This window comes from Novosphingobium sp. ERN07 (assembly GCF_012641335.1).
Classification (GTDB): domain Bacteria; phylum Pseudomonadota; class Alphaproteobacteria; order Sphingomonadales; family Sphingomonadaceae; genus Novosphingobium.
Window position 1 is genome coordinate 57,672 of record NZ_JABAID010000011.1, and the last position, 54,776, is coordinate 112,447.

Consider the following 54,776-nt stretch of genomic DNA (forward strand, 5'->3'; position numbering starts at 1 on the left):
GCGCTACCGGTCCTCTGATGGACGACATATTCGCTTCGCAGCCCATTGCAGGCGCCACCCTGGCGCGCAGCGACATCGCGCGCCTGATCGGCAGCGCCCCGCGCACACTCGTCGACTGCGACCTTGAAGAGGCCGACCTCTCCGGGCTCGACCTCACCCGCTGGCGCTTCGAACGCTGCAACCTTCGGCGCAGCGATCTTGCGGGGGCAAAGCTTGAAGGTACGGTCTGGCAGTCCTGCCGGGGACCGTTCGCCAATTTCTCGGGCGCGAACCTCAGCGAAGCCGAGTTCGTCGGCGGCGACTGGAACAATTGCGCGATGCGCCGGGCCACCCTGACCTCGACCCGGTTCACCGGCTCCAAGCTCACCGGCGCCGATTTCACCGAGGCGCGCGCCATGCACATCCACTTCGAGGAAGTGCTGCTGGTCTCGGCCAAGCTGCCCGGCTTCTCGTTCCGCAAGGAAACCCTGCGCCGGGTTGATCTGTCCGGTGCCGATCTGCGCAAGGGCGATTTTCGCATGACGGTGTTCGAGGACTGTTCCTTGCGCGAGGCGATGGTGGCGGGATCGCGGTTCGAGGGCTCTGACCTGCGCGGCGCCGACCTCGGCGGGCTGCGCCTGGTCGATGCCGGGCTGTTTCGCGGGGCGACGATCTCGCGGGAGCAGGCCGGGCAATTGCTGGGCGAACTTGGGCTCAACGTCCGCTAGCCGCAGGGCGGGACCGCTTGCCTCAGTCCGCGGCGCGCTGGTCCTTGTCCAGCTGTTCGCTTACGCCTTCGGCAAGGCCGAGGCACAGCGCGGCTTCCTCGCGCGTGAGCATGATCTCTTCAGCACCGAACACGGCAAGCTTCGTGCGCAGGACCTGCGCCATCGCGCGCGCCACCTGCAAGGCGCTTGGCATTTGCTGTGGATCAGCCATGTGCCGGGATCCTTTCCCCTGGGCAGCTCTGCCTGCGGCAGCGGGGCCGGACAAGTTGAGCTGGTGGGACGAGCATACCGGTTTTGGCGGGGTCTGGCGAGGTAGTGAAGAGGGAAGGGGCACCCCGGCGCCCGCGTCCCACGCGGGCGCCGGGGCGACCCGCTCTACTCGCTAGGGCGGAGCGTCGGCGCTTTCGCACCGCCGCCCACCCAAGCTCGCCGGCATGGATGCCGGCCCTGCGGGTGACGATCGGGGCCAGTGGGGAAGACGGCGAGGCTGGTTGGCGTCGGCGGGCGAGGGCGCTAGACTCCGCCCCATGCCGATCGTTCTTGCTGCCGCCGTCCTCTGTCTCGCACCTTCCGTCCACGACGGCGACACGATCCGCTGCGGCCGCGAGCGGGTCCGCATCGCCAATATCGATGCACCCGAATTGCCTGACAGCCCAAAGTGCAAGGACCGGCGGCGGTCCTACGCATGGTGCGACTTTGCCGCGGGCGAAGCATCGCGGGTTACCCTTGCGCGGCTGCTGTCGCGTGGGCGGGTCATGATCACGCGACTTGGCACCGACCCCTACGGGCGGACGCTTGCCACGGTCTCGGTGAACGGCGTGGACGCCGGCGACTATCTGGTCGCGCAAGGCCTCGCGAGGCCGTGGCGCTGAGCGTCCTTATCGAGAGGGGCGAGCCTGGCTCGCCTGCGGGCGCCAGCTTGCGCATCTGACCAAGACCCTTGCCGAGGCGCATGGCGCTGGACGGGGAGGGGCTGGTCGCGGCTTCGTGTGACCCCACGCGTCACTGACCAGCATGGTGCGGGGGCCGAGGAAGGCAATGCCCTCTGCCGCGGGCGCTGACGGTTGAGAGCAGGTCCTGGCAAAATGGCCGAGGCTGACGGGTCTGACCTTGGCGGGGATCCGCTGGGCCTGACCTGACGAAACCGCCCTTCGTTTGCCGATGAACCCTGCAGGGCCAGTCCCTGGCCGCAACCCAAAAGCAGCGGACCGTGAAGCCCTTCAGGCTTACCGCACCACTCCTCGCTTTTGGGTTTCCCTCACATGCGTTCGGTGCGGGCCCGAGCCTTTGGCCCTGCCTGTGGTGTTCATCGGCGGGCGGTTCCGCCGAGTTCAAGCCACGGAGATACCCCATGAAGAACCTCGTCATCCTGATCGGCCGCATCGCCGCCGCTCCTGAAACCCGCCACGCCGGCGAGACCGCGATCACTTCGTTCACCCTCGTCACCGATCGCCCCAAGCTGGTCGATGGCAAAACGGTCAAGAACGAGGCCGGCTACACCGAGACCCTCGCCGAATTCCACCGCGTCACCGCCTTCAACGGCCTCGGGACTTCAGTCGCCAAGCACAAGAAGAAGGGCGACCTGGTCGAGGTGCAGGGCCGCCTCCACTACTCGAAGTGGACCGATCGCGAGGGCGTCGAACGCTACGCGGTCGAGATCGTCGCCGAGGAAGTCCTCTTCCTCTGACGCCCGAGCCGGGGAGGCGGCAGCGCCGCCTCCCATTTGGCCAAGGCCAGCCCCCCATCACTCATGCAGTCGCTGCGACGGACGAACCACCGGTTGCGAAAAAGGCAACCCGCGGCGTCTATTTCGCACTTGCAGCATCAGAACCCTGCACCCATATCAGCAGGGCCTTTCAGGCATCCTCTCCCAAAACTTTCCAAGGGGCCGGCTCACGCTGGCCCCATTTTTTTGCCTGCCGGATCGGCGGCTTGTGCCCCTTCGGGCATGGCATCTGTGACACTTTGCCCTCGGGCGGAGTGTCAAGTTGCGCCGCGCGCGTGACATGACAGGAAGGGCGGGTCATCGATCATGCCTGCACGATCTCTAAAGCGGTCGGGGAGAAAGGGCAGCGCACGTGGCCGCGCAAATCAGATGGCGCCTCCGGGCGAAGTGTCACGGGCGACAAACGACAGTGCAAGGCACAAAGGGGATTCACAGGATTCACCTTTTGTGCTCAATACTGCTCGATGGAACGAGCCCAAGAAATCACTGGTGTCGGTGGGATCTACGCGGTCCTGGTCGAAGCCTCGAACCGGCCGCGCTACGCCTTCCTCGTCCTCCAGCTTGTCGCCGAGATTGCCGACGGGCGAGGGCAAGCTGGGCCCTTCGTTGCGCAAGGCGGTGTGCCGGTGCTGCTGCGCGAATGGCTCTGCTCCCAGCTCATGCCGATGAGCGAACAGCCCGCACGCCGCGCTGCTCTGCGCGCGCGCGTGGCAGCAGCGCTGAAGGACGAACTGACCGGTGACGCTGTTCGCGATGCGGCGCGCATCGACGCAGCGGTCGAGGAACAGGTCCAGGCCGTCGGCCGCGCCAACGTCAGCCGCGCGATTTCCGATCTGGTCCGCGCCGGGCTGATGAGCCGGCACTATGCGGGCTACGCCACCAACCACAAGAACCGCGGCGGCGGCCGCCATGCGGTCTACGTGGTCAAGCCGGGCGTCCTTGCGCTGCTGCGCAAACCCGCGCCGCTGCGGCGTCAGGGCTCGCGCGCTGCCGATCCCCAGGGCGAACTCTTCGCGGCCTAAGGCCCTGGCGCGCTGCGGCGACGCTCCTATGGCGCGGCGGCAACCAATCGCCTAGGAAACCCCCGACTGTGGATTGGAAAGGGTCTCGCCCGCATGGAAAACGAAGCACTGCTGGATCATGTCGCCGATATCGTGTCTGCCCATGTCAGCAACAATGCGGTCGCGGCCGCGGACCTGCCGGGCCTGATCCAGGCGGTCTACGCTTCGCTTGCCGCGCTTGGACAGGCGCCGGAACCGGCGGTGGCAGAGCTGAAGCCTGCCGTCTCGGTGCGCGCCTCGGTCAAGCCCGACGCGGTTACCTGCCTTGAATGCGGCGAGAAGATGAAGATGCTCAAGCGCCATCTCGGCACTGAGCACGGGCTGACGCCCGCCGAGTACCGTACGCGCTGGAGTCTGCCCGCTGACTACCCGATGGTCGCGCCCGACTATGCCGCCAAGCGCAAGGAGCTGGCGGTCAGGATCGGCCTTGGCCGCAAGCCCGGCCAGAGCCCGAAGGCTGAGGCCAATGCAACGCCGGAAGCTGCACCCAAGGCGCAGCCCAAGGCCGCCGCGACCCCGGCAAAACGCAAGAAGCTCGGCGTTGCCTTCGGCTCGGCAGACGCCAGCTGAACCGCTGATTTCCGCCAAGTCCTTGATTTCATTTAACATAATTAAACTTATCAATTTATCCCACGTTTTGACAAATTTGGATATTTGTGGGATAACGCCGACATGTTCGGCTTCCGCTCCTTCAGTGACGAACAGTCACGCCTGCTGGTCAACCTGCGCATGCGGTACGGGGCGTGGATCGACCTTGAGCGCGAACGTGCCGCGATGCCTTACGATCTGCGCCGCAAGACCGTCGGGGCGCACGAGTATCTCTACCGGATCCATGACCGCGGCGGCAACGGCAAGAGCCTCGGCCCATGGAATGCCGAGCGCGAAGCCGAGTTCACCGTCTATCATGCCCGCAAGGCGGAGCTGAAGCAGCAGCTCGAGGGCCTCAGGGCCTTGCTCGACGAAAGTGCTGCGCTCTATCGTGCGCTGCGGCTGCCGCTGCTCTCGAGCGATGCCGGCCCGATCCTGCGCGAATGCGACCGGCGCCAGCTGCTTGGCTCTCACCTTTACGTCGTCGGCACCAATGCCATTGCCGCCTACATGATCGAGGCCAACGGTTTCGTTGTCCTGCCCGACGAAACCGAAGATTTCGACCTTGCCTGGGTCGCGGGCGAGCCCGACCTTACCGGCAAGGCGATCTGGGACATGCTGAAAGCGGTCGATCCCACATTCACCATCAATAGCGAACGAGATTTCCAGGCGCGCAACGCCAAAGCCTATGAAGTCGAGCTGCTGGTCGCTCCATCGCGTGTCGACACGCTCGGCACCGCGGATCGTCCGCGCCCGGTGCCGCTGCCTGAACAGGAATGGCTCCTGCTCGGACGCCCGGTCGATCAAGTCGTCGGCTGCCGCGACGGTTCGCCCGCGCGCATCGTCGCCCCTGATCCGCGCTGGTTTGCTCTCCACAAACTCTGGATGGCGGCGCAGGCCAAGCGCAACCCGCTCAAGCGGCCCAAGGATCGCAAGCAGGGGCTGGCCCTCCTCGATACGATCGCCCTTCATATGCCGCATTACCCTCTGGATGCTGCTTTCGCAGCGGACTTGCCCGCCGAGCTTCAGCCTTTCTACGCCGAGTGGAGCGCCCAACGCCCCACAGCCGCAAGCAGTAGCTGGTAGGAAGCCATGAAAGATAACGGCGAATGACCACCAATTCGGGCGAGACACCGCCAAGCCAAGCAGCTCTGTTTGCTGATGCCCTCAACAGGCTTGAGCAACAAAATTTCCGCCGACTCGTCCACGAAATCGTGGCTCCTGCCGGAACCGACCAACTCACCATTCGCTACACGAAATCTCGCAGCTTACTCCTTGAACCCGATTTCGCCAGCGTCACGATGCGGACGAGCGCCGCCGAAATCGTCGTCAACGGACAGACATGCGGCGCAATGTTCGCTTCTGTCTTGCGCAGCGACGGTGACGACCAAGATGTCTTTCACGACGTCTGCGACGGTGATTCCGAGTATCTCCTCGACGTGGCACGTATCATAACCCGGAATTGGAATTTCGAGGACTTCCCGCGACGTCGCGACATGCTCATCCTCGACCGCATCGTCGTCAACCCCGAGTACGAACGGCGTGGTCTCATGCGCTCCGCTCTCGCCCCGTTCCTCGAGGCCTTCAGCCCCAACCCCCTTCTTTCGATCCTTAGGGCCTTTCCTCTCGGCTACGAGCGAATCGGACAGCACGCACGCGGCTTTACCGCCGCTGCAACCGGACTTGTCGGTTACTACGAGAAGGCGGGATATCAACTTCTTCCCGACCAGGATGGCGCCGCCGGATGGATGCACCGGCCCACCGCGCACACCAGACCACTTCGCTGACCGCGACACCGTCGGACCACACCCGTCAATTGTGCCGTCACCGCTCAGGGATTTGCCCAGCGCATCTAGGGGATGAGTTTTGCGGTTAACCCCGAACGCCCAGATGGGGTTCGGGGGCAAAACCGTAATCTCTCTCTCATCTCGGTGGCTGAGCGAAATCAGCATCGCCATAGCATGACGCCTGGGAGATTGGCGGCCGTCAAGGATCGCGGGTGCCCCCCGATTTTGGCCTGCTGCGGCTAGTGCCTTGCGAGCAAAAATCGGCTCCCCCCACGCCCGCTAATCGCGGCGGCAGCGCGTGCGCGCCGCCGTCCCTGACTGCCTGACTCCGGCGTCCTTCAAGGCACATCTTTCATCAGCGTGATGAGAGAAAATTCCTTTTGGAGGTTATCATGACGGACCGTTTCTCGAACTTCGCCGACCTTGCCGAACACTATGCCCGCGAAATCGCCACGCCCGACTACGCCCGGGCATTCATGGAGCAGACCGAACTGGCCAAGCTCTCGATCGAGCATGAGCCGAGCGCTGTGGAAATGCCCGACCCCGAGGCGGCGCAGGCGGCGATCGAGATGATGCTGGCAACGGTCTTCGACCTGTTCCGCGACACCCGGATGGAGGACTTCGCGAGTGAAGTCGCCTGGGGCGTGGCCAACAGCTTCCATGTCGTCGCCAAACGCCTCGATGACCGCGAGGATGCCATGGCGAACCGGTTGCAGGAAAAGCTGCGCGAATACGATCCGAGCGAGGTTTACGCGACCGATCTGGAAGACCTCACCATGCAGGCCCGCAGCCTTGCCGAATGCCGCGATGCGATGGAGTGCATGCGTGACCACGCCGCGCGGATCTACCTTGTCGAAACCGGGCGGCCCTTCTCGCCGGTGCGTGGGTCCAGGGTGTCGTCCAAGACCAATGCCTCGATGATCGAAGCACGCGACTATCTCGCGGCACAGAAGGCGCAGCGGCGCGAACAGTTTGCCCCATCGGGTCCGGTCGTGGTGTTCTCGGGCGGACAGCAGTTCACCGACATTGCCCTCGTTGAAGACTATCTCGATGCGATCCATGCCCGGGTCCCGTCGATGGCGCTGGCCACGACCGCACAGAACAAGGGCGCGGACGTGATCGCGGCAGCCTGGGCATCGCGCCACAATGTGCCAGTGATCCTGTGCAAGCCAGATACCTCGCGGGGACCTTCGGCACCCTATCAGCGCAACGCACGTATGCTCGCCTTCAAGCCTGTCGAGGCGGTGGTGTGCAGCGGCGGCGGCATCCAGGCGAACCTTGCCGACCGGCTCCGGGAAGCACGCATTCCCCTCCACATCGTGCGCGACGCTTCGGTCCAGAACGACACTCCGGCGGCGCGGACCAATCCCGCAGCGCAAGCTGAGCGGCCTGCGATGAAGCGCACGGCATGTGGCACCGTCAATGGCGATGAACTCCCGCCGTTCTGAGCGGGGCCTGCTCTGATTGCATCAACCAGAAGGGTGTCCGGCCTCACCGCCGGATGCCCTTCTTTTGTGTCGACCCGGACGCACACTGTCATGGCCCGGCTCGCTCGCTTCTTGCCCTAGCCAGTAACGGCCTGACGGCCTGCTGGCGGGGGCGCGAAGGCTTCGCATCGGCCGGGCGGACGAGACCCGTGCCTGGGACCACCGGGGGTGCTGCCCAACAGGGTTAAACACTCTCGTAGAATTCCAAGCATGATGGCCGCCATTGGCCCGCGTCAAGAAGGGCGGTTCCCCCAATTTTTACGCCTGAAGAAGGCGAAAAAATCGGCTCCCCCACCCCCGCTGCGCGGCGGGCCGCGGGCGGCCCGTTCCTGACCCGGGCCAAGCTCGGCCATCCCGGAGGAGACCTCTTCAATTCCTTTGACAGGAGGCTCACATGAACGCTCTTACCAAGACCCTCGACATCCCGGCTTTCGACGCCATAAGCTATGACGCAGCAGTGCGCGCCGCGACGATCCGGGCGCAGCACAGCTTCTTCGACCAACACGTCATTGAGGACGAGTTTGGCTGCTTTCTCGCCATCGACGAAGGCGACTACAACGCCCTGCCTCAGGACCTGATCGACCGGATCGTTCATTCCGTCCCAGGCATGATGGCCGACGACTTTGACGAAGCGAACATCGCCCGCGCCGCGAGCTTCATGAGCGTGGTGATGGATCCCGAATGGGACGCCGACTGCCCGTTTTGAAATGATCATCGACCGCAGCGCCGGAGGGCACCGACAAGGGGCTCTCCGGCCCCTTTTTTTCGTGTCCAGATAAAGCACAGCCGGGGCCCCCTCGCCTGCCTGCGCAAGGCAGGCAGCAACTTTGGGAACCCCGGCTGCGCTGGCCTCTGTCGAGGCCGGTTTCAGCTTGCCCGAAGGCGCTTCTCGGCTTCGTCCAGACCGAGCTTTCCGAGAGCGGCGAAGAATGCTTCGACCCTCTCGAACGGCGCCTTGCCGAGAACCGACTTGTGCATCAGCTCGACGCTTGCCGCCCGCTCGCTTGTCCGCAGTTTCGCCTCGCGCGCTTCCAGCGCTTGACGCTCCTTTGCGATTGCCTGTCTTTCGGCTTCGAGACTTCCTTTTCTGGCCATGGTTGTACCTCGTAGGTTGGTGCTGAAACCTCCCGCGCGCGAGGATCGGCATCTCGGTCCGCTTGGCAAGCCCCCTTGCCCCTTTCTGCATCGTTTACCCCTGCCGATCCTGGGCAATGCCGCAGCTTCGGCATGCCGCTGACAGGCCGTTCAAGGCCCACCCGGATTCGGCTTAGATCCCCCAAAACCACGAGCCATCAAAGCTACAGGATCAAAGGGAAAAGGAGCAGACCGTACACGGCAGTGCCGTTCCAGAACTGGCGGAAATGCGTGCGTTTACAGATGATGCGAAATGATGCGCTTTGTAATACAGTAAGGCGCAGGCGTCCGAACCCCCTGAATATCTGGGATTCTAGCGGTATTACAATGTAATACGCGGGCCCTCAGCCAAGCCTTTGCTTGCCAAGGTTTGGAGGATCGCCTAAAACAGGCGTCGCGCAATCCCCGCCGGGCCCTTTTCGAAGGGTTTGGCGATGACAGAAACAGTGCTGATTACGGTCCGGCTTCCGCAAGCCTTGGCCGATGCGGCGCAGGCTGCGGCGAGCGCAAAACAGGTCTCCCGTTCCAACCTGCTGCGAATCGCGCTGGAGCATTTCCTCGGCACCATTTCGGGAACCTCGGAACAGGACCGGCGCCGGCAGTTCTCTTCCGAATATCTGTTCCTCGTTGCCGACCTCATTGTCCAGCGCCAGTACCCCGACGTTCATACCGCGCTGATCACCGAAGCCGAGGCGCGGATGGAGGCGGTCTGTGCCGCGTCCTGACACCTGGTCGGACCAGGCGCGGCCGGGCAAACTCCAGCACCATTCGGCGCGCGGAAGTATGCCGCGCAACGCCGGTGATTTCACCCGCGGATCGCAGCTCATCACCCACGAATTCATGATGTGGTTCGCCTCGGCAAAGATGCCGCTGCTGGTGTGGTTTTTCACCTTCCTCGTGGCGCTTTCGATCGTCCTCGCGCTGCTGCTTCACGAGCACGAAGTGCAGATGATCCTGATGCGGATCTACGCCGCAGGATGGAGCTTCATGGAGTTCAATCCGCGCAAGATCCTCAACTTGACGCTGCCCTCGGGCGAAGTGATCCCGGCGCCCGTTTCGATGATCGCTAGCCATCCCGATGTCGTGATCGCGTGGAACAAGCTGATGCGCGCGATTTGGGGTTCGCTGTTCATCTCGCTGTTCGTCGCCGTGCCGATCGCGGTGTGGTTCATCGACTTCTCGAAACGGCGGGGCAAGTCGATCCTCGAAGAACGACACCAGCGCGGTGCCATGCTGGTTGATGGCGCCCAGCTGGCCGATGTCATCAACGCCCACAACCGCGATATGCTCGGGCTGGAAGTCGTCCAGCAACTGCCCGGCAAAACCCTCCAGGACGTCCTCGCGATGCCGCTCATCGAGCGCAAGGCTGCAGGCATCCACCACGCCTACTCAATGGCTGGCGTGCCATTCCCGTGGCGGACCGAGCAGGCTCACACAATCATGATCGGCTCGACCGGCACCGGCAAGACAACGCAGATGCGCGCGCTCATCGCGCAGATGCGCGTGCGGCGCGACCGGGCGGTCGTGTTCGACCTGACCGGGGCCTATGTCGAGGCGTTCTACAACCCCCAAACCGACACCATCCTCAACCCGATGGATGAGCGCTGTCCGTCCTGGTCGGTGTTCGCCGAAGCGAAGAACCATGCCGATTTCACCGGCATCGCCGCAGCCCTGCTTCCGGCTGATGGCGGCGGTGCCGAGCCGTTCTGGATGCTGGCTGCGCGCACGCTGTTCGTCGAGACGTGCATCAAGCTCATCAAGCTTGGCGAGGCGACCAACCAGGCACTCGCTAGCCGGCTGATGATGGCCGACCTCAAGGAAGTCCATAAGCTCCTCGAACATACCGTCGCCGATCCGCTGACAGCGCCCGAGGCAGCCAAGATGGCCGAGTCCATTCGCGCCGTATTCAACACCAATGCCCAGGCGTTGCGGTTCCTGCCCGAAGGCAAGGAACCGTTCTCGATCTCCGATTGGATCCGCGCCGAAGACAAGCCGGGCGCCATTCTGTTCATCACCTCCTCGCACAACGAACTGGTGCTCAATCGGGCGCTGCTGTCGCTCTGGATGAACCTTGCGGTCCACACGCTGATGCGCCTGCCGCGCACCCGGGACCTGCGTACATGGTTCTTCTTCGACGAGGTCCATGCGCTGCACCGCCTGCCCGCGATCGAGGACGGCTTGCAAACCGCCCGCGGCTTTGGCGGGGCCTTCGTGCTCGGCATCCACTCCTTCGCCAAGCTGGCCGAGACCTATGGCAAGGAAGGGGCGCAGAACCTCGCCTCGCTCGCGCGAACCAAGCTGATCTTGGCTGCAGCCGATCGTGACACCGCCGAGCACTGCTCGGACTACATCGGTCACCGCGAAGTGCGGATGATGGATGAGGCCTACAGCTACGGGTATTCCAACATCCGCGACGCCGCGACGATCACCCCGCGCTCCGAAGTGCAGCCGCTCGTCCTGCCCGATGACATCATGAAGCTGCCTTCGCTGAGGGGCTTTCTCGTGTTCCCCGAAGGCTTCGATGCCGCCCGGATCAAGCTCACCTACAAGGACTATCCCAAGGTCGCCGAAGGCTATGTTCTGCGCCAGCATGTTGAGCCCATCGAATTCAGGCGCGAACCGCAGGCTGATGACGGCGATGAGGCGGGCGGCCGCGAAACCAAGGACGAGCTCGAACTGCCCCGGGACACCGAGCCCGATGAGGCTTTGAGGCACGCCCGTGCGGTCACCCCTAGCCAAGAAGAACTGAACTTCCCGGCGTCACCGCCGATCGGTCCCAGCGATCTCCCGGTGTCAAGTTTGGGGCGTTCGATGATTGTCAGCCAGCAGATCGCTGGCGGTCCGTCCCAGCCCCATGCCCGCGATCTCGAGGCGGGACCGAAGCCGGTCCAGCAACCGGCAAAGACTGCGCCCCAGCGCCAGTCGCAAGCCGCCCGTGAGCTGGGCGAAGCGGCCGAAGAACGGGGGCGTGATGGCCGAACGCGCGAGGGCGCCAAGGAAGCCGAACTGGATAGTCCTAGCCTCGATGACGGACCGGAGATGTAGCCGATGCATTCCATCGCATCCGTCCGGTCGTCGAGCGGCGCAGCCGACTATTTCGCGAGCGACAACTACTATACGCCCGAGGAGAACGCGGAAGCTGGGGTCTGGGGCGGCGAGGGTGCGCGCGCACTCGGACTTGAGGGTCAGGTCGAGCGGGATCAGTTCGAGGGCATCCTCAATGGGCGCCTGCCCGACGGCGAGATGGTGGGGCAGGTCGAAGGGCGACGCCTGGGTCTCGATCTCACCTTTTCAATGCCCAAGTCCGCTTCGATCCTGGCGCTTGTCAGCGGCGACAGGCGCATCCTCGATGCGCATCTAGCTGCCGTCAAATCGACCATGTCGCAGCTTGTCGAGAAGCAGTTCGCTGAGAGCCGCAACTACGAGCGCAGCCGCAGCGGTGAACCCCAGAAGACCGGCAATCTCGTCTATGCCCTGTTCGCCCATGATATGAGCCGCGCGCTCGACCCCCAGGGACACATACATGCCGTGGTCGCCAACCTGACCCGCGATCCCAAGGGGACGTGGAAGGCGCTGTGGAATGGCGAGATCTGGAAGAACAACACGACGATCGGCCAGTTCTACCATGCCGCCTTTCGTGCCCAATTGCAGAAGCTCGGCTACGAGACCGAGGCTGCTGGCAAGCACGGTTCGTTCGAGATCAAGGGCGTCCCCGCCGAAGTCATCAAGGCATTCTCGACCCGGGCCAACGAAATCGAGGCCAAGATTGCTGAAACCGGCGCCACCAGCCTTGCGACCAAGAAGCAGATCACGCTCTATACCCGCGATCCGAAACTGGCGCCCGAGGATCGCGGCGTGTTAGTCGAAGGCTGGCAGCAGCGCGCCGCCGCCCTTCAGTTCGACGGCAAGGATCTGGTGGCCGAAGCCAAGGCACGGGCTGATGTACAGGCCCGGCCCACGTTCCGCGAAACGGCCACAGCCGCATTCGGCGAAGTCGCCACCCGCATCAACGCGGCGCTGCGCACCCCGAGCCCGCTTGCAGTGAGCGGGGCGGCCGCCCTCTTCATGCCTGCCGAAACGATCAAGGCCCAGCACGCCACCGCGTCGGCCATCCGTCACCTTTCCGAGCGCGAAGCCGCTTTCTCGCCGCAGGAGATCCTGGCGAGCGCGCTCGGATTCCAGATCAAGGGACTCGAAGGGGGCGCAGTGGTTCAGCGGATCGGCGAACTCATCCGCGATGGCCACCTTATCCCCGGCAAATCGGACCGGCTCGACGGTCATTTCGACCTCGTGACCACGCCTGCCGCATTGGCGATGGAACAGAAGATCCTCGACACGATCGACCGGGGGCATGGCGAGGGCCGGGTATTCATGCCACCCGAGACGGCGATGGCCCGGCTGCAGGAGGCTGCGCGCGAACTTGGGCAGACCCGCGCCGGGGTCGATAGCTGGCAGCTCAACGAAGGCCAGTTGGCCGCGGGAGTGGCGATTCTCTCCGGAGGCGACAGATTCCTCAACATCCAGGGCGTCGCGGGTGCGGGCAAATCCACCTTGCTCGGCGCACTGGACAAGGTGCTGGACGCAGAAGGGATCAAGCTTGTCGGCCTTGCCTTCCAGAACAAGATGGTTGCCGACCTTCGCGGAGGCGGAGGCGGAGGCGGAGGCCAGGCCATTTCGGCCGAACAGATGCGCGAGGCGGGGATCGAGGCCTATACGATCGCCCGGTTCCTCAGCACCTATGCTTCAGCTGCGGCAGCCGGTTCCGGTGAACGGTTCGATGCGGCCAAGGCGGCCTTAGCCAATACCGTCATCATCACTGACGAGAGCTCCATGGTCTCCTCGCGTGATATGCTACGCCTGACCACGCTCGCCGAACAACTTGGCGTCGCCAAGGCGCCGTTCATGGGCGACCGCCAGCAATTGTCGGCGATCGAGCAAGGCAAGATGTTCGCGGTCTCGCAAGCTTCGGGCCAGGCGACCGTGCGGATGGACGAGAACATCCGGCAGAAGAACTCCCCGCTGCTTCTCGCTGTCGCCGGGCTCTCGAATGAGGGCCATGCCGGCCTCGCGCTCGACATTCTTGCCGCCCACGGCCGGGTCATCGAAGCGGGCCCCGACCACGTCGCCCGCGCCGCCGAGCTGTGGTTGTCGCTAAGCCCTCAGAAGCGCGAGGCGACCGCGATCTTCACCGCCGGGCGGGACGACCGCGCCGAGATCAACGCGCGGGTCCAGGCGGGGCTCCTGAAGGAGGGCACGCTCACCGGCGCCGGCGTTGCGCTTACGACGCTCCAAAGCGCGAACGCTACGCGCGAAGAACTGCGTTTTGCCTCGACCTACCGGGTCGGCCAGGTGCTCGAGGCGCGGATGGATGTGCGCGAGATTGGCCTCAGGCGCGGCGAGTATGAGGTCAGCGAGGTGCGCAAGGATGGCAAGGTCGTGCTCGAGCGCGATGGCAAACGGAAAGTCATCGATCCCGACCGGATCAACCCCGACCACCGCTTCGACCGGCTCGGGCTCTACGAGCAGAGGCAGATCAGGATCCACGACGGCGAGACCGTGTTCTGGCGCGACAAGGACGCAGGCCGCGACATTGCCAAATCGACCTATGCCACGGTGCTCGAGGCTCGCGCCGAAGGAATCCGTGTCGAACTGGCCGACAAGCGGCAACTGGTCCTCGCGCCCGGCGACCCGATGCTGCGCCGCCTTGACCTCGGTTATGCGCTCAATGCCCATATGGCGCAGGGGATGACCAAGCCGGAGGCGATCGAGGTGATCTCGTCTGCGCAGCGCAACCTCGCGACCCAGCGGACCCAGAACGTCCTCAATACGCGCGCGACCGACGACATGGTTGTCGTTACCAACAACCTCGATTCCCTTAAGCAGCAGCTTGACCGCACCCCCGGCAACAAGACGTCCGCGCTTGAAGTGACCGGCAAGGTCGAGGTCGAGCCGCGCCATTCCAATCCGATCGATAGTCGGCAGGTGCCGGAACTGAGAATGAGCCCTGAGCTCAAGGCCAAGCTCGATGCGGTGCTGGGGCCTGCGCCCCAAGGCCAGATGCGCCAACTCCCCGTCCCTGAAAAATCGCTGGGGCTCGACCTGTGAGGACGCGGTTCACCGTTTCGGCCGAGGCGGCAGCGCGCGTGTTCGACCGCGCGCATTCGACGTTGGTCTGGCTTGCGGTCCTGGTCGTCGTCCTGCCCGAGCCCGCGGTGCGGGGCCTGGCGATCGCAGCGATGGTCGCGGTGGCCTTGGCGGCGAGCGTCGTCGCCTGCCTTGCCAAAGGCAGCCCCCCTCACCCCCCAGCACCGCAATCTGGAGACTGATCATGGCCTATGAGCATGATGAAATCGGCGACTTCGCCAGCGAGCGCGATGCGCAGGACTGGGCCGAACGCAACAACATCGATCCCACCGATCTCCACTTCCGCGCCCGCGGAAAGCGGGGTGTCACCCTGAGCGTGCGCCGGTCGGCGCTCGGGGATTCTTCGAAAGCCGACCTCTCGTTCGGTCGCCGAACCGGCTTTTTCTAAAACCCAAGGAGTCTGAAGATGAAGCGATATCTCTGCCTGATAGGAGCCATGCTCGCCGCCGCGGCCACCCCTGCCCTGGCCTCGGAAGCTCGGCCCTCAGCGCCGACTGCCCCCGCTGCTGCCCAGCGAACTGCCGATCACCAGGCGATGTCCGAACAGGTCCGGCAGGGTCTCGTCCAGTTGCGCGAGACGCTCGAGGCCCGCAAGCGCGAAGCCAAGCAAAGGGCGACGGCCGCCCAGAATGAAGCCAACGGCCTATGCTCGGACTGTCCCGAGAAGGATGCCGAGGCCCATCACCATTCCGTCAGCGAAGAGCGCAAGGCCGACTGCCCTGAGTGCACCGACCGCGCGATCTACGCCTGATGGGGTGCGGCGCGGTTCGGGCCACCTCCCACCGGACCGCGCCGCTTTCCCGGCTGCAGCCTTGGCTGACCGTACTGCCGTCACTCTTGAACAAGGAGTTCGTTCGATGAATTCAGTTCCTTCGCGGCTATGCCGGGAGCCTGCCGTCGGTCTTATCGCTGGGGGGCAGTCCTACGATGCCGAGCTCACCATTGATCGCTGGCAACTCTGCTACTTTGCCGGGCCGGAAGGGATCAGCCTTGGCGTCGGCGGCAGGCTCGAGATTGGCAGAGCGAGTCCCCGCGTGGTCGAAGTATGGGAAATTCACCTTTGCAACGGGCACGCGACGCAGCGCTACTTCAACAAATTCCAGGATATTCCCCAAGGTGCAGTCGGTGCTATTGACCTGTCCGATGACCGGGGCGGCGCGATCGTCGTACGGCCAAGCGATCCGGTATTGATCTACGAGCTGCTCGAATTGCAGCGCACGCGGCAACTGTCGTTCCATCCTTTTCAGGAACTCAAGTTGCTGATGACGATCGCCGAGACCGATATTGACGACTTTCTCGCCGTCCATTCGATGCATTTCTACCTCTGATACCCGGAGTGCACTTAGACAGGAAGCTGTCGTTGGGATTGTCCCTCGTCTCCTGCTAGAGACTTCCTTGCTTGGAATCGCTCCCGGCAATGCCCCCATCACCTGCGAACCAGTCTTGCCTATGAACCGCCCTGCCCGCTTTACAGCCAACACGATCACCGGAACTCTTGAGGCCGGCGCTCGAGGGCCGATCATTCGCGACGCGGACGGCGTAGCATGGCGACTGCATTTTGGCGAAGAACCGGTGCCTGATCACCTTGACGGAAAGGTGAGTGTGCGCGGCAAAATCGTTCAGCCCGACAGGATCGAAGTCGAATTCTGGGCGCCGCTGGGAGGTGAGTGATGAATTTCAGTGCGCAAATTTTGGCCGTCCTCATCAGCTTATTGAACGCTCCGAGTTAAGCCGGGCATTACAACACTGAGGCGACCAGATTGCTTTCACGCAGTCAAACGTCATTTCGATACGAGCAGATACCTAACTCGCACCATTTCAGAGGCATTATTCGGCAAATTTAACCTGGTGAAATATTGACAGATTTCTCCAATTGAACAATCGTTTGCGTGACAATGGGCTTCGGGGGCGCCTAGATGCGAATGCAGCGACTTCTGATCGATCGAAGTACGCTTGACCTGATCGCCGCCGACGCCCAGGACTTCCTGAATGTGCTCAACGCATCCGGTCTTCATCAGGCTTCAGCAATGATGCTCGGCGTGTTGGAGCAGCTGCAATCCGACCGGGCAAACCTGCCGGAAGAGCGCGGAGACGCCGCGCAATCCTCCCAGCCTAGCTGAGATTGCCCGCCGGCACGCCGAACGGGATAACTCTGCCGTCCGCACCAGCTTCGCGGGTCCCCTGCCCAAAGACCCTGCCGTCCAGTTCAAAGGTCGGCGCGAACCGGACGATCGTCGCCACATCGGCTGCCTCCAGATCCGCCAGTGCCTCGATCGCGCCGAGCACGCTCTCGCGCGAGGAATAGATGTCTTCGCGCATCAACAGGCGCGCCATCGAGGCCGAACGTTCGCCAATGGCAGCCGCGATCTTCTGGTGCATCCGGAAAGACTGTTCGGCATCGTCGGCCCGCTGCGACCAGGCAATCCGGCGATGAAGCGCGTTGGGAAGCACCATGCGCGCCATATCGGGCATCAGCGTAATGCGGGACATGCGCATCACTTCAACATGGAAGCGAAGGTTCTCGAGCACCACGCGTTCAAGCGCCTCGGGATCACCGGGCGATGGTTTGCGGGCCTCCAATGCCAGCGCGCCCAGCAGCGATATTTCTGCGGCGGTTGCGCGTTCTGCCGCTCGGTATGCGGCGAGTCCCTCGAAATTGGCGCGCATCTCGAAGAGGTCCTCGATCTCTTCACGGCCCCAGGTGCGCACCGCAAAATCGCTCCGCCCCTGGCGGGTAAGGTAGCCTTCATGAGTGAGCGCATTGAGCACTTCAGCCACCGCGACCGGGCGGCAAGCATAAACGTCGGCCACGTCCGCCTTGGAAATCGCCTGCCCGGGCAAATAGCGCGCGGACAGGACCCCGAACCTGATTTCGAGGAACATGAGTTCAGAAAGAGACTGCGCTCTGGTCAACCGACCTCCCTTGTGGACGGGTTCTTGCCCGCCGCATCATTGCAGGCAATCTAGCACAAGATCGATTTGATTTCCGAATCCGGGTGGTTCGGATTATCCGGATTGCGTTGTCGGAGAGCAATTAGAGGCATCGGTGGCGAAACCAAAATTGCCAATCCTGCGAACGATTGCCTGCCCGGCGCAGGTTGTCTTCGCTTTGCTTCGAGAGCCGCGCAAGCGGCAGCGCTATGACAATCCCGACCACCTTCCTGGCTTTCAGGATCTTACTGAAGGCGATGCGCCGCGCTTTGCGCAAGAGCTCATCGATCTCGGCCTTGTTGGCCGCGATCACGGCCGCTTTACAATCGTCGACTGGACCATCGAGCGCATTGTCGAGCATCTGGCGCTTGCCGGATCTATCCAGGCCCTGGCTGCGGCTCAGGTGGCTGCACTGCATGGCAAGGTCGATTTTGCTTACCTTGAAGACATCAACGCGGCGCTCAAATCCTATGAAGCGCAGGCGGATAACCTGCTGCAAGGCGCCTTTCTCGATTACCAATGGCATCTCGAACTTGTCCGCCTCAGCGGCAACCGGGTGGCCCTTGCCACTTATGCCAAAGCAATCCCGCCTGCGGTCTGGATCGCCGGAGCGAACTACTTCCAGCTCGAAGAGGCGCGAAGCTCGCTGATCGAGCATGACCGCCTGGTCGCCTACATGAAGGCCGGGGATACCCTGCGTGCGCGGGACGCCGTGTCGTTTCATGTTGAGGAAGCAGTGATGCAAATTCGCCGCGCAGGGGCGGCGCGGATCGAGAGTTATCCGGGCACTTAGACCCAGGATTTCAGCGCATCGGCGCTGCGAGGGGAGATGGTGCGGACTGCACGCGGGGGCTCGATCTGTTCCTGGCACATGATTGAAAATTCAGTCCGATTGGGGTAATCATGGCCGGGGCGAGGAGACCCTCGATGGACCATGATCGTTACGGACTGGATGGAATGCCGCTCTCGTGTCGCGGCGCTGACTGCGATCCCGTCACGGGTATCGCTTTCCCACGGGTGCGCGGAAAAAGTAGCACCGGAATCCCGCATCTCAGGGTAATTCTCGCAGGTCTGATGCTCGCGTTCATTGGCTTCTTCGCATGGCAGACGCACCTGCTCGGCTGAAGGCTTAGGTTCGCCTCCGGGCGACATGCAGGTGATCACGTTCTGGTTTGTCGGGGAAACGCTCGAACTGGACAGCATAGCCCTCGCCCAGACGGTCTCGAACCTGCTTTGCCCAGCGCTCGCCCTGTTCATCCGAGATGTTGTTGCCTCTGAAGTCGAGCGCACGGTCGGCGTAGTGCGCCGATCCCGCCATATGCTGGGTGCTGTCGTTGCCCGAGGTGACTACCGGCGCCGGCAGACCAAGTGCGCGCGCCTCGTCCGCGACCACGCCCAGCGCAGGCACCAACTCACCATCCATACGGCCGAGCCGAGCGCCAGGTTTGACCGTCATGCCAAGATCGCGCGCATAGGCCGCCCCATCGACTGGGCCTTCGGGGATGGCGAGCAAGGTTCCTCCCTCAAGCGGTGACGGCGCGAGCCTATCGGCGCGCGCAACCTGCGGTAGTGCTGGCGCTTGTGGCATGCCCAGACCGGCGTTGGTGCCCAGCGAACCTGTGCCAGAGATGTCGGAGACGTCAGTCAGCTCGTTGATCCGGTGCGCCCTTAGGTCACCCATCAGGTCATCCATGATGTAGGTGATGGCCTGGTCACGGCGGGTGAGGTCGCGATAGTCGAGCCGTGGGTTCGAGATGTCCGGCAGGTGCCATTCGGGATGATCACGCTGCAGCGTCTCGTAGCGATCCTGGATGAGGTTCGACATGTCGCTCGAAATCTGGAAGCCATGGCTTTCGGCATAACTTGCCTCGGACATCATCCGAGTGCCGATCTCTCGATATCGGGCGGCGGCAGCACGGCGTTCTTCCGCTTCTGCAACTCGCCAGTCACTACCGTCTGTATTGGTCCGCGAATGGCTATGATCGGAATAATCCGAGCTCTGGCTGTAGGTTCCCGACGACTGGATATCGCCGCTCGAACCGCTGACGACCACCCGATCGCTGGTCTCTTCCGACTTGTCTGTGCCGCGTGTGGTCTGATTGGTGGCCGAACGTTCTGTGCCTGCCCGTGCGTCGTCGCCAACTTCCTTGCGGCCGAAAATCGAGCCTTGGAGGGTCGCCGATAGGCCGCTGCCAGCAATATCCTTGCCCGGAGTGCCCAGAGTTCCGGAGCCAGTCAGGCTTGCGGACGAACCGAAGGTCCGGCTCGCAAAGTCGCCAGAAGACCTCGAATTGCCTTCCCGCAGGATCAGATCGTTGTTGGTGACCTCTCGCGTCGAACTGCCCTTGGCCCCCTCAACCACCACGTTGCCACCGACATTGTGGGTGTCGGAAGCCCGCGAGCCGCTTTCGCGCCGCGCGCCAGAAACGTCACTGGTTGCGGTAACAGCGCTGCCGAACTGGCCCTTCGAACTGGTCCAGCTGGTCGAGGTGCCGTTCTCGATCTTGTCGGCTTCGCTGAGGTACCACTGCCCTTGCGACCTGAGGTCTGTCGCATAGCCGCGGGTCATGGTCGGCTTGAACGGCAGCTGCGACATTGCGCCATTGGTATCGATGACCGAATGGCCTGAGCCATATTCGTTGAACATGCGCCCGTCCGCCTCGCGGAAACCCGAATGCCCGGCACCTGACAGGAGGTTTGGCGCCATGTTCCACTGCGACATCTGCCGGTTTTCGGCGTTGAGATTGCCGTAACTGACATCGCCATAGGCGTAGTTGCCGGTAGTCCGCTCGAGCGCCGCGGCGTCCGAACCAGCCTGGACGGGGGCGAGCATCGAACCCAGGTTGTTCGCCACCGACATTGTTCCGCGCATGACCATCAGCGCCAGGACTGGAACCGACATCATCAGGAACCCCGCCATGGTGGCGACGTCCTGGTTCACCGCATCAATCCCCGCCCAGTTGGCAAGGCTCACGCTTCCCGCCGCAACCGCATTGGTCTGGCTCGCCAAGCGATCCATGATGAAGGAGTGAATGAGGACGTAGATCGGCCCCCAGGCCGAGAGATAGAAGAAGCCCGAGAAGTAGCCCTTCAATGTCGCAATCCCGCTGCGCGGGAACAGCAGCAGCGGGAAGACGATCGGAAAGAGCGCGTAGAAAACGACGGTAAGGACCACGCCGAGCACGGGAATCCAGATCAGGCCCTGCTCTGCCGCGGTCGTCATGGCGTTGCGCGTCTGGGTGTCCGCGCGTTGGAGCGCGAAGGAGTCGGCGTCGGCATTGCCGAAATCGAGCTGTGCAGCCTCGAAGGCATCGACCATGCTCTTCTGCTTGAAGAACTGGTTACGGGGCATCGCAGTGCCGGTGAGCAGCTGCGAAACGACCGGCACGTCGGCGGCAAGCTTCGCGTCAGCGGCGGCTTCGGTGAGCTTGGGATACATCGAGTGCGCGAATGGCAGCGCATAGGCGTTGATCTGCGCATCCCACTGGTTGTTGATCAACGTCCAAGCCTGAGCGCAAGTCTTGCCTTCGATATCGACCGTGCCCGCACCCGTATCGGTTAGATACTTCATGCCGCGGTTGGTCGCGGCATTGACCCCGAGTTCGGCCCAGAGATCGGGCGCTTCGCTCAGGAGCTTGAGGCTCTTGGTGCCCAGTAGAATGTCGTAATAGGCGCACTGCTTGAGGTAGCCATCGAGATTGGCCTTGAAGACGGGATCACGGATCTCGAAACCGCGCACCTTGTCCCACAACCGCGCACCATAGACGAAGCCCCCGGTCGAGTAGTTGAGCGCCGCGGGCATGACGAAGACCGTCTCGGCGGTGCGGGTCAGGTAATCGCTGACCTGGCTGGTGAACGAAGCCATCGCGGCAAGCCCGATCGGCACATTGGCAACGGTGGCGGGCGCGAGGCCCGGATTGACGCGGTCGGTGACCTTGACTGTCACGGTCGGGACCATCAGCACGAGGTAGATCAGCGTCGACTGGACGAACCAGCGAAACCACGCTCGCCAGTCGAGGTCCATGGCGGTGATGATGAGCGCGTAGATCAGCCCCATCACCATGCAGACGCGGATCAGCGACTTGAACCCGCCCGATCCGGTCCAGGCCGCGATCGCGTTGAAAGTGTTGACGAGGTAGTCGCCGCCCCCGACCGTGAAAACCTCGAGCATGGCCGAGGCGCTCCTACTGGACCTGGCTGCCGAGCGTTCGCGAGAAGCGAAGCGCGGCCGACATTTGCGGAGAGAGCTGGGTGCGGAGGGTTTTTTCCAGCATCTGGGTGCGCTGGATGAGCGCGAATGTCTGGTCGAAGCGCTGCGAAGTGCGCGCCGCGATCCCGAGGAAGTTGCGCCGGGTCTCGTAAAGACCTTCGCGCCATTCACGCAGGGAGTCCGCGTCGGCACCGTTGAAGTCCGAGCGCGCGTTAACGGCCATGTCGATGAACCGCATGGTCATGGTGGTGACGAGATCAACCGCGACGATTTCGGAGAGGTCGTTGATCTCCTGAGCTGAAATGCCAAATTCGGCTGCCGCGCTCACGGTGATGATCTTGTAGACCGGCACGCTCGCCATACCCAGAAGCTGGATCTCCGCCGGGGTCAGGGAGGCACCCGGATCACGCACTTTCAAGGCCATGCTCTCGATCAGCGTGCGCACCCGTGCCTTGATCGCAGCGTTAGGTCCGATGACCATGTCGGTTTCGCTGGGCGCCATGCACTTGGTCGTATCGCCGCCGCAACTCCAGTATCTGTGCGGTGCCTGCGAGGTGCCATCGAGCATGGCGCTGATGAGTGCGGGATCGGCGGGGCCGATGAACTGGACCCGCGGCTTACCGCCGTTGCCCGCAGGATCGTAGATCACGGTGCCGACCAGCGTCATCAGGAACTCGCGGAACTGTGTGTCGAACCCGCCGTACTTCTTGCCCAGTGCCTCCCAGGTGTAGTTGTTGGGCATCCCGGCCTGTTCCTTCATGTCCGGGTCGGAATTGGCGCCCTTCAGGGCTTCGCGCTGGCCGCCATTGTTGCATTGCTGGCGCGCGCGGGCCCAGTCGGAGACTGCGCCCTGGCTGTTGGCGATCGCCTCGCAGATGACCGAACTGGCCGTATCGCTCGTGGGCCAGAGCCCGCCGACCAAAGCCTGTGCGGTTTCGCACGAGGAGATGTTCATCTGGTTCATCTGCTGAACCTTCTGGGCAAGCTCATCCATGACCTTGCCGATTTCGGGCGAGATTGTGTCGATGGCGAGCTTGAAGGCGAAGCCGAGTGCGTTGTTTGCGGTGGCCTTGAGCATCGCGACCAGCTCGGCAGTATTGATGAACGAGAAGGACCCGGCGAACAGGTCGATGCCCCCGCACCCGGCCCGCGCATGCGGCAACTGGATGTTGAAAGGCTGGATGTTCTTCTGGGGAAACCGCGACCACACCGAACCCATCGAATAGTAACCGGCCGACTGGCCCTGGTAGGCGCTGGGGCCGGTGACGTTGGCCTGGACTCCCATGTCGGACATGAAGCTCTGCATCTCGCCTTCGACACCGGCTGAGGCAGGACTGGGCGAGGCAAGCAGCACGGCGGCTCCGAGCACGGCGCCAAGCGCGCGCCGAGAGACCTGCTGGAGGCGGACCGTGATTTGGCGCGCGCGCATCAGTAGTCGCTCCCAGGCTTGACCTGCGTCAGCTGAAAGACGCGGTCCATGATTTCATCCTGGCTGAGGATCCCGTAGCCGATCGGCATCGGCTGCTTGGTGACGGAATCGAACAGGACCAGTGCGGGCACCTGACGGTCGGTGCCGAGCCCCAGCTTCTCGTATTGGCCGCTGTCGACCATGTATCCGGGGAAGGTCGCCGAAGGCCCGCCGTCGGTCGAGACCGCGAGTACCGCGAGGCCGTATTTGTCCGAGACCGCTTTGAGGATCGGCGAGAAAATATCGCAGGCCCCGCAGCTCGAGGCGAAGAAGTAGAACACCCCGTATCGCTGCGAGAGGCTGGCCATGACGCGGTCGCGATCGGACTTGCGCTCATCGATCCACGCGCGCTTGCCGAGCGTCGAGACCGGGCGTTGCAGCGTGTAGTCGAGTCCCGGGTCCTGCCACAGAGCGCGCTGCCAGACGTCCGCAAACATCGAGGATCGGTCGAGTTGCTCGCGCTGGTAGCGGACGTAAGCGGTGACGTTCTCCGGGCTCGGCTCGAGGATTGCGCGCGCCTTGAGTTCCTCGAGCTCGGTTCCGATCGCGGCCAGACGCTCGCGCGCCGGCGGCTGCGCGGGTGCAGCCTTGCGCGGATCCTCTTTGGGCTTCTCGCAGTAGAACCAGGTGCCGAGCTTGCGCTCCTTGCAGTAGAGGGCGTCCTCGGACTGCTGGACCTCAACACCGTCACCGTTCGATGCACGCAGCGGGGCGGTTCCGGCAAGGGCCAGGCTGGAAGCAGCAAGCAGGGCAATGCATTGGCGGTGGTTCATGATCCGCTCCTCTCGAATTCCTTGATCAGTGACATGAAGACAGCGACATCGAGCAGCCGGCGGCCGCCATCGAGCATGCGCACGAGCGCGCTGTAGAAGCCGCGCAATGCTTCGGTTCCGGCTTCGCTCAGCGTGTAGGTCCCGGCCTCCAGGCGCGCCCAACCCCTTGCTGCAATGGCCTTGAGCTGGCCGTTCAGCATGCGGCAGCGCACCGGCTTGTCGAGCCAGGTAGAGACCTCGCCCGCGATCTCGCGCGCCGTCAGGCTGCCGCGGCGTGCGAGCGCCATGCCGATGCAGAATTCGAGCACGGTCATGTCGGCTGCGGAGCCGATCTCGCTTAGCGCCACAACGCTCGCCCCGGAGGAATCGCGGGCCGGTTGGCCACGAGGGATTGGGCCCACTTCAGGGCTTGTGCGCGGCATAATAGGCCTCGATCTTTGCCTGGATTTCGATGAGCGTGGCGGCCTCGTCGGGGAGCTTCGCCGCATCGACGAACTCCGCGTAGATTTCGGAGAAATCCATCACCGAGAGGTCAAGTTGCTGAAACTCGAAGATGGTGAAGCCATCGCAGACGGGCTTCTTGGGCGTCCCCCAGCTCTTGCCGAGCTGCGGGCGGCCCTGTTCCTGGAGGATCCGGCTGATCTTCGACTGGAAGCAGCAATAGACGTCGCGTTTGGAGAGGCATATCCCGAGGAAGCTTGACGAGCAGTAGGTGCCGATCTTGTGACAGAGCCCGGCATCGTCCTTCTGGTCGAGCAGGACCTCAGAGGGGCTGCACAGCAGCGGCACGAGAAGCGGCACGCCTTTGCCAGAACAGCAGTTGGCAAGGCCGAAGACCTTGTGCGCACAGCTTTCGGCCGTGCCTTTGAACAAGGTCAGCGTGGACTCGTCGAATTCGGAATTGGCCTGGCCGAGCGCGTTCAGCGCCACGACCGCATCCTTGAACTCGTCGGATGCTTCGCGGACGATCGGCTCGCAGTCGCCGTTCACGCAGTAGACGTCGCCGCCGCAGATGTATTGCGCGGGCGGCGTCGCGCTACCCGGGATCGGGCACTTGTAGACACGCTCGGCTACCTTGCACGAGCCATCGCCGCTTGGCGGATCGTCGAGGCAAGTCTCATGGTCGAAAGTGCAGCCGGGTGTCGCGTCGAGCTTGCCGCAGTCGTTGCCGCCGCCAATCACGGTTTGGCATTGATAGGTCTTGGTGCTCTCCCAGCAGGGCCGCGTTACCGGCACGCCGTCGATGAGCCGGGCCTCGCCAGGCGCAGTGCAGGTCTCGCTGGCGAGTGTGCAGGTGCCGAGATCGACCGAACAGGCATTGTCGTTCCAGGTTTCGGTGAACCACTTCGAAACCGAACTTTCGGGCACGATCCCGGCGACATTGGAACTGCAGGCATAGACCTCTTCGGGTGCCGCCGGCTCGGCGCAAGCGAGGTAGCCCCCGCCGCCGAAGGGATCGCCGACGAAGTCCCAGGTCTTGCACAGCTGCCGGTCGGTTAGGCCTGCGGCGCTGGCCGTCGTCCGGGTGCAGCTGGGCTCGGACGCGAGCGAGCCGCACTGCTGAAGCCCGGTCACATATTGCAGCGGGAAGCCAGTTACCGGATCGAAGGTCAGCGCGTCGGTGATCCCTTCGTTGTTGCACCGGTAGACGTTACTCACGACCTGGAAGGCATTGGTCGGCGGCGGCTTGGGCACCGTGCCCATGAGATAGACGTTGGGGTCGCTGACGGCCGCGTCGCAGTCGTAATAGTCGACAGTGAGATTGTACTGCGGCACCGGGTAGGTCCCGGTTTTCCGGCAGAGGCTGCTCCCCTCAAGCGAGGCGCAGCCAGCAAAGCCTGGGTTTGTGACGCAGATGTACTGGTAAAGCGTCTCGTTCCACGCCGCGACCGAGAGGCTGCGGGTGCAGGTCTTGGGCTGTTCGACCACCGTCGATCCGACGTTGCAGGTCCACTCAGCCATGTTCGTCCCGCCGGAGCCCGGTGGCAGCGGCACGCAGTTTCCCGTCGAGCCGTCAGCGCTCATTCCCTGCAGGTAAGCGTTGGGGTCCTCGGTGACTGTGGTGGCGCGCGAGAGGTCGCTGCGCTTCACATCAACGGTCGGCCTCTGGCCCGAATTGGCGGTGCGATAGGCGTCGCTATTGTAGCCTGCCGCCGCGCCATCGGCGACCATGTTGCCGGGATTGTCGTAATACTGGGTGAGCCCGGGATAGTTCGCCTGATAGCCCGGAATCTGACCGGCAGCGCCCGGCGCGTTGGTGATCCCCTGGTTGGCGCCCCGGACCGCCGATCCGAGATCGCGGGCCTGCGTCTTCGCTTCGTCCCAGGTCATGGTGGCAGGCGCGGAAGGAGGTGGGGGTGCTGGCGGGGGAACGCCGGGGTCGATTGCGGGCGGAAGCGCGGGTTGCGGCTCGATGAGGTCGTCGGGCGGCGGGATATAGATCTGCGCGTGTGTACCGGTTGGCGCGAGCAGCGCGATCGTGAAGAAGGAGGCGGCAAGAAGGGCCGCCGTTCGCCGACGATTGCGCAAGCCCCGCCCACCCATCTCACTGGCCCTTGGTCAGTTGGGCGAGCGCAATGCGCGCAACGCCGGCGCCTGGCCCCCGGCCGCCGGCGAAGGTCTCGAGCGCGTATTCGACCGTGACGTTTCCGGTGATGCGGTCATGATCGGGTGTCGCGCTCGTGCAGTCGAGCCCGTCGCAAAGTTCGTATTCGCGGCCTGCGGCAACGAAGGTCGGGGCGGCACTGACCTTGAAGGCGCGGAACAGGCGCGGGTCGATCGCCAAGTGAGCCTCCTGGCCCTCGCTGGTCACCACCCGCTTCAGACCTTCGGCGAACGCCTTGGTGCTACCGCCCGGAAAGCCGCGGAACACCACCACCCCGCCTGCCCTCGTAGTGTCGGCAATCAGCCGGGTGAGCGATGCCTCGGGCATCGACAGGCTGGCGAAGACGATGAACATCGGCCCCTCGCCCATCGGCGTCCTGGTATTGGCTGCCGCCCCGCTCAGGAGCTCATCGAAGTCGACTGCGCCGTCCGGCCCTTTGGGCAAGTCGGCAGGATTGATGTTGGCGACAGCCGTCATGCCTTGTTCGCGCAGTTGCTCGGCTTCGGCGCGGTGGGCTTCGCCCTTGCCCGCAACAGCATCGACCAGGGTCTGCGCATCGGCCGTGGCCTCGGTTCCGCGTGCCTTAATCGCCTTCAGATCGAGGCCACCGACATCTTGGGCGATGGTCTGGGCGAGAGCGGCCGAGACGGCGGTCAGGGCGAGGAAGCCAGCAAGTCCGAGGAGCCGGGATTTGTGCGGGAGCCGCGCGAAAGTCATGGGTGTCCTCACAGCATGCAGCAGTTGCGCTTGCGCCAGACGAGGTAGCCAAAGTCCTCACCCTTGACGGGGTAGCCCTTGCCAGTCTGGGGAATGATGGTGGTCGCGCCGACCGGCGCGCAGGCATATCGGCCCTTCACCATCGAGATCGGGTTGGTCATCTGCAGCCGGTATTGCTGCTTGCGCATCACCGGCATCAGGTACTTGTGGCACAGGGCCTTCGAACCCATCGTGCCCCAGGCCAGCGCCTCGCGGTGCATCTTGTAGAGCATGCGTTCGGCGACGAGCCGTGAGGCCTGGATCGGGGTGACATGCGCCGAGACGTGGCCGTTCAAGGGATACATCCCGCCGTTGCAGCCCGCGCACCAGAACATCTGGTCGATCGGCAGCTTGGCAGTCGCCGCGACGCAGTCGGCCGCACAAGCCGCGGTGGCGATCGGATTGGCGAAGAGCGCGACCTCGGGATTGATGATCGAGGTCAGCGCCGAGTCCTGCCACAGCGGGTCGATCTCGGTCACATAGGCGACGTCGAAAGTGGTCTGCTCGAAACAGAGGAAATCGGTCAGGATCTCCATCCAGTAGAGCAGCGGATAGACGTAGTAATGTGACTGCCACTGCGACGAGTTCTGCGTTTTGCCGCCGATCTGGCTGCGCCCCTGAACGTGGCCGTGCCCGATGTCGAAACCGGGATTGAGCCGAATCCCGCCGAGATTGGGGAAGCACCACGCCTTGTTGGTGACATCGACGAGGCGCACCGGCTCCCAGAAGCCCACCGAAATGCCGATGCGCGGGATTGGCGAGCCGCAGGCGCACAAGGGGAACGAGGGGTTCTTGGGGTCGGGCCGCGAGCCCTTCCAGATCGAAAGCCCGCCAATCGAGAGCGGAAACAGGCACGACCAGCAGACATCGGTGATCGGGTTGATGAACTTGCCGTGGCACGAGACTGTATCGGCCCGGGCGGGCGCGGCTGCGACACCGGCGAGCGCCAGCATGGCGAGAAGAACAGCCATCAATCTTGAAGCCCGTTTCATGACTGGCTCTCCCCGCGACAAACCTCGTCGGCGAGGCTCTTGGACCGGAAGTAGAACAGTCCGTGGACCGGGGCGGCGAGCACGAGCAGCAGCGCGGGCACCGCGCCCCACTCACCCAGCAGCGCCTTCGAAAGGGGCAGCAGCAGGACAGCGAGCGCCAACCCCCAGCACAAGCCCGTCCACCATCGCCGCATGTGGCGCAGGCGCGAGGTTTCGGGGGCAGCCATCGGGGTCTTGAGGAAGGTGATCATCGGATGGGTCATGAGATCTTTCCTCCGCCCGCGGGCGCGGCCGGCGCCGGCGGCAGCGGGAACTCGCTGATCTTGAGGCTCGCGCCCGCGGATGAGACGACCGCCGGGGTATGGCGAATGCCGAACTTGCCCGTGAGCGTCCCGCCTTGATCGAAGTAGAACCGGCGCTGCCAGGGCTTCATCGCGTCGAAAGGCGAGCCCGAGACAAAGATGATCTTGGCCCGGGCGTCGCTCCAGGTCTTGACCGCCCAGGCGAGCTCCGCCGCGTTGTCGCCGTCGATAAAGACCAGCGCCTGTCGCAGTTGCACCATGTCGAGCGGATTGACCCGCGTGCCACGCGCCGCGATCAGGTTGCCCTTGGCGTCGACGATATCGTCCTCGGTGACGATCGAGGGATCGAACAGCCACTCGCGCTTCACGCTCGCCGGGGTCATGCCATCGACCCGCTTGGGCCGCCGGACGCTCGCCACGGCCTGTTCCTGCATCTCGCGCTGCAGCCGCTCGATCCCGCCGTTCGCCTCGAGGGTCCTGAGCTTGGTCTCGATTGTCGTGAGCAGATCGGCCTCGATGATCGGGAAAGTCTGGCCCATCTGGCCATAGTCAGCGGCCCTGACTGCCGAGATCAGCGGCCAGCCTATCAGCAGAGCGGCGCCTCCTGCGGCGGACAAGGCAGCGATCCGGCTCACAGCAGCGAGTCCCCGGTGCCGATGATGCGTGCCGAACAGACGAAGCCGATGTCGGCATAGCGGCTATCAAGCCCGTCCTTGTGCTCGGTGCCTACATAGTAGCAGTGCTCGGGTATGCGGCCTGTTGGGCCCGGTTCCAGCGGCTCGCCGCGCGAACTGACCGGCTTCAACCGCGAGACTTCGGCGCCGTTGATCCGCACCACGCTGCCCTCGCGGGTCACCATGTCTCCTGGCATCCCGTAGACACGCTTGGCAAAAGGTGGAGAGACCTTCCCGAAATGCGCGGTGATGAGGCGTGTCTGAGGCGGTGCAAACACCACGAAGTCCCCGCGCGCCGGGCGGCGGTGCTTGTCGATCCAGAAGGCCCAATTGGGGAGCGACCTCGTCGTGTTGATGAGAATTGCATGGTTGTCGCGCCAGCTCGCCAGCGAGGAGCTGGCTGCAAGCGTCGCCGCAAGCGCGCCGATAACCAGCCAGCGGCGGGTGTGCGAGGATCGCGGGGGCAGAGGCTCAGTTGACGGCAGCACTGGCCTGTCCTCCATAGGCGGCGCCCGGCATCGGGGCCGGGGCGGCTCCCTGCGGGGCGCCCTGCCCGTTCATCGCCGCACGCATGGCGCCCATGACGTCACCGGCAGAAGCATTCGCCGGCTGCGGCATCTTGACCTTTGCATAGACTTCGCGGCGGACCTCGGCGGTGATGTCGGGGACATTGCCGGCGAGCACCGCCTCGCCCACCAGCACGATCTGGCCCGTCGCGCCGCGGCGCTCGAGGTTCTTCTGGACCTCGCCCATGAACGCCCGCGTCTCGGTAGTGACCTGCTCGGGCGGCGTCGCCGAGCGGGCCTGGGCCTGGACATATTCGCCCACGATGCCCGAAAGCTGGACCTTGGCGATGGTAGGTGTGTCTCCAGCCCCCAGCACGGTCTTGGTGACCCAGGCGCCCCACAGCCCTGCGGCAACCAGCGTGCCGACAAGCGCGACGGGAATAAGTCCGATGCGGGCCCGGGGTGTGGGCCGGCCTGTACTCACTTCGGCCTCGAACAGCGGACCCGCGGTCGTGCTGGCTGCATGACTTGAGGGCGTTTGGGGGCTTCTAGCCATGGGTGATCTCCCTGGAATTTGAGGTGGCCGCACCGCCCGACTGCGTGAGCGAGTGGCGGCGAAAGAAGCCGACTGCGACGAAAAGTCCGGCGCTGGTCAGCCAGAAGAAGCGAACGAAGTGGTCCTGGCGCTCGGCGCTCGCGGCGACATAGCGCGAGGCGAAGTTGTCGATTTGGAGTATGGTCCCGCCAAAGCTGAAATTGCCCAGCGCGGCGAAGAACAGGAGCCATAGCGCGGCGACGCAGCCCAGCGTGACCACGAGCCATCCTGCGAGACGCAGGCCGTGGTAGCAGGCATCGGCAAGGCGCCAGGACTGGCGGGCAGAGGCGTGAGGCGTGATCATTCGGCCGCCTCCGCCAGTTCACCTTCCATGAAATCGGGGGCACCGGGCTCAGGCGGTACGAAGTCCGGGAAGGCGACCCGCTCGATCGCATCGGGGAGCGGCAGGCCGGCGCGCACCTTTTCCTCGATCTCCGAGAAGACCCGCGGGCTCGAGGAATAGAGCGTTGCCGAATAGGGATCGAGCACCAGTCGTCCGACCGCGAGGGTCTCCGGGCCCTTGATCAGAACGTCGGAATATTCGGTGCCGTTGCGTTTTAGTGAGCGCAGCAGGCTTTCGGTATAGTGGTCCATCTCGAAGCGCTGATGCTTGGCAAGATCATTGATCGTCTCCTCCTTCTGCTGGAGGACGATCGACCAGTCCGAGTTCTCAAGCGCGGCGAGCGAGCCTTCGGACTTGTAAAAGTCATTGAGAGACTGGGTAGCGGTGATCAGCGAGCCGCCATACTTGCGGCAAGTGCGGGCATAGGTCTCGATTGCCTGGCCCATCTGTCCGCCGCCCAGAAGCTGCCAGGCCTCGTCGATCATCGTGAGCTTGGGCACCGAACGGTCGAGATCGCGCATGACGCGCAGCGTCAGGAACATGAGTGCGGTGAGCGCCACTGAACGCAGTTCCGGTTTCGATGAGAGATCGGAGAGCTCGAACACGGTGAGCCCGGCGGACAGGTCGATCGAGCATGCGCCTTCGAAGAACCGGCCATAGGTGCCGCCGGTGAGGAACGGCGACATGGCGTCGGCGAGATCCCCGGCATAGGGCGAAGGCAGTGCGCGGAGTGCAGCCGCGACATCGTCGATCGTCCCGGCGCGCTGCTTCTCGCGCCAGACCTTGCTCACCGCGGAATCGATGAGGCCGCGCTCGGTGTCGGACAGCCGGTCCTGCTGGCGCGCCATCTGGCCGACGATCGATTTCAGCATGGCGAGGCATTCGACCTCGTAATCTTCGCCATCCTCGTCGCTCGACAGCGCTTCGCCGTCGATCATGTCGAAGGGATTGAGCGAGAAGCCCGACGACAGTTTGAACTCAACGAAGGCGCCGCCAAAGGCTTTGGCCATGTGCTCGAACGAACGGCCATCGTCGATCACAATGACCTTGGCCCCTGCCCCCGACATTGCCGCGCAGACGTCCTGCAGGAAGACCGACTTGCCCGAACCCGACTTGCCGAAGACCGCGACGTTGTGGTTGCCGGCGGCATTCTGGAACGGCGACCAGAAAAACGGTTGCCCGCGCCTGCCAATGAGCAGGACATGCGGGATGTGACCGCCGGTATGCTCGCCCTGAAGCGGCGCGATCGATGCCGCGGTCGTCGTAAGCATGGTCTTGAAGCGCTTCATGCGCTTGAGGTCGGCCGAGAGACCATTGGGCAGTGACAGCGGCATCGCCGCGAGGAGCCCCATCACCTGGAGGTAGCGCTCGTCGATGAGATCCCATCCGCAGGCCTTGTAGACCGACTTTACCATGCGCTCGTTGATGTCGCCCTTGCCGAGCGGCGAGAGCGCGCCGACGCCGTAATAGACCTGCGCGAGTTTGCGGCCCTGGCGGATCTGTCCTTGCACGTATTGCCATTCGTCGCGCTGTTCAGAGAGTTGTGGCAGGAACCGCGCGGAGCGGCTGTCGGCGAGGCTGGTGGTGCGCATGACCTTGAGCCCGGCGCGCGAGGCGACCGCGTCCTCGTCCTGATAGACAAGTCCGAGCACAGTCATGACATTGCAGCCGAAGCGCAGCTTGTCGTTGATGACGTCGCCGATGATCTTCTGGACGTCCCACGGCGCCCACTGCTTGGGCAGGTTGCGCACCGAGAAGAAGCGCCAATCGAACTTGTCGGGCACGACCTCGCCGATGACCGGCGCGCCGTCCTCGCGCTCGCCTGTGGGGCGAAAGCGCTCGGTGTGGAGCACGATCCGGTCGGGGGTGACGTGCGTTTCCAGATCGCGCCGCACGCATTGGACGTTGATCGGATCGAGCTCGGAATAGTGCTCGGGCTTGTCGGCGTTATCGACCGCCGGGCAGAGAAAATCGTCGAGAAAGGCGATCAGTTCAACAGGTGTCATGTCGCGCGCGGGGATCGAGAGAGCCTGCAGCGTGCCGCGCAGGCTCTCGCGCACCGACACGAGTGTGTCGGCGCCGATCGGACCGCTGAGCCGGGCACCGATCGAGAGAATTACGCGGGTATTGCGCAGGTAAAACGGCGCATCACGCGAGATCGACATCCAGGCTGCCCGGCGCAGCCAGCGCGCGCGGTGCATCGCGGCGCGGCCGTAGACGCCCTTGGCGACAACGCGCGGCATCACCCAGTCGGCAATGCGCTCACCGACCGAGGGGCTTTGCCAATGGATCAGCTGGATCTCGCAGCCTGATGGCACGGCGTCAGAGAGGAACTGGGTGAGAAGTTCGCCGCTGCGTTCGTCGGCCCCCATCATCGGGGCCAGCTCGAGAATGAACCCGATCGAGTCCGTGTTGATGAACATGCCGTGCTTCTTGTCGAAGCTGCGATAGGGCAACCAGTTCGAGAGCATCGGAGCGCCCAGCACCGGGCGTGTTGCCTCGGGATGCGCGCTTTCGCCGAACAGCATGTCGAGGAACCGATCCCAGAAGCCGCGCGAGGTCATTGCCCCTACTCCTCGACCTTGGCGGGAAAGGCCGCCGGTGCATTGGCCGGCGATGTTTTGTCCGCGGCGGCCGATGGCGCTGCGGCAGGCGGGGCAATCGCTCCACTGCGGGCAGGATCCGTGAGCTTTGCTGCCGATGGGAGCGGCGCTTTCGCGGTTTGGGCGAGGCGCGCCTGGACTTCGGCGCGGATGGCATCGATGGCATTGCCGGACCCCCGCGCAGCGGCCTTGGCGCGCGCTGCCGCGACCGCTTCAGGCGTTGGCAGGGATGCCAACGCGGCGTCGGCCGGTGCGGCGATCGGAGCGTCACGGCCATCGATGAGCTGAGCAGGAACCCCGGGTGCGGGCGCTAACGCCGCGCTGGCGAGGCTGACCGCCCTGCCCTCGACTTGCTCCCCAAGGTTGGGCTCGCCCGATGACAGCTGCATCCAGGCGCCATCGTCGACCACCGCGTGAACGATCCGCGGCTCATGGAGATTGCCGCCGCCATCGACGAAGGACGGGAACACGACCTTCAACACCCGGCGCTCGCGATGTATCATGCCATTACCGGAAGCAGCGAGCCTGCCCGAACCGGAGGGGGTGTAGGCAGCTGTGACAGGCCTGGCCGCCGCCGATTGACGAATATACGGCCCCGCTGGCGAATGTCCGGACGTCATGGGCCGGGCATTCTGGATCACCGACAGCGCTTGATCGTCTATCAAAGTCGAAGGTGCGCAGGTCCCGCCCGGCGCGCTGCAGGCGAAGCTTCCCTTGATGTTGCCGCCGAACAGCGAAGTGCAGGCTGCAAGCTGGGTCGCGGCAAGCCCGACCGCGGCAAAGCCCGCCGCCCGGCCCAGACCGCTTGGCGCGCGATGCTCAGCGAGCATGCCAAGGCGCACGGCAAGCCGCCAGAATGCGAGACCGGATCCGAGCGAGATCGTCTCGGCGCCAAGGCTTACATGGCCGCCCGAACGGGCCCAGGCGCAATGGCGCAGCTTTGTCAATTCGAAGGGCGTGAGGTCCCGACCGATTGGCGGCCCGAAGGCGAGCACGAGATCCTGCCACAGCCGGATTGCCTCGCCGCGTTTCAACTCAACGCGCGGCAACGAGATTGCCCCGCGCGAGCGCCGCGCGACCGCGCGCACCAAGCTCGCTTGGCTCTTCGGGTCAAGCGCGGTCACGACTTGGCGCCCTTCAGCCATTGTTCGAGCACCTCACGCGGTCGGAACCCTTCGATCACCGCGCCGTCCGAACGGACGATCACCGGGGTTCCGGCCAAGCCCTGCTCGCGGGCGAAGCGCTCGTTGGCATCGAGCGGCGAGGTGTCGCAGGCGCGCGTGTCGGTGATCGGCGTGCCGGCATAGGCGGCCTTGACGGCTTTGCGCCGATCGCGCGCGCAGAACACCTGGTTGGCAAGATCGCGGCTGCCGAGCACCGAGATCGGCCGCTCGATCACGCGCACATTCATGCTTTCAAGCACGCCCGACAGCGCCCGGCAGTAGCCGCAGCGAAAATCGCTGAACACAGTGACGGACGGCCCCGAGCTTGCTCCCCAGACAATGCCGCCCGCCTCGGGCAGTGCGGCGAGCGACATCATCCGGGGGGCTCCGCTCGCCGTCGGCGTGCTGACGCCGCGGCGGGGGGTCTCGACTTCCTGTGCTTCCTGCTTGCTTCCCGCCGCACCGCCAACGAGGAGATCGGGATTGACCTCGAGCAGCCGGACCGCGGTCAGGTCCTGACGGGTCTGCATGTCGTAAACGCGCCCGATGAGCAGGTAACGCGCGGTCCTGTCGACATAGAACAGCTGCGATCCGGCGGTCACTTCGCAGACCCCGTCAACCAGCTGGCAATTGACCCGGCTCACCTGGGTGCGCGGCAGGCGCTGCTTGAGAAGCGCCGTGACCGCCTGGTCGGCCTCGGACGGCGCGTGAGCGCTATTTGGCGCGGCGTCCCCGGCGCCCGCAGCATTGGCATTTGCCCAGACCAGCGATCCGCCGCTGCCGAGCACGATTGCGGCCAGCGGCATCAGGGCTTGGCGAAGGCTAGGCCTGCAAAATTTAAGTGGTTTCAGCTTCATTGCACCCTCCTCATCCGTTGATGAACACGCCTTCGAGAAACACGATTTCGACATCGATCCCGGTCGGCATTTCGATCACGGGCTGGTACTGCTCGGCCCGCTCGATCAGATATTTGCTGACCATGTCGCCCGAGGTGGCGATGCCTTCGCCGAGGCCGCCTTCGAGAATGTCGCCGGTGCCAAGCTTCTGGCGCTGGCCGTTCACGCTGACGTTGGTGCCGGTGAGCGTCGAATTTGTGTTGGCTGAAAAGCCGCGGCCAAACCCGCCCGCGAGCCCGGCGAGGAAGGCCTGGCCGATCAGCGAGCCCTCGCGGCTCACCACCCTGCCCCTGACCCCGGTTTTGCCGCCAAAGGCGATGAAACCCTTCACGTCGGAGACCGCGTAGCGCCCATTCGGCTGCGGGCAGGTCATCCGCTGCAGCTTGACGTAGACCTTCTCGCTCGAGAGGTCGCCGCGCGCCGCGCCGTTGACCAGACAGCCCGCGATATTGGTCGTGAGCAGCCGCCCGTTGTCATAGACCGATCGCGCGGGGCCAGTGATGCGCAGCACGACCGGCAAAGGATCGGTCTGGCTCTGGACACCGGCAGCGGCGTCGACCCCGACGATGACCTTGGCGACCGCGATCGAATTGGGCGGCAGGTAATTGGCGCTGTCGGTGAATACGGTGTTCCCCTTGGGCACTGGACTTCCCGTCCCGCTGGTGCCTTCGCCAAACGAGACCAGGCTCACCTCACTGCCGCGGCCTCCTGTCATGCCAGCTGCTGCCAAGGCCGCCTGACCGGCAGGCGTGCCTGGCGCGCTCTGGTAGCTCGGCGGGCTGGTCCGCCCATAAAGGGCATTGGGACCGGCCGAAGTCGCGCCTGGTCCGACAACAGGCTGGCCCATGATCGGCGACTGGCGCGCGGCGGCGAGCGCAGCCTTCAACTGCTCGTTTTCGTTCTGGTAGGCCGACAGCACCCGTTCGGTATCGGGCGAAATCCCTGCTGGCCCGCTGCTGCCTCCGCCTCCGCTTTGGGCCTGACTCTGGGCCAGCTGTGCTTCCAACTGGTCGGCACGCTGCGCGCGGGCGGCGAGCGCGCGCATGTTGTTGTCCATCGACATCATTTGGGCCTCGGACTGGGCGCGCCATTCCTTCTCGGCCATGTTCTTGTTGACCATCTCGTCGACCGAGACGTCGGCGACCTGACGCTTGACGTTGCCGTCACCGCTCTTGTTTTCGCCTGCGAAGATCCACGACGAACCGATGATCAGCGCGGCGAGCCCGCCGGCACCAAGCAGCAGCATCTGCTTCTTCTTGACCGCCTCGTTGGCGATGATCGCATCGCCAAGCGGCGACGCATCGCTGCTGTCTGGATCGGTTCCGTGGCCATCAGCCGAAGGACCATCGAGCGCCTTGGGACCTTTGCGGAACGGGTTCTTCCAGTCCATCACTGGCCTCCATTCGATTGGATGAGGTAGACGGCAGCCGACTTGCCAGGGGCGAGTTCGCTGACCGGGGTCATGAAGGCGACGCTGCCGCGGCCTGCGAGCAGGTTCTCATCGAGCGGCAAGGGACCCTTCCCGGTGTTGCGCACCTTGAGGATCAGGCCCTTGAGGTCCGCACCGCGGTATTCGCCGACTTGCTGGACCTCGAGTTTGCCGACTGCGACCGGCTCGAGCACGCTTTGCCGGATCTCGAACCCTTCGATGGTCTCGCTGCGATACATGGCCTGGGCGAGGCGTACTGCGGTGTCCTCGGGCGAGGAGCGCACTTCCCAATCCCGCGCGGCTTCGGCTTTGACTGCAGTGTTGGTGACGAACACCTGCTCTGCATCATTGCCCCGAACCTGGCAGAGGAACTTGTAGACGAAGCCCTTGCGGGTCGTGCCGAAGAACGAGAGGTTGGGCTTGGTGAAGCCATCGGGCACCGAGATGTATATGTCGCCGCGCACTGGTTCGTTGACGATCTTGAAGTCCTCGGCCGGGTTGCCGGTGGAGATCTTGGAGACCGAGGCGAACTGGTCGCCGGCAAGGCTGATGCGGGTCAGGTCCTTGGCCGAAGCGGTGCAGGCGACCGTGCCGTTGTCGGCCGCAGGGATGCTCTGATCCGCTAGCGCGGAGCTTGCCGTCAGGCAGAGCGCGCCAAGGCAGATGAGCGCCGCGCCCACCGGCCGCCCGGCAATCGCCAAGGGGCGTCCCGCCAGCACTGTCCCGGCGCCGATGGCGCCCCAAGCCAGAACGGCCATCACTCGTCTCCCCCATCGGTGCTGTTGTTGGCGCTGGCGCGTCCGATGACTTTGCCCGCTGCATCCTTGGTGATGCGCCCGAACCCGGCGAGCTTCAGGCTGACGCCCGAGTAGCTCCACACGTACCGGAAGGTCCGGGCTTCGGAGGTGACCTCCTTCGAGCCGACAACCGTGTGCAACACGCCATTCACCTCGCTGGTCAGCGCATCGGGATCGACGGAGAGGTTCTCGATCGTGAAGAACTGCGAGACATTCGAGCCGCTCTGCTCGTTGAAGATCTTCATCAGCTCGGCCTTCATTCGGCCGTGGGTCCTGGGATCGGTGATCTCGAGGATCGAATCCATCCAGTATTGCAGGTTCGAGGGCGAACGGTTGAGCGTCAGCAGCGCAGCATCGCGCGTGACCAGCTCGAGATAGTCCTTGTCGACGTGGCTTGATGACAGCGTCAGCGGCTTGGCGAGCACCGGCTGCAGCACGACCTCGCGGTCGCGGCGCGCGGCGGTCAGTGTCAGCACGACGCTCAAGGCAAACAGGCCGGTCGCTGTGATGGCCAGCAGGTTGCGTTGCTTCAGGAGCCGCTGCGCCTGGCCGTGTGAAATCGAGAGGTCCATGACTGTGCCGTCCTCAACCCGCCATCAGGCGTAGATGGGAGGGCGGCGTCGCTCTCAGCCCCATGAAGGCACCGGGCAGGTACCAGTAGGCTGAATGGATGATCCACGAGACGGCTCGTCCCGCCTTCAACTTGCGCAATCCCCACCAGGCCAGCACGCTTGAAATCAGACCGATGAAAATATGTTGAGACAGGATGCCCCACGCGAACGGGATGATCATTGCGAGAAACTCATCGAGTGTCCAAAACCCGATCAGCTCCGGATCATCGAGATGCGCGGGAACCGTGTAGTGATTCATGAGCGGCACCGCCCTCGGTGATGTCCGACCGGATGCACGGATGCTTTGTCCGGACGGAACGGGGTTGGAGGTCAGATCGTCGCGGTGACCGCAGCGGTGACGATGGGCACGCCGGTGCCGGCGCCGACGCCCACCCCGACGGGGATTGCGACCTGGCCAAGGCTGAAGCGGCCCGAGGCAAGCCCGACGATCCCGCCAGCCAGGCTGAGCACGGTGATGATCTTGCCGCCCGAACCTTCGAGGAAGCCGGTGAACGAGGTGAGCGCGGTGTTGAAAGTCGTGTCAGCGCCGGCCATTGCGACTTCGCTGCCGAGCAGGCTGGCGACCGCGGCGACCGCGGCTCCCTGGATGAGCGCGGCGCCCTTCCCTTTCATCGTGAGTTTCATGTTGGTCATGTCCTTTTCCAAACACCGTGATTGTCACGGCCTTCAGAATGAACAGATCAGCGCTGCCAGGAGCAATTAAGGGGCGGTTTAGACACGAAAACGAATCGGAAGATTTCCGAATGGCGAACTTTGGAGCGCCTATTATTTCCCCATGAGGGAAATGCGTTTGCTGTTAAGGGAACCCTGTTTCCCTTTTGGGGTGATGTTGTTTCCCCGCGCGGGAAACCCAATTGCCGGGACGGGAAATTGATAGTCCGACTCGAAGCCCCCGCCCCGGATTCGCCAAATTTACAATTTTGGATCATTGTGTCGGCCGACACATGCCCTGGATAACCCGTCAATGGCCGCAGGAACGCGCAACGTCCGTATATTCGTGAGCCAACAGTGCTTTGAACTGCTGGTGGATGCGATGGCTGCGTTTTCCAAGCAAACCCGCCGTTTTCAGACGATGCGGATGACCGTTCAGGCTGCCTGCGCAAGGCTAAAACCCCACGGGATTTCTAGGTTCGAGCTTGAAGAGTTCCTTGCCGAGTATCCCATCGAGGGCGATATCCGGATCCATCTTGAGGTCACACCTGAGTGGTCAGCTGATTACGATATGATGCGAGCCAAGATGAAGGATATCAGCGAAAAATCCGGTTCCGATAAGTCTCTCGTACCCTTCGTAGTATACCTCGCGGTAAGGCATAATCTTCTATAGGTAATTTCCGCAGGCGAATTGCGCGCTTCTTAAGACTCTTGACAGCTTATGCCATCCCATAGACGTTTTGCCGTGGGAGGAAGGGAGCATGCCTCACAGGAACTTGACGCCTGAGACGGTCTTCAAGCCAAGCAGCCCGCCGGGCAGTGAACCCGTCTTCGCTTTTGCCAGCCCCAACCCGGGAGGCTGTGAGCAGGATCAATACAAGCAGCTCATCAATGCTGAGCTTGCGCGCCAAGGCATACTTCCTGCGCACCTCGCCGATCGTATGTGTCTCTCGCGCCCCAAGCTCCACAAGATACTCAAGCAGACCAATCCTCTTACCGACGACCTGCGTGACCGCATTTTTGACGAACTTGGGATGGACCACGTTCGCGCCAAGATCAGCGTCGCCCTGCTTCACGATCCGCGGGCCTATGCGGAACAATCCGTCTTCCTGGCCACAGAGAGCCTGAAGAGCTTCTATCTCGAGGTGCTGACATGCCGCCGGGGCTCGATCGAGGTGGATCTGCGTCCGGCTGTAATCCACGAAGCCGCGCGGCGAGCATATGACTTGCTTCTCTCCCACCAGGAGCGGGTCATGCAGAACAGCCAGACCCTGCAAGCCTGACTGGGCACGCATGGGCCCCGAGAACATCGCAGCGTGGACTCAACTCTATGCCGCGGTTGGGCTGCTCGCTGCGATTTGCTCGGGGTGTGCGCTCCTCAAGACGATCTACGACATCCGTACGGGATTGATCACGCCGCCGACGGGGTCAGTGCTGCGCTGGTTGCTGTGGTTCCCGAAAGTTTGGCTGCATTTCCAGCTCAGCTACCTCTGCGGGTTTCCAAGCATTCTGGCCATCGCCATCCTGTATGCGCACTATATCGGGTTCGCCGCTTTCGTGCCCGCGTAGGTCATGAGGGATACCTCGCGGTAGCCTGAGGCTCGCACTGCGATGTTGGCCGCCATAGCCCGCGCGGCAACGGTCGAATTTGAGCTCCCAAGTTTAGTGAGGCGCACCCAGTTGGTTGTGATCGCCTGCACGTAATTACGGGTCTCCGGGATTGCAGGAATGTTGCCCAGCGCGAGTGAACGACGTTCTGGCCCAGCATTGTATGCAGCCAAGGCCAGATCGACGCGCCCAAAGCGATCAAGCTGCTGACGAAGGTAGCGTGCCCCCGCCCTCATATTGGCAAGCGCGTCCCAAGGGTTCCTTAGCTCAAGAATTCTCGCTGTTCCCGGCATGACCTGCATCATGCCCATCGCCCCTGCCCCACTCAGTGCCAAAGCCTTGTATCCTGACTCCTGGGCAATGACCGCGTCCAGAAGGCTCTCAGGAAGCCCGTTCTCGCAAGCTATCGCGGACATTGCTGCAAAATGGGCTACTCGGCGGCTCTCCACCTCAGGAGACAACCACCAGGTCGGGCGATACCCATTCTGCAGACACGATGACGAGGTGGAAGGCGCCAGGATCGCCGGATGTTTCGGTTCGAAAAGTCCTGACGGGTCGTTTCCGCCAATAGCGTGGGTTCTATCAACGCTTCGGCGCGCATCGGCCGGCTCAACCAACCCTTCAAAGTGGGTGGTTAACGCGACTCCGACGGCCCCCTGCTCATTTTTGGCGGTAGCGAAAAACGGAGAAAAATGGACAAGATCGACTTCTCTGGCCTTCGCGGCCGAGACGCAAATCATTGTGGCAGCGACGATCAAACTACGATTAGATGAAATCACGACACACCCTTTCTAGGCGGCGTGCGGATCTGATCGGGAATGCGCGTGGTCAGAAAATCAAAGATGGATAGCAGAGTCAATCTCTGCGTAACCCCATCAGACGAGCCAAGCAGGCGTCCCCAAATCACGATAGGAAAAACCACCCATTTGACCCACCACCCGCATAGCGGAACACAACCTCAGCCCGGGTCACTACTCAGCGCAACTCAACATTGTCGGGGGTTTGCTCGTGAGAAGATCATCTTCTCGATTCGGGAGGATTTAGTCAATTGCGTGCATCGAAGCCGCAGTTCACCTCGATTGGGGCGCAAGTAGCTTCGATAGAACGACTTTATGGCTTCGGGCAGGTTCTGATCCCCAGAAAGGTATAGGCAGGACAAAATCCTACGATGCCGGTCAACAGCGGCACGATGCCGATCCAGCCCCACGGTGTCTGCGGGCCCACGAACACGAGTGCGATCAGAACCAGTCCGACGATGACCCGCAGCAAACGGTCCAGGCTTCCTTCGTTACGCGGCATGACAAGCAGTCCTTTGCATTGATGAGGACATCAGGATTGCGCCCTTCCCGCGGTGACGTATGTGACTAAGTCACGCAGTTCATCAAATACTCGGATGGGAAAGCTGGACCAGTCGTTTTGGGTCCAGGACAGTGATGTGCCCGCGCGCAAGTTCCACCAGACCGTCGCGGGCAAAGCCGTTCAGTTGCCGACTGACTACTTCTCGAACTGACCCAATCTCCGTGGCCAGAGACTCCTGAGTCGCAGTGACCTGGCCTTCGTTGTCCATCATTCGCAAAAGCGCCCGTGCCATACGCGTCTCTATTGGCGACAAAGCAACGTCCTCGACCAAGCGTTCGAGATCCGCAAACCTGGAAGCGACAGCGGCGAACAGTTGCTGGCGGAAATTCGCATCCTGGACGACGAGACGCTGAAACTCCCCAACCGGGATAATCTCGATTTCGAGATCCGTCTCGGCCTTCCCTTCTGCTGAATAACTGGTGCCATTCACGAGGCAGCCGAACGTCTGAAGGCACACTTCGCCAGGCCCTACGCGGTAAAGGATGATCTCCCGTCCATTCTCAGCGGTCAGCATCACCTTGATGGTTCCACTGTGGACGACAACAAAACCCGAGCAGGCTTGTCCCGCGTGGAACAACATCGATCCATGTACGAACTTCATCATGGCACGATCCCTCGGCTGCGATTCAGTCGCTGACAATAGAGGCCGGGCTCTGGGGACAATGCAACCGCGTCGCGATCCCGAGCCGCACCGGGGTGAACCAGTCTGCCTATCCTTCGCCGTAAACGTCGCGGAGCGCGCGGTCTGCTTCATCAGCATAGCGGCGCTGGACATATTTCTCGGTCAAGATTCCGAGCACCGCGCCTGATGTGGAAACTACGGCAAGATCGTCCGCTTCACATTCTTCGAAGCGTCGCATGATTTCGCCAATGCCGTCCTCAGGACTGAGAAATGCGGTCTTGAGGATAGCCAGATCGCCCAACGGAGTTTCACCTGCAAGCGTGGGGGCAAATGCAACGGCCGTTGGCACCATACCAGCATAATGCCCGGCCTCATCGATCAGCAACACTCGGCTTGTCGAACCGAGTGGAAACTGCAGACGAAACTGATCGATTGCAAGCGTTGCCGGAGCTGATGGTGGTGCAGCGCGCATCATCCGCCTCGCGGTCCACGCCCGCATCCAACCAATATCACGGGCACTTCGGATAACTTCACCACGTAGATGGAGGCGCCATGTTGAGAACGAATAGCCAAAACGATCTCGCACGAGTGCGCTCGAGCAAAGTGCGGCAGTCAGAACCGTCGCGGTGATCTCGAAATCATGTGTGGCTTCGAGTACCAGCAGCGACATGGTCATGGGGCCGCCGACGATTGCTACGGCAAGAGCGGCCATGCCGACCAGAGCGGCGTCCGTGTAAGTGATCGGCATGACGCCGGGGATCATCATCCACAACGCCGCCAGAATCTGTCCGAGGAGCGCGCCAAGGAACAAGGACGCGAAGAACAGGCCACCGCGGAACCCGAAGCCCAACGATATGACTGATGCCAAAGTCTTCATGACAAAGATCAGCACAAGTGCACGCATTGCTAGTCCCGCGTCGATGGTCAGGTGAAGCGCCCCGTGCCCGGCTGACAGCGCCTGCGGGGTCACCCAGGCGATCGGCATGAGGAGCACGCCGCCAAGGGCTGGTCTCGACCATTCAGGAAGTGGCGAACGCCGGACCCAGGCTTCCACGCTTGAGACCAATCGCATGATCACGATCCCGACTACGGCAGCGACCAAGCCGAAGCCTGCATAGAGCAGATAGTCGGCGGTCGTGATCGCGCGGCTGCTGCTTGCCGCGATCAGATAGGGCGTCGCCCCCAGCGTTCGCGCGGTAATTACCGCAGATATCGTCGCTGCCGCGACCGGCGCAATGCTGGCCGGGGTGTAAGCACCGATCACGATCTCGAAAGCATAAAAGGCGCCTGCCAAGGGCGCTCCGAAGGCGGCCGCGATGGCTGCGCCGGCGCCAGCCCCTACCAGCACGCGAAGGTCCGCACGGCGTATCCGCAATGCCTGGCCAAGCCACGACGCGATGCCGCCGCAGGACTGCGCGTAAGCGGCCTCCAGTCCCACCGAAGCGCCGCAGCCGTTTGAGAGCAGCGTCTGAGCCGAGATCAACAAGGTGTCTCGCACCGGGATGCGCCCGCCGTGAAGCGCATTGGCTTCAACAACGTCGACGGCAGCCCGTCGCCGATGAATATAGAGTGCGCCAAGGCCCAGCAGCAGACCGCCAAGCGGCAATGCGAGCAGCCGAATTGGTGCAATCTCGGCGAGGCTGCTTAACCTTGACTGGCTGTCGAGGCCATAGGTCACGACCTGCAAGGCTCGGGCAAATTTGCCGAGCAACGAGGCGACAAGTCCCGCCGCAATTCCGACGCCAGTTGCAAGCAGGATGAAGCTGACTTCGCTGACCCGGAACAGGCGGCGAGCCAAGGCAATGGCGGCCGACGTTCGAAAACTGGGGGTCAAGGGCATTTTCAACATTATTCGTGGCATCGCTGACTGCGCTGATGGTTCAGGCTACGTTGAGTGTTCCTTGGCAACAGTGCACCGCCACCGGTCCATTCCATAGCCCAGGGTCTACTCATGAGTCTCGCGCAAGGCGCACAGCACGGTATCGCGTTTACATCCCTTGGGCTCGATCCGGTCCTGCTGCAACTGGGGCCGTTCGCCTTACGCTGGTACAGCATGGCGTACCTTGCCGGTATCGTCATTGGCTGGCTCTACCTCATTCGCCTGACCCGGGGCACAGATTCTCCTCTCGGACGCAATGATGTTGACGAACTCATCACATGGGCAACGGTCGGCATAATTGCCGGCGGACGACTGGCCTATGTCCTGTTTTACGAGCCTGCAGCCTATCTGGAGGATCCTCTCAGCATCTTCACTCTATGGCGCGGCGGGATGTCGTTTCATGGCGGTGCATTCGGGGTCGGCCTTGCAATTTTCCTCTTCTGCCGAAACCGCAAACTTATCTGGCTTCGGGTGCTCGACTATGTCGCGATGTGCGACCCGATTGGCCTCATGCTTGGCCGGATCGCGAATTTCATCAACGGTGAATTGTGGGGACGACCGACCAACCTTCCCTGGGGCATTATCTTTCCGGACGGCGGGCCGCTCCCGAGGCACCCAAGCCAGCTCTATGAGGCAGTTTTGGAAGGACCGCTACTTTTTCTGGCCTTGTGGGCGCTTTATCGCTTCAGCAGCGCAAAACAGCGACCGGGTGTGCTGACCGGGAGTTTCGTGTTTGGCTACGGCGTTTTGCGGTTCCTCGTCGAATTCATCCGCGAACCCGATCAGCAGTTGATCGCTTTTGCGCAGGTGACAGGCCTGCACATGGGCCAGTGGCTCTGTGTTCCGATGATTATCGGCGGCGGCGCACTCATAGCGCGTGGCTTCAATCGGCCTGAATTCAAGCCAATCCAACTGGCTCCCTGACCCGCACAAGGGGGGCTTGCGCGGGCCAGAGAAGGCAGAACCTCATTCGTCGAGGTCTTCATCAGGAGACATGCGGAACTCGTGCCACATGCCGTTGATGATGCCGAACGATACGGCGAGGCCAAGACCCAAAATCCACGAAAAATACCACATGAGATCTAGGCCTCCTCAATAGAAATCCGGGTTTGTCTGGACATCGCGCAGCGTGATGCGGCCAAACATCACCCGGAAGGCCCATGCTGTGTAGCCGAGCACGATGGGCAGGAAGATAATCGTCACAAGCAACATGATCCACAGCGTCAGATGGCTTGACGAAGCGTTCCACACTGTCAGGCTGGAGCCGGGATCGATCGAACTCGGCAGGATGAAGGGAAACATCGACAAGCCGACGGTCGCGATGATGCCGGTGGTGGCGAGCGACGATCCGGCAAAATTGATCACATGGCTGCGCTGGCGAATACCGAACCAGGCAATGATTGGCCCGAGCAGGCCAAGCGCTGGCGCCGCAACCATCCACGGATGTTTGCCGTAGTTGTCGAGCCAAGCGCCCGCAGCCGCAATCGTGGCAGAATAGTGTGGGTTGGATGGACCGGCACTATCAACGATGCCCTCAATGCGAAATCCGATTTTGCCGGTGGCGACAAGCACTCCGCCGAGGGCAAAGAGGATGACGCTCGCGAGGGCCGCGATGCCTCCGTAGCGCCGCGCCCTTGCAAGGGCAGGACCTTCCTCGATCTTGAGCGAAAGCCAGCCTGCTCCGTGGAGCGCCAGCATGGATACTGATAGCAGACCGGTCAGCAGAGCGAAGGGCGAGAAGAGGCCGAGCAGCGTGCCTTCATAGTGGCTACGCAGATCGCTATCGAGGCGGAAGGGCGCGCCTTGCAGGACATTGCCGACGGCTACCCCGAAGACCAGCGCCGGCACCAGCCCGCCGACGAACAAGGCCCAGTCCCAGCGCGCGCGCCATGCCGCGTCTGCATGCTTGGAGCGATACTTGAAGGCGACCGGCCGAAGAATCAGCGCCGCTAGCACCAGGAACATCGCCAGGTAGAAGCCCGAAAAGCTCACGGCGTAGACAAACGGCCAGGCAGCAAAGATCGCACCGCCGCCTAGAATGAACCACACCTGATGGCCTTCCCAGTGTGGCGCGACCGAATTGATGACGAGGCGGCGCTCATCATCGGTGCGGCCAACGAAGGGCAGGAGCGATGCGACGCCGAGGTCGTATCCGTCTGTGAGGGCGAAACCGATCAACAGAACGCCCATCAGCGCCCACCAGATCACCCGAAGCGTCTCGTAATCGAGAGGGATATGCATGTCCCAAGCCTCCTTTATTCTGCCGGGAGCGGTGCGAAGCCGCCATCACGGATGGTCGCCGACCGGGGTTTGAGATCATCATGGGCCTCAACCGGACCCTTTCGGATCGCAGCAATCATCAGCCGAACTTCGATGAATGCCAGAGTCGAATAGAGCGCAGTAAAGCCGATGATCGTGGCCCAGACCTGACCAATTGTGAGCGAAGATGCGCCAAGGAAGGTGGGTAGCACCCCGTCCACGGCCCAAGGCTGCCGCCCGATCTCGGCCAGCACCCAGCCAAACTCGATAGCGAGCCAGGGCAGCGGCATGATCGCTACCGCCACGCGCAGGAACCAGCGCCGCTCGAACTGGCAAACCGAAGCGCAGTAGAAGGCCAACGCGAAGAAGCCGATCAGGAAAAATCCAAGCCCTGCCATCAAACGAAACAGCCAGAACATCACCGGGACGTTCGGAATGGTGTCCTTTGCAGCGATGAGGATCTGGGCATCGCTTGCTTGACGGGGGTCTGCGATCTGCCGCTTGAGCAGCAGCGCATAACCAAGGTCAGACTTGTGCTGTTCAAACGTCTGGCGCGCAGCAAGATCATTGCGGTTGAGCTTGAGACGCTCGACGGCGTCATAGGCGATAATTCCGCTATGAATGCGTTCATCGGCTTTCAGGACCAATTCGTTGATACCGACAACCTGCCCGGAGAGACTCCGGGTCGAGATCAGCCCGAGAACATAGGGCACCTTGATTTCATACCGGGTCGTGTGAGTCGCAAGGTCGGGAATGCCGAAAAGCGAGAGACCCGCTGGCGCCGGTTCAGTCTCCCACATTGCCTCGATCGCAGCGAGCTTCATCTTCTGGTTGTCAGTCAAGGCATAACCAGACTCGTCGCCAAGCACGACGACGGAAAGCGAGGACGCCAGACCGAAGGCTGAGGCGACCATCATCGAACGCTTGGCGACGGCGACCCACTTGCCTTTGAGCAAGTACCAGGCCGAGACACCCATCACGAACACCGAGGCGCAGACATAGCCAGCGCTGACGGTGTGAACGAATTTTGCCTGCGCCACGGGATTGAAAAGCACCGAATAGAAGTCGGTGACTTCCATCCGCATCGTCTGCGGGTTGAAGCTGGAGCCGACCGGGTTCTGCATCCAGCCATTGGCGATCAGGATCCAGAGCGCGGAGAGATTGGTACCCAGGGCCACCATGAGGGTAACGGCCAGATGCCCGATCTTGGAGAGCCGGTCCCATCCAAAGAACATCAGACCGACGAATGTCGCTTCAAGGAAGAAGGCCATGAGGCCTTCGATCGCCAGTGGCGCACCAAAGATGTCACCTACATAGTGCGAATAATAGGACCAATTGGTCCCGAATTCGAATTCCATGGTAAGGCCGGTAGCAACGCCTAGTACAAAGTTGATCCCGAACAGCTTGCCCCAGAAACGGGTGACGCGGCGCCAGATCGGGCGGCCCGTCATCACGTAAATGCTCTCCATGATCACAAGAAGGAACGAGAGGCCCAGCGTCAGCGGCACGAAGAGGAAGTGATACATCGCGGTCAGCGCAAACTGGAACCGTGAGAGTTCGACTACAGCCATATCCATCGTGAAGCGTCCTTCGCTTGCTGCGCCGGATGGGGCTCGACTCGCGACACCCCTTCGTTTAGTGAAATTGTGAATATAAGAATATTGTAATATGGGCTGGCCGTCAAGCCATCGAGTCGGAATTTATGCCTGTCACAGCGTCGGAGTTCTTTGCTGCAAAGTCCCCAGGAGTGCGTCGGGCCACCCTTTGGTGGAGCGCAGATACGCTGGGTGCTGCTCTGTTCGCCGCGAGCCTAGCTGTGTGGCTAGGTGGTGGCATTGGCTCCCATTCACTTCAACACAAGTTTTGGATACTGAGCGCGCTGGCGCTGAGCGGCACGATCCGTGCAATCGTTCAGGCTTCCGCCTCCCACCACGGCCAGCGAGCAGCCAATGCCGTGAAGCTAAGCCTGCGACGACGCCTGTACGAAGCACTATTGCCGACCGGATTTCGACGTGGGCGCTTGCCTGGCGAAGATCTGCGCACAGCGGTCGACAATGTCGAAGTTGCCGAGGGTTATATTGGCCGATTTGCCCCGATCAGGTCAGCGGCTGTCTTGGCCCCACTGATCTGTGCCGCACTGGCCGCATTGGCCAGCTGGGTTGCCGCTGCGATCATGCTGGCCACTTTGATTCCTTTTGCGATCGGAATGGCGCTCGCAGGCAACGCCGCTCGGGTTGAAGCCGACCGCCAGCTGTCGGCCCTTTCCCGCATGACCGGCCTGTTCGTCGATCGCGCTCGCGTGCTGCCGACGATTGTGAGCTTCGGGGCAGAAGAGCGTGTCACCAGGCAGATTGCAGGCGCGGCTCGCGAAGTTGCCGATCGAACGCTCCTGGTTCTGCGGATTGCCTTTGTATCGAGCGCCGTGTTGGAGTTCTTTGCCGCGCTCTCGGTGGCACTGATCGCGGTTTACTGCGGATTTTTACTGCTTGATCTGCTTCCCTTCCCGGCCCCGGAACAGCTCAATCTCGGACAAGCCTTCTTCGTGCTGGCAATGGCCCCGGAATTCTATCTCGGCATGCGCCGCATGGCAGCTGCCTATCATGAGAAACAACAGGGTGAGGCCGCTGCAGCGGCCATTCAGCCGGAACTCGAGCGCGCAGAAGCGCTGCTAGAGGCGATGAAGGGGGCGCCAGCTATTGCCGACCCACTCATGATTAAGGATCTGGTCATCCGATATGACGATGGCAGCTGCATCGGGCCGGCTACTGCCAGTTGGCCGGCAACTGGTCTTCATGTAATTACTGGACCAACCGGGGCGGGAAAATCTTCCTTGCTACATGCGCTGGTGGGAATGGCTCCCATCGCATCCGGCCGAATCATTGCATCAGGTGAAATTATCGCTCCGGGGAGTCTGAATCCCCAGATTGGCTGGTGCGGGCAGCGCCCCTTCCTGCTGCCAGGGTCGCTTCAGGACAATCTCCTGCTCGGAGCGCCCGCCGACCGAGCGCCTGCATGGGCTCAATTGGTGGCCAGACTCGGATTGGACGAGATGATTGCCGACCGCGGATGTGACCTTGTCATTGATCCGACCGGGGCTGGCTTGTCCGGAGGCGAACGGCGGCGCATCGGCCTCGCAAGGGCAATCCTGTCGAATAGGCCCATACTTTTGCTCGACGAGCCCACTGCTGATCTAGACGCGGCGACCGCCCATGCCGTCGTGGATATTTTGCTGGAAGTCGCGCGCACCCGACTGGTGATTGCCGCGACGCACGACCCGCTTTTAGTGGGCAAGGCAGGCAGCGAAGTGACCTACTCATGACGCAGGACCTTCTCGCTATTGCCCGGCGCAGCCAGCGCCGCACCAGCCTCACTGCCAGCCTGGCCGGAATGATTGCCGCGGTCACAGGCGTTGCTCTTGTGGCGATCTCGGGCTGGTTTCTGACTGGTGCGGCACTTGCCGGGGCTGGCGGCATCGTTGCCGTTCAAGCCTTCAACTATCTTCTGCCTAGCGCCGGTATTCGCGGACTCGCCATTACTCGTACCGTGTCGCGCTACTTCGAACGACTGCTTGGCCACCGCGCTGCCCTGCTCGCGCTTGCCGATCTGCGACCGCAGATTTTTTCCCGGCTCGCTAGTGCCGACATCGATGAAATATCAAGCCGCAGCGGCGGCACGATCGCCGCCCATTTGGGCTCTGACATTGAAGCGCTTGAAGATCTGGCGATCCGTCGTGTCGCGATGACTGCCGCTGCGGCTGGCGGGCTGGCTGGACTCGGCAGCGCTCTGCTGGCGGGCTTGTCGACCGCTCTGGTGCTCGTGCTTGGTCTCGGGCTCACACTGCTGGGAACCCGTGTTCTGGCGCCGCGTCTGCTGGCTAAGCCTTATCGCGACCATGGCGAAGCGCTGCAATCGCTCAAGAGGCTGTATTCCGAATATGCGAGTTGCAGCGTTGATCTCGCGCTATACGGCCAAGCCGGACGGGTGAGTGCGATCCTTGAAGCGCAAGGCCTGCGTCTCGATCACGCTCGCCTCGCTATCGTCAGGGGCGAAGGACTGCTCCAGGGATTGCAGCTCGCGCTCGCCTCGCTGACCATAGCAGGAATGCTTGCAAGCATGCATGCGCCTCTAGCGATCCAGGCACTCGCAGCCCTTGCTGGCGCCGGAGCCTTTGAAGCTTTGGGCAGCCTGAACCACTCATTGCTGCAACGATCGCGCGTCGAGGCTGCGCTCGGGCGGCTCACAGTCATTGCAACCCTGCCTGCGCGAACGAACATAGAGAAACTCAGCCCGTTTGGCGGGCGGAAACCGTCAGTCACGCTTGGTAACGATCACGGGGCGATCACAGTCGAAGCTGGCGAGCGGATACGTATTGCCGGTGTCTCGGGCAGCGGCAAGTCGCGTCTCGTCATGAGCCTTGTCGGCCTGCGGCGCGATGCCCCGGAAACAATCCTGGTGGATGGGACCAAAGCGACTGAGCTCAGCATCGAAGCCCTCCGCGAAGTCTTCGCCTTTTCGGGCCAAGATGCTCCGCTGATCGCCGGCACAATCGCGGACAATCTTCGGCTTGCGAAGCCGGGGGTCACCGAACCCGGGATGTGGTTGGCGCTTGAGGTCGCCTGCTTAGCCGAAACCGTGCGCGATATGCCCGATGAACTCGAAACGTGGCTTGGTGCGGAGGGCGCTCGGCTTTCCGGTGGACAGCGCAAACGCCTTTCGCTGGCACGCGCGCTGCTTGCCGAGAAATCCTGGCTCGTGCTCGATGAGCCAAGCGAAGGCCTGGACCTTGCAACTGAACAGCAATTGGCGTGCAAACTCGATGCCTGGCTGCGCGAGACTGGCACTGGGCTGGTTTTGGTCAATCACCGGCCTGGACTGGACTGGCTGGCGAAAGACGTTCTCGAACTCTGATCGTTCAGCTTCTAGGCTGCACTCGAGCGAACATAGCTGCTCCAACCGGTCCCGGGGCGATAGCCCTAGGAACAAACGCATCTTTGTCATCGGCCGCGCTGCATAACTTTTCAATTGCTTCGCGCGCTACGTGCAGCGTTGCCGGATTGAGCGAGTAGAAAACTTGCTTGGCTTCGCGACGGGTCGCCACGAGCTCAGCCTTTCGCAAAATAGCCAGTTGTTGGCTTAGCCCAGGCTGACCAATTGCCGTCTTCTGCTCAAGTGCGCTCACCCCATGTTCGCCGGCGACGAGAGCTAGGAGGATGCCCATACGCGAAGGATGGCCGATAACGCGGAAAAGATCTGAAATGTCTTCCGTTCCGCTGGCTGCGCGCGTCATGATTTCGCTTCTCCGACTTCCTTGTAGAACCAGCCAGTGGCGGTCTTGCTGGCGAGCGCGTCTGCAGTCAGAAAATCGGGATGTTCGAGCACTTTGCCCCCTGGTTGCCAACCCTCGGGCGTAATCACCGAACCATCTGCCGATCGCTTTAGTGCTGACACCAGTCGCAAGATTTCAGCAACAGACCGTCCGACATTGATCGGATACCAAGTAATGGCGCGGACTATCCCTTCCGGATCAATGACGTAAACCGCACGGACCGAGGCCGCAGTATCCGCCTCTGCCGATACCATGCCAAAGGCGCGGGCGATCTCGAGAGTAGGGTCTTCGACAACCGGAAAGTCTATCGCGACGCCGAAATCATCCCGAAGCGCGCGAATCCAGGCAAGATGCGAGAACAAGCTATCGACTGAGTGGCCAAGCAGCCCGCAATCAAGCTTCGCGAATGCATTGGAAGCTTTTGCAAAGGCCACAAACTCGCTGGTGCAGACCGGTGTAAAGTCAGCCGGGTGCGAAAAAAATACAAGCCACCTGCCCCGGTACTGGTGCAGCGACACCATGCCCTCGGTCGAACGGGCGGTAAATTCGGGCGCGGCTTCTCCGATCCGAATGGGCGTTGGCTGCGCCTTGCCTGTGTCCTGTTCCGTCATATAAATCCTGTCAATCAGGCCATCATTTTCTGAATTTATGCAAATGTCTGCGCATCTGCAACACTTTCCCGGACTTTAACCTGCTCGACCACGCAAGGATTGCATTGATCAAAGTCAGTCAGCTGCGTGAGAACCGGATGTGTGGTTCGGTTCAGGAGAAGTGCACGGGCAGGATCTCAACCGAAAGCGGAACATCATAGCCAAGGCCGTAGTGATAATAGGTCGGCTGAGAAATCAGGCGGAGCAACTCGTAAGCCCTGAAGCGGATGGCGCGGATGGGCCCCATGTCGCGGGCCGGTGCCAAATGCTCGCGCACAACGTGCACGTTCCATTTTCTGTGATCGGGTTCGAGCTGGATCTCTAGCTGCTGGGCCAGCTTCTGGAGCCCGACTTCAACATCGGGAACCTCCATAAAGCCAAAACGCATCTCGACGCGAACCAACCGGCCATTTGGATTGTCCTCGATTACGGTCGTCTCGAAACGATCCTCATGGATGAAGGGAACTTTTGGATGGTCGACATGGACGAAGATGATGTTGCGAGGCAAAGCTCCGTTGCGTTCCCACAAGAGCTGTAAGAGCGCCGGTGCGCGCCGTGTCTTCTTGGCGCAATTGTGCGCAGGGATCATCAGCACGGCAGTCTGCTCGATGAAACGATCAGCGGTGCGGTGAATTGCAATGACATCCGGCATCGGCAGCGCGCGGCGCGAGAGATAGGCTGCCAGAGTCTTGGCTCGCCCCCAGTGCCAGACCAACATCGTAGAGAAGACTGCAAGGCCAATGCAGAGAGGGACATAACCGCCCTCCAGCACCTTCGTCGAATTCGCGATGACAAAACCTGCATCAATCAGGACTAGCGGCGCGAAGACGAGCGAAGCGGATAGCTCTGACCACTTCCAGACTTTGCGCGCGAGCACCATCATCGCGACGGAAGTCATCAGCATGTTGCCAGCGACGGCTAGCCCATAGGCAGAACCCAAGGCGGCGCTGGATTCAAAACCAATGACCAACGCGACGCATCCGATAAACAGTAGCCAGTTGATAAAGGGAACATAGACCTCCCCTGCCTGCCCGCGGTGCGTGTGTTTGATTTTTAATTGCGGGAACAGTCCCAATGCGATCGCCTGGGAAATCAGCGAAAACGTTCCTGAGATCAGCGCTTGCGAGGCGATCACAGTCGATAAGGTGGCCAACACGATGAACGGCAACAGGAGAACTTGCGGCACGAGATGAAACAGCAGGCCGGGTCCAGTTCGTGCAGGGTCCAACAGAAGATAGGCACCCTGTCCGAGATAGGTGAGGAGAAGCGCCGGAAACGCGATGGCAAACCAGGCCCGGCGGATCGGGGCGGCTCCAAAATGCCCCATGTCGGCATACATCGCTTCGCCGCCAGTGACGACCAATATGACGGCGCCAAGCAGGAGGAGATTGGCGCTCAGATTGCCATGAATTAGCAGTTGCACTGCGTGTAGTGGTGAAAGTGCAGCCAGAATTGCGGGATGCGCAGCAACTTGCATGCCTCCCAGAACCGCGATCACGGCAAACCAGGTCAGCATGACCGGGCCGAACAGGCGCCCTACTGCCCGGCTTCCCCGGTGCTGAACCCAGAACAGGCCTGCCAGCAGACCCAGTGTTACAGGTATGACAAAGCCGGACAAGCTGGGTGCTGCCACCGCGAGGCCTTCAACCGCCGAAAGAACACTGATTGCCGGGGTGATCATGCCATCGCCGAACAGCAGGCCCGCTCCGAGCAAAAGGGCCCAGGCCAAGAGGGAGCGCCCTTTCCGGTTAAACCGGTCAAGCAGACCATAGAGCGCGAAAACCCCGCCTTCCCCGTCGTTGTCAGCGCGCAGCACCAGAAACGCGTATTTGAACGCCACAACCAAGGTAAGCGTCCAAAGAATGAGCGAAATCCCGCCCACAATCTCGTCCGGCGTCGGTGCCATCAAGCGATGGGCAAATAGCAGTCCCACCGCGTAAAGCGGCGACGTGCCGATGTCGCCGAAAACCACGCCCAACGCGCCAAGTTCGGGGGTTGCGCGCAGGTCCCGTCTAGGCATTGCCGAAAGGGCCTTGCGCGACGAACCTGCCCCCAGCGGAACCCGTCCGGATCCGCTGCATGGGAGGCGCCGTCTGGTTCAGTTCTTCACTAA

General features: G+C 62.6%; 60 protein-coding genes (1 of these 60 only partly in view). 26 read left to right on the forward strand and 34 right to left on the reverse strand.

Translation table 11 applies throughout. The annotated features are described in order from the left end of the window. The first annotated feature begins 17 nt into the window (after positions 1 to 17). Positions 18 to 707 carry a pentapeptide repeat-containing protein gene (locus tag HGI47_RS14660; RefSeq protein ID WP_168853519.1) on the forward strand — a complete coding sequence of 230 codons (690 nt, stop codon included), beginning with the start codon at positions 18 to 20 and terminating at the stop codon, positions 705 to 707. A gap of 22 nt (positions 708 to 729) precedes the next feature. Here the strand turns inward: HGI47_RS14660 and HGI47_RS14665 are convergent, their stop codons facing one another. Next, positions 730 to 918 (reverse strand): hypothetical protein, encoded by a 189-nt coding sequence (locus tag HGI47_RS14665; RefSeq protein ID WP_168853474.1) that lies wholly within the window; start codon positions 916 to 918, stop codon positions 730 to 732. Positions 919 to 1,234: 316 nt separating this feature from the next. Here HGI47_RS14665 and HGI47_RS14670 point away from each other — a divergent pair, with 316 nt between their 5' ends. From HGI47_RS14670 to HGI47_RS14705, 8 genes are all read left to right on the forward strand, one after another. Then, complete coding sequence (locus HGI47_RS14670; RefSeq protein WP_168853520.1) at positions 1,235 to 1,579, forward strand: thermonuclease family protein; 345 nt, start codon at positions 1,235 to 1,237, stop codon at positions 1,577 to 1,579. Positions 1,580 to 2,058: 479 nt separating this feature from the next. Continuing rightward, a complete protein-coding gene (locus tag HGI47_RS14675) occupies positions 2,059 to 2,394 on the forward strand; it encodes a single-stranded DNA-binding protein (RefSeq protein ID WP_006949404.1) in 336 nt (111 codons plus the stop codon). 503 nt (positions 2,395 to 2,897) lie between these two features. Continuing rightward, complete coding sequence (locus HGI47_RS14680) at positions 2,898 to 3,455, forward strand: hypothetical protein (RefSeq protein WP_168853521.1); 558 nt, start codon at positions 2,898 to 2,900, stop codon at positions 3,453 to 3,455. Positions 3,456 to 3,548: 93 nt separating this feature from the next. After that, on the forward strand, positions 3,549 to 4,064 hold the full coding sequence (locus tag HGI47_RS14685; protein WP_168853522.1) for a MucR family transcriptional regulator: 516 nt from the start codon (positions 3,549 to 3,551) through the stop codon (positions 4,062 to 4,064). A gap of 102 nt (positions 4,065 to 4,166) precedes the next feature. Further along, positions 4,167 to 5,168 (forward strand): GSU2403 family nucleotidyltransferase fold protein, encoded by a 1,002-nt coding sequence (locus tag HGI47_RS14690; protein ID WP_168853523.1) that lies wholly within the window; start codon positions 4,167 to 4,169, stop codon positions 5,166 to 5,168. Between the two features lie 23 nt (positions 5,169 to 5,191). Further along, positions 5,192 to 5,869, forward strand: coding sequence for a hypothetical protein (locus HGI47_RS14695; RefSeq protein WP_168853524.1), 678 nt, complete (start codon positions 5,192 to 5,194; stop codon positions 5,867 to 5,869). Between the two features lie 392 nt (positions 5,870 to 6,261). Then, entirely contained in the window at positions 6,262 to 7,317 is a 1,056-nt protein-coding gene (locus HGI47_RS14700) for a DUF2493 domain-containing protein (protein ID WP_168853525.1), read from the forward strand. Between the two features lie 433 nt (positions 7,318 to 7,750). Further along, complete coding sequence (locus tag HGI47_RS14705) at positions 7,751 to 8,062, forward strand: hypothetical protein (protein ID WP_168853526.1); 312 nt, start codon at positions 7,751 to 7,753, stop codon at positions 8,060 to 8,062. A 161-nt stretch (positions 8,063 to 8,223) separates the two neighbouring features. Here HGI47_RS14705 and HGI47_RS14710 read toward each other — a convergent pair whose 3' ends face one another. Beyond that, on the reverse strand, positions 8,224 to 8,451 hold the full coding sequence (locus tag HGI47_RS14710) for a hypothetical protein (RefSeq protein ID WP_006949427.1): 228 nt from the start codon (positions 8,449 to 8,451) through the stop codon (positions 8,224 to 8,226). 473 nt (positions 8,452 to 8,924) lie between these two features. Between HGI47_RS14710 and HGI47_RS14715 the strand changes: the two genes are divergently transcribed. From HGI47_RS14715 to HGI47_RS14755, 9 genes are all read left to right on the forward strand, one after another. Next, positions 8,925 to 9,215: a hypothetical protein gene (locus HGI47_RS14715; protein ID WP_037488125.1), complete on the forward strand. Its 291-nt coding sequence runs from the start codon at positions 8,925 to 8,927 to the stop codon at positions 9,213 to 9,215. Then, positions 9,202 to 11,535 carry a type IV secretion system DNA-binding domain-containing protein gene (locus HGI47_RS14720; protein ID WP_168853527.1) on the forward strand — a complete coding sequence of 778 codons (2,334 nt, stop codon included), beginning with the start codon at positions 9,202 to 9,204 and terminating at the stop codon, positions 11,533 to 11,535. The genes HGI47_RS14715 and HGI47_RS14720 overlap by 14 nt, the downstream gene beginning before the upstream one ends. A gap of 3 nt (positions 11,536 to 11,538) precedes the next feature. Continuing rightward, positions 11,539 to 14,595 carry a MobF family relaxase gene (gene mobF, locus HGI47_RS14725; protein WP_168853528.1) on the forward strand — a complete coding sequence of 1,019 codons (3,057 nt, stop codon included), beginning with the start codon at positions 11,539 to 11,541 and terminating at the stop codon, positions 14,593 to 14,595. Then, positions 14,592 to 14,816 (forward strand): hypothetical protein, encoded by a 225-nt coding sequence (locus HGI47_RS14730; RefSeq protein WP_168853529.1) that lies wholly within the window; start codon positions 14,592 to 14,594, stop codon positions 14,814 to 14,816. The genes mobF and HGI47_RS14730 overlap by 4 nt, the downstream gene beginning before the upstream one ends. Positions 14,817 to 14,818: 2 nt before the next feature. Further along, entirely contained in the window at positions 14,819 to 15,022 is a 204-nt protein-coding gene (locus HGI47_RS14735) for a hypothetical protein (RefSeq protein WP_168853530.1), read from the forward strand. Between the two features lie 18 nt (positions 15,023 to 15,040). Beyond that, on the forward strand, positions 15,041 to 15,385 hold the full coding sequence (locus HGI47_RS14740) for a hypothetical protein (protein WP_168853531.1): 345 nt from the start codon (positions 15,041 to 15,043) through the stop codon (positions 15,383 to 15,385). A 106-nt stretch (positions 15,386 to 15,491) separates the two neighbouring features. Next, positions 15,492 to 15,962, forward strand: a complete 471-nt coding sequence (locus tag HGI47_RS14745) for a hypothetical protein (protein ID WP_168853532.1) — start codon at positions 15,492 to 15,494, stop codon at positions 15,960 to 15,962. Positions 15,963 to 16,083: 121 nt separating this feature from the next. Further along, positions 16,084 to 16,305, forward strand: coding sequence for a DUF5818 domain-containing protein (locus HGI47_RS14750; protein WP_168853533.1), 222 nt, complete (start codon positions 16,084 to 16,086; stop codon positions 16,303 to 16,305). Between the two features lie 251 nt (positions 16,306 to 16,556). Next, complete coding sequence (locus HGI47_RS14755; RefSeq protein WP_168853534.1) at positions 16,557 to 16,754, forward strand: hypothetical protein; 198 nt, start codon at positions 16,557 to 16,559, stop codon at positions 16,752 to 16,754. Here HGI47_RS14755 and HGI47_RS14760 read toward each other — a convergent pair. After that, a complete protein-coding gene (locus tag HGI47_RS14760) occupies positions 16,747 to 17,517 on the reverse strand; it encodes a GntR family transcriptional regulator (protein ID WP_168853535.1) in 771 nt (256 codons plus the stop codon). The two genes, HGI47_RS14755 and HGI47_RS14760, sit on opposite strands and share 8 nt — an antisense overlap. A 163-nt stretch (positions 17,518 to 17,680) precedes the next feature. Here HGI47_RS14760 and HGI47_RS14765 point away from each other — a divergent pair, with 163 nt between their 5' ends. Together HGI47_RS14765 and HGI47_RS14770 are read left to right on the forward strand one after the other, a co-directional pair. Next, positions 17,681 to 18,358 (forward strand): FCD domain-containing protein, encoded by a 678-nt coding sequence (locus HGI47_RS14765; protein WP_370521735.1) that lies wholly within the window; start codon positions 17,681 to 17,683, stop codon positions 18,356 to 18,358. 134 nt (positions 18,359 to 18,492) lie between these two features. Beyond that, the gene (locus HGI47_RS14770) at positions 18,493 to 18,690 is read left to right on the forward strand and encodes a hypothetical protein (RefSeq protein WP_240950205.1); all 198 of its coding nucleotides are present in this window, start codon (positions 18,493 to 18,495) and stop codon (positions 18,688 to 18,690) included. 4 nt (positions 18,691 to 18,694) lie between these two features. On the opposite strand, the gene HGI47_RS14775 is transcribed toward HGI47_RS14770, so the two are convergent. The 20 genes from HGI47_RS14775 to HGI47_RS14870 form a co-directional block, all read right to left on the reverse strand. Next, entirely contained in the window at positions 18,695 to 21,736 is a 3,042-nt protein-coding gene (locus HGI47_RS14775; RefSeq protein WP_168853537.1) for a conjugal transfer protein TraG N-terminal domain-containing protein, read from the reverse strand. A 13-nt stretch (positions 21,737 to 21,749) separates the two neighbouring features. After that, positions 21,750 to 23,204, reverse strand: coding sequence for a conjugal transfer protein TraH (locus tag HGI47_RS14780; protein WP_168853538.1), 1,455 nt, complete (start codon positions 23,202 to 23,204; stop codon positions 21,750 to 21,752). Beyond that, entirely contained in the window at positions 23,204 to 24,016 is an 813-nt protein-coding gene (locus tag HGI47_RS14785; protein ID WP_168853539.1) for a thioredoxin family protein, read from the reverse strand. The genes HGI47_RS14780 and HGI47_RS14785 overlap by 1 nt, the downstream gene beginning before the upstream one ends. Then, positions 24,013 to 24,330, reverse strand: coding sequence for a hypothetical protein (locus tag HGI47_RS14790; RefSeq protein WP_206066216.1), 318 nt, complete (start codon positions 24,328 to 24,330; stop codon positions 24,013 to 24,015). Before HGI47_RS14790 ends, HGI47_RS14785 begins: the two co-directional genes overlap by 4 nt. 88 nt (positions 24,331 to 24,418) lie before the next feature. Next, a complete protein-coding gene (gene traN / locus HGI47_RS14795; protein WP_370521736.1) occupies positions 24,419 to 26,545 on the reverse strand; it encodes a conjugal transfer protein TraN in 2,127 nt (708 codons plus the stop codon). Between the two features lie 16 nt (positions 26,546 to 26,561). Next, positions 26,562 to 27,338, reverse strand: a complete 777-nt coding sequence (gene trbC / locus HGI47_RS14800) for a type-F conjugative transfer system pilin assembly protein TrbC (protein ID WP_168853542.1) — start codon at positions 27,336 to 27,338, stop codon at positions 26,562 to 26,564. An 8-nt stretch (positions 27,339 to 27,346) separates the two neighbouring features. Continuing rightward, positions 27,347 to 28,369: a conjugal transfer pilus assembly protein TraU gene (traU, locus tag HGI47_RS14805; RefSeq protein WP_168853543.1), complete on the reverse strand. Its 1,023-nt coding sequence runs from the start codon at positions 28,367 to 28,369 to the stop codon at positions 27,347 to 27,349. Beyond that, a complete protein-coding gene (locus HGI47_RS14810) occupies positions 28,366 to 28,632 on the reverse strand; it encodes a hypothetical protein (RefSeq protein ID WP_168853544.1) in 267 nt (88 codons plus the stop codon). The genes traU and HGI47_RS14810 overlap by 4 nt, the downstream gene beginning before the upstream one ends. Continuing rightward, positions 28,629 to 29,306 carry a type-F conjugative transfer system protein TraW gene (traW, locus tag HGI47_RS14815; RefSeq protein WP_168853545.1) on the reverse strand — a complete coding sequence of 226 codons (678 nt, stop codon included), beginning with the start codon at positions 29,304 to 29,306 and terminating at the stop codon, positions 28,629 to 28,631. Before traW ends, HGI47_RS14810 begins: the two co-directional genes overlap by 4 nt. Continuing rightward, positions 29,303 to 29,848, reverse strand: a complete 546-nt coding sequence (locus tag HGI47_RS14820; RefSeq protein WP_370521737.1) for a S26 family signal peptidase — start codon at positions 29,846 to 29,848, stop codon at positions 29,303 to 29,305. Before HGI47_RS14820 ends, traW begins: the two co-directional genes overlap by 4 nt. Beyond that, positions 29,817 to 30,407 carry a type-F conjugative transfer system protein TrbI gene (locus HGI47_RS14825; protein WP_168853546.1) on the reverse strand — a complete coding sequence of 197 codons (591 nt, stop codon included), beginning with the start codon at positions 30,405 to 30,407 and terminating at the stop codon, positions 29,817 to 29,819. The genes HGI47_RS14820 and HGI47_RS14825 overlap by 32 nt, the downstream gene beginning before the upstream one ends. After that, positions 30,400 to 30,750 (reverse strand): hypothetical protein, encoded by a 351-nt coding sequence (locus HGI47_RS14830; RefSeq protein ID WP_168853547.1) that lies wholly within the window; start codon positions 30,748 to 30,750, stop codon positions 30,400 to 30,402. Before HGI47_RS14830 ends, HGI47_RS14825 begins: the two co-directional genes overlap by 8 nt. Then, entirely contained in the window at positions 30,747 to 33,353 is a 2,607-nt protein-coding gene (gene traC / locus HGI47_RS14835; protein WP_168853548.1) for a type IV secretion system protein TraC, read from the reverse strand. Before traC ends, HGI47_RS14830 begins: the two co-directional genes overlap by 4 nt. Positions 33,354 to 33,358: 5 nt before the next feature. Further along, on the reverse strand, positions 33,359 to 34,537 hold the full coding sequence (locus HGI47_RS14840) for a hypothetical protein (RefSeq protein ID WP_168853549.1): 1,179 nt from the start codon (positions 34,535 to 34,537) through the stop codon (positions 33,359 to 33,361). After that, positions 34,513 to 35,412, reverse strand: a complete 900-nt coding sequence (locus tag HGI47_RS14845; RefSeq protein WP_168853550.1) for a DsbC family protein — start codon at positions 35,410 to 35,412, stop codon at positions 34,513 to 34,515. Before HGI47_RS14845 ends, HGI47_RS14840 begins: the two co-directional genes overlap by 25 nt. 10 nt (positions 35,413 to 35,422) lie before the next feature. Further along, positions 35,423 to 36,841, reverse strand: a complete 1,419-nt coding sequence (locus tag HGI47_RS14850) for a TraB/VirB10 family protein (protein WP_168853551.1) — start codon at positions 36,839 to 36,841, stop codon at positions 35,423 to 35,425. Further along, complete coding sequence (locus HGI47_RS14855; protein ID WP_168853552.1) at positions 36,841 to 37,638, reverse strand: type-F conjugative transfer system secretin TraK; 798 nt, start codon at positions 37,636 to 37,638, stop codon at positions 36,841 to 36,843. Before HGI47_RS14855 ends, HGI47_RS14850 begins: the two co-directional genes overlap by 1 nt. Then, positions 37,638 to 38,249, reverse strand: coding sequence for a type IV conjugative transfer system protein TraE (locus HGI47_RS14860; RefSeq protein WP_168853553.1), 612 nt, complete (start codon positions 38,247 to 38,249; stop codon positions 37,638 to 37,640). Before HGI47_RS14860 ends, HGI47_RS14855 begins: the two co-directional genes overlap by 1 nt. Before the next feature lie 13 nt (positions 38,250 to 38,262). Next, positions 38,263 to 38,547: a type IV conjugative transfer system protein TraL gene (traL, locus tag HGI47_RS14865; RefSeq protein ID WP_006949490.1), complete on the reverse strand. Its 285-nt coding sequence runs from the start codon at positions 38,545 to 38,547 to the stop codon at positions 38,263 to 38,265. A 71-nt stretch (positions 38,548 to 38,618) separates the two neighbouring features. Then, positions 38,619 to 38,933, reverse strand: a complete 315-nt coding sequence (locus tag HGI47_RS14870) for a hypothetical protein (protein ID WP_026149846.1) — start codon at positions 38,931 to 38,933, stop codon at positions 38,619 to 38,621. 340 nt (positions 38,934 to 39,273) lie between these two features. Between HGI47_RS14870 and HGI47_RS14875 the strand changes: the two genes are divergently transcribed. The 3 genes from HGI47_RS14875 (at position 39,274) to HGI47_RS14885 (ending at position 40,529) form a co-directional block, all read left to right on the forward strand. Continuing rightward, positions 39,274 to 39,633, forward strand: coding sequence for a hypothetical protein (locus tag HGI47_RS14875; protein ID WP_168853554.1), 360 nt, complete (start codon positions 39,274 to 39,276; stop codon positions 39,631 to 39,633). A 103-nt stretch (positions 39,634 to 39,736) separates the two neighbouring features. Continuing rightward, positions 39,737 to 40,243 (forward strand): hypothetical protein, encoded by a 507-nt coding sequence (locus tag HGI47_RS14880; RefSeq protein WP_240950206.1) that lies wholly within the window; start codon positions 39,737 to 39,739, stop codon positions 40,241 to 40,243. A 10-nt stretch (positions 40,244 to 40,253) separates the two neighbouring features. Continuing rightward, on the forward strand, positions 40,254 to 40,529 hold the full coding sequence (locus HGI47_RS14885; RefSeq protein ID WP_168853556.1) for a hypothetical protein: 276 nt from the start codon (positions 40,254 to 40,256) through the stop codon (positions 40,527 to 40,529). Here HGI47_RS14885 and HGI47_RS14890 read toward each other — a convergent pair. The 4 genes from HGI47_RS14890 to HGI47_RS14905 form a co-directional block, all read right to left on the reverse strand. Then, positions 40,496 to 41,326, reverse strand: a complete 831-nt coding sequence (locus HGI47_RS14890) for a lytic transglycosylase domain-containing protein (RefSeq protein WP_240950207.1) — start codon at positions 41,324 to 41,326, stop codon at positions 40,496 to 40,498. The genes HGI47_RS14885 and HGI47_RS14890 overlap by 34 nt on opposite strands. A gap of 352 nt (positions 41,327 to 41,678) precedes the next feature. Next, entirely contained in the window at positions 41,679 to 41,867 is a 189-nt protein-coding gene (locus HGI47_RS14895) for a DUF2892 domain-containing protein (protein WP_168853557.1), read from the reverse strand. 82 nt (positions 41,868 to 41,949) lie between these two features. Further along, the gene (locus tag HGI47_RS14900) at positions 41,950 to 42,531 is read right to left on the reverse strand and encodes a Crp/Fnr family transcriptional regulator (RefSeq protein ID WP_168853558.1); all 582 of its coding nucleotides are present in this window, start codon (positions 42,529 to 42,531) and stop codon (positions 41,950 to 41,952) included. Between the two features lie 106 nt (positions 42,532 to 42,637). After that, positions 42,638 to 44,398, reverse strand: coding sequence for a chloride channel protein (locus HGI47_RS14905; protein WP_370521738.1), 1,761 nt, complete (start codon positions 44,396 to 44,398; stop codon positions 42,638 to 42,640). 102 nt (positions 44,399 to 44,500) lie between these two features. On the opposite strand from HGI47_RS14905, the gene lgt reads away from it, so the two are divergent. Beyond that, positions 44,501 to 45,352, forward strand: a complete 852-nt coding sequence (lgt, locus tag HGI47_RS14910; RefSeq protein ID WP_168853560.1) for a prolipoprotein diacylglyceryl transferase — start codon at positions 44,501 to 44,503, stop codon at positions 45,350 to 45,352. 42 nt (positions 45,353 to 45,394) lie between these two features. On the opposite strand, the gene cydX is transcribed toward lgt, so the two are convergent. Genes cydX through HGI47_RS14925 form a run of 3 tightly spaced genes read right to left on the reverse strand, consistent with a single transcriptional unit; the run spans position 45,395 to position 48,264 of the window. Further along, the gene (gene cydX / locus HGI47_RS14915) at positions 45,395 to 45,505 is read right to left on the reverse strand and encodes a cytochrome bd-I oxidase subunit CydX (RefSeq protein WP_168853561.1); all 111 of its coding nucleotides are present in this window, start codon (positions 45,503 to 45,505) and stop codon (positions 45,395 to 45,397) included. 15 nt (positions 45,506 to 45,520) lie between these two features. After that, positions 45,521 to 46,669 (reverse strand): cytochrome d ubiquinol oxidase subunit II, encoded by a 1,149-nt coding sequence (cydB, locus tag HGI47_RS14920; RefSeq protein WP_168853562.1) that lies wholly within the window; start codon positions 46,667 to 46,669, stop codon positions 45,521 to 45,523. Between the two features lie 14 nt (positions 46,670 to 46,683). Continuing rightward, complete coding sequence (locus tag HGI47_RS14925) at positions 46,684 to 48,264, reverse strand: cytochrome ubiquinol oxidase subunit I (RefSeq protein ID WP_168853563.1); 1,581 nt, start codon at positions 48,262 to 48,264, stop codon at positions 46,684 to 46,686. A 170-nt stretch (positions 48,265 to 48,434) separates the two neighbouring features. Between HGI47_RS14925 and HGI47_RS14930 the strand changes: the two genes are divergently transcribed. Beyond that, positions 48,435 to 50,006, forward strand: a complete 1,572-nt coding sequence (locus tag HGI47_RS14930; RefSeq protein ID WP_370521739.1) for an ABC transporter ATP-binding protein/permease — start codon at positions 48,435 to 48,437, stop codon at positions 50,004 to 50,006. Beyond that, positions 50,003 to 51,595 carry an ATP-binding cassette domain-containing protein gene (locus HGI47_RS14935; protein ID WP_168853565.1) on the forward strand — a complete coding sequence of 531 codons (1,593 nt, stop codon included), beginning with the start codon at positions 50,003 to 50,005 and terminating at the stop codon, positions 51,593 to 51,595. The genes HGI47_RS14930 and HGI47_RS14935 overlap by 4 nt, the downstream gene beginning before the upstream one ends. 4 nt (positions 51,596 to 51,599) lie before the next feature. On the opposite strand, the gene HGI47_RS14940 is transcribed toward HGI47_RS14935, so the two are convergent. The 4 genes from HGI47_RS14940 to HGI47_RS14955 all read right to left on the reverse strand — a co-directional run. Then, positions 51,600 to 51,974, reverse strand: coding sequence for a helix-turn-helix transcriptional regulator (locus HGI47_RS14940; RefSeq protein ID WP_168853566.1), 375 nt, complete (start codon positions 51,972 to 51,974; stop codon positions 51,600 to 51,602). Then, positions 51,971 to 52,624, reverse strand: a complete 654-nt coding sequence (locus HGI47_RS14945) for a peroxiredoxin (RefSeq protein WP_168853567.1) — start codon at positions 52,622 to 52,624, stop codon at positions 51,971 to 51,973. Before HGI47_RS14945 ends, HGI47_RS14940 begins: the two co-directional genes overlap by 4 nt. A gap of 151 nt (positions 52,625 to 52,775) precedes the next feature. Continuing rightward, positions 52,776 to 54,641 (reverse strand): KUP/HAK/KT family potassium transporter, encoded by a 1,866-nt coding sequence (locus tag HGI47_RS14950; protein ID WP_206066217.1) that lies wholly within the window; start codon positions 54,639 to 54,641, stop codon positions 52,776 to 52,778. 120 nt (positions 54,642 to 54,761) lie between these two features. Beyond that, positions 54,762 to 54,776: the 3' portion of a hypothetical protein gene (locus HGI47_RS14955; RefSeq protein ID WP_206066222.1), read on the reverse strand. The gene runs 147 nt beyond the window's last position; only the last 15 of its 162 coding nucleotides appear in the window; its start codon lies off the right edge, out of view; its stop codon occupies positions 54,762 to 54,764.

What these genes read in the sequence shown, in the direction of transcription:
- HGI47_RS14660 (WP_168853519.1), top strand. Translation starts at nt 18, where the DNA reads ATGGACGACATATTCGCTTCGCAGCCCATTGCAGGCGCCACCCTGGCG.
- HGI47_RS14665 (WP_168853474.1), bottom strand. Translation starts at nt 918, where the DNA reads ATGGCTGATCCACAGCAAATGCCAAGCGCCTTGCAGGTGGCGCGCGCG.
- HGI47_RS14670 (WP_168853520.1), top strand. Translation starts at nt 1,235, where the DNA reads ATGCCGATCGTTCTTGCTGCCGCCGTCCTCTGTCTCGCACCTTCCGTC.
- HGI47_RS14675 (WP_006949404.1), top strand. Translation starts at nt 2,059, where the DNA reads ATGAAGAACCTCGTCATCCTGATCGGCCGCATCGCCGCCGCTCCTGAA.
- HGI47_RS14680 (WP_168853521.1), top strand. Translation starts at nt 2,898, where the DNA reads ATGGAACGAGCCCAAGAAATCACTGGTGTCGGTGGGATCTACGCGGTC.
- HGI47_RS14685 (WP_168853522.1), top strand. Translation starts at nt 3,549, where the DNA reads ATGGAAAACGAAGCACTGCTGGATCATGTCGCCGATATCGTGTCTGCC.
- HGI47_RS14690 (WP_168853523.1), top strand. Translation starts at nt 4,167, where the DNA reads ATGTTCGGCTTCCGCTCCTTCAGTGACGAACAGTCACGCCTGCTGGTC.
- HGI47_RS14695 (WP_168853524.1), top strand. Translation starts at nt 5,192, where the DNA reads ATGACCACCAATTCGGGCGAGACACCGCCAAGCCAAGCAGCTCTGTTT.
- HGI47_RS14700 (WP_168853525.1), top strand. Translation starts at nt 6,262, where the DNA reads ATGACGGACCGTTTCTCGAACTTCGCCGACCTTGCCGAACACTATGCC.
- HGI47_RS14705 (WP_168853526.1), top strand. Translation starts at nt 7,751, where the DNA reads ATGAACGCTCTTACCAAGACCCTCGACATCCCGGCTTTCGACGCCATA.
- HGI47_RS14710 (WP_006949427.1), bottom strand. Translation starts at nt 8,451, where the DNA reads ATGGCCAGAAAAGGAAGTCTCGAAGCCGAAAGACAGGCAATCGCAAAG.
- HGI47_RS14715 (WP_037488125.1), top strand. Translation starts at nt 8,925, where the DNA reads ATGACAGAAACAGTGCTGATTACGGTCCGGCTTCCGCAAGCCTTGGCC.
- mobF (WP_168853528.1), top strand. Translation starts at nt 11,539, where the DNA reads ATGCATTCCATCGCATCCGTCCGGTCGTCGAGCGGCGCAGCCGACTAT.
- HGI47_RS14735 (WP_168853530.1), top strand. Translation starts at nt 14,819, where the DNA reads ATGGCCTATGAGCATGATGAAATCGGCGACTTCGCCAGCGAGCGCGAT.
- HGI47_RS14740 (WP_168853531.1), top strand. Translation starts at nt 15,041, where the DNA reads ATGAAGCGATATCTCTGCCTGATAGGAGCCATGCTCGCCGCCGCGGCC.
- HGI47_RS14745 (WP_168853532.1), top strand. Translation starts at nt 15,492, where the DNA reads ATGAATTCAGTTCCTTCGCGGCTATGCCGGGAGCCTGCCGTCGGTCTT.
- HGI47_RS14750 (WP_168853533.1), top strand. Translation starts at nt 16,084, where the DNA reads ATGAACCGCCCTGCCCGCTTTACAGCCAACACGATCACCGGAACTCTT.
- HGI47_RS14755 (WP_168853534.1), top strand. Translation starts at nt 16,557, where the DNA reads ATGCAGCGACTTCTGATCGATCGAAGTACGCTTGACCTGATCGCCGCC.
- HGI47_RS14760 (WP_168853535.1), bottom strand. Translation starts at nt 17,517, where the DNA reads ATGTTCCTCGAAATCAGGTTCGGGGTCCTGTCCGCGCGCTATTTGCCC.
- HGI47_RS14770 (WP_240950205.1), top strand. Translation starts at nt 18,493, where the DNA reads ATGGACCATGATCGTTACGGACTGGATGGAATGCCGCTCTCGTGTCGC.
- HGI47_RS14775 (WP_168853537.1), bottom strand. Translation starts at nt 21,736, where the DNA reads ATGCTCGAGGTTTTCACGGTCGGGGGCGGCGACTACCTCGTCAACACT.
- HGI47_RS14780 (WP_168853538.1), bottom strand. Translation starts at nt 23,204, where the DNA reads ATGCGCGCGCGCCAAATCACGGTCCGCCTCCAGCAGGTCTCTCGGCGC.
- HGI47_RS14785 (WP_168853539.1), bottom strand. Translation starts at nt 24,016, where the DNA reads ATGAACCACCGCCAATGCATTGCCCTGCTTGCTGCTTCCAGCCTGGCC.
- HGI47_RS14790 (WP_206066216.1), bottom strand. Translation starts at nt 24,330, where the DNA reads ATGACCGTGCTCGAATTCTGCATCGGCATGGCGCTCGCACGCCGCGGC.
- trbC (WP_168853542.1), bottom strand. Translation starts at nt 27,338, where the DNA reads ATGACTTTCGCGCGGCTCCCGCACAAATCCCGGCTCCTCGGACTTGCT.
- traU (WP_168853543.1), bottom strand. Translation starts at nt 28,369, where the DNA reads ATGAAACGGGCTTCAAGATTGATGGCTGTTCTTCTCGCCATGCTGGCG.
- HGI47_RS14810 (WP_168853544.1), bottom strand. Translation starts at nt 28,632, where the DNA reads ATGACCCATCCGATGATCACCTTCCTCAAGACCCCGATGGCTGCCCCC.
- HGI47_RS14820 (WP_370521737.1), bottom strand. Translation starts at nt 29,848, where the DNA reads ATGGAGGACAGGCCAGTGCTGCCGTCAACTGAGCCTCTGCCCCCGCGA.
- HGI47_RS14825 (WP_168853546.1), bottom strand. Translation starts at nt 30,407, where the DNA reads ATGGCTAGAAGCCCCCAAACGCCCTCAAGTCATGCAGCCAGCACGACC.
- HGI47_RS14830 (WP_168853547.1), bottom strand. Translation starts at nt 30,750, where the DNA reads ATGATCACGCCTCACGCCTCTGCCCGCCAGTCCTGGCGCCTTGCCGAT.
- traC (WP_168853548.1), bottom strand. Translation starts at nt 33,353, where the DNA reads ATGACCTCGCGCGGCTTCTGGGATCGGTTCCTCGACATGCTGTTCGGC.
- HGI47_RS14840 (WP_168853549.1), bottom strand. Translation starts at nt 34,537, where the DNA reads ATGGCTGAAGGGCGCCAAGTCGTGACCGCGCTTGACCCGAAGAGCCAA.
- HGI47_RS14845 (WP_168853550.1), bottom strand. Translation starts at nt 35,412, where the DNA reads ATGAAGCTGAAACCACTTAAATTTTGCAGGCCTAGCCTTCGCCAAGCC.
- HGI47_RS14850 (WP_168853551.1), bottom strand. Translation starts at nt 36,841, where the DNA reads ATGGACTGGAAGAACCCGTTCCGCAAAGGTCCCAAGGCGCTCGATGGT.
- HGI47_RS14855 (WP_168853552.1), bottom strand. Translation starts at nt 37,638, where the DNA reads ATGGCCGTTCTGGCTTGGGGCGCCATCGGCGCCGGGACAGTGCTGGCG.
- HGI47_RS14860 (WP_168853553.1), bottom strand. Translation starts at nt 38,249, where the DNA reads ATGGACCTCTCGATTTCACACGGCCAGGCGCAGCGGCTCCTGAAGCAA.
- traL (WP_006949490.1), bottom strand. Translation starts at nt 38,547, where the DNA reads ATGAATCACTACACGGTTCCCGCGCATCTCGATGATCCGGAGCTGATC.
- HGI47_RS14870 (WP_026149846.1), bottom strand. Translation starts at nt 38,933, where the DNA reads ATGAAACTCACGATGAAAGGGAAGGGCGCCGCGCTCATCCAGGGAGCC.
- HGI47_RS14875 (WP_168853554.1), top strand. Translation starts at nt 39,274, where the DNA reads ATGGCCGCAGGAACGCGCAACGTCCGTATATTCGTGAGCCAACAGTGC.
- HGI47_RS14885 (WP_168853556.1), top strand. Translation starts at nt 40,254, where the DNA reads ATGGGCCCCGAGAACATCGCAGCGTGGACTCAACTCTATGCCGCGGTT.
- HGI47_RS14895 (WP_168853557.1), bottom strand. Translation starts at nt 41,867, where the DNA reads ATGCCGCGTAACGAAGGAAGCCTGGACCGTTTGCTGCGGGTCATCGTC.
- HGI47_RS14900 (WP_168853558.1), bottom strand. Translation starts at nt 42,531, where the DNA reads ATGATGAAGTTCGTACATGGATCGATGTTGTTCCACGCGGGACAAGCC.
- HGI47_RS14905 (WP_370521738.1), bottom strand. Translation starts at nt 44,398, where the DNA reads ATGTTGAAAATGCCCTTGACCCCCAGTTTTCGAACGTCGGCCGCCATT.
- lgt (WP_168853560.1), top strand. Translation starts at nt 44,501, where the DNA reads ATGAGTCTCGCGCAAGGCGCACAGCACGGTATCGCGTTTACATCCCTT.
- cydX (WP_168853561.1), bottom strand. Translation starts at nt 45,505, where the DNA reads ATGTGGTATTTTTCGTGGATTTTGGGTCTTGGCCTCGCCGTATCGTTC.
- cydB (WP_168853562.1), bottom strand. Translation starts at nt 46,669, where the DNA reads ATGCATATCCCTCTCGATTACGAGACGCTTCGGGTGATCTGGTGGGCG.
- HGI47_RS14925 (WP_168853563.1), bottom strand. Translation starts at nt 48,264, where the DNA reads ATGGATATGGCTGTAGTCGAACTCTCACGGTTCCAGTTTGCGCTGACC.
- HGI47_RS14935 (WP_168853565.1), top strand. Translation starts at nt 50,003, where the DNA reads ATGACGCAGGACCTTCTCGCTATTGCCCGGCGCAGCCAGCGCCGCACC.
- HGI47_RS14940 (WP_168853566.1), bottom strand. Translation starts at nt 51,974, where the DNA reads ATGACGCGCGCAGCCAGCGGAACGGAAGACATTTCAGATCTTTTCCGC.
- HGI47_RS14945 (WP_168853567.1), bottom strand. Translation starts at nt 52,624, where the DNA reads ATGACGGAACAGGACACAGGCAAGGCGCAGCCAACGCCCATTCGGATC.